Origin of the sequence: uncultured Massilia sp. (assembly GCF_913773735.1) — a bacterium.
Classification (GTDB): Bacteria; Pseudomonadota; Gammaproteobacteria; order Burkholderiales; family Burkholderiaceae_D; genus Telluria.
Window position 1 is genome coordinate 1 of the sequence record NZ_CAJYEB010000022.1, and the last position, 57,671, is coordinate 57,671.

The following is a 57,671-nucleotide window of genomic DNA, read 5'->3' on the forward strand; positions in this document are numbered from 1 at the left end:
TGACTACATCGAGATGTTCTACAATCCGAAGCGGCGCCACAGCTTCAATGAACGGCTGTCGCCAGTCGAGTTTGAAAAGCGACATTTTTTACGGCTGCAGAGTATCTAGGAAAATGGTGGCGATTCAAGGTCGCATATGAAGCAGCGCAATTTCCAGAAGGCAGCGCATAGTGTGGCTTTCCCGCACTTGCGCAGCAATTTCCCAGCAACGTTTAATTGACTATGGTCAAGAGTATCTGATTCCCCATCCGATTCGGGGGATGCAATTGGTGCTTTGCACTTCCAGTCCACTGAAGTGCCTGCCATTGGTGCCGGTCGCTGACATGGCGTGATTCGTCGCAACGTCATGACGATCACGGCAGCAGAGTTTCTCAGCGTTGTCGCTGGCGCTGGGCTTCGTTGCACAAACTGGCGCGCCAGCGGCTTGGGCGCGGCCAGGTAAGCTGACGGTATGACTGCCCCTGCAAAACGGAAGTACCGCACCACGAACTGGAAAGACTACAACGCAGCGCTGAAGGCGCGTGACTCGCTGCTGATCTGGCTGGACAAGGACATGCGTTGGCACGGCAGTGCCAACGGCAAGCGGGGCCGCACTCCGAAGTACAGCGAAGCGGCGATCCAGTTCTGCCTGACCGTTAAGGTCTTGTTCAACCTGCCCTTGCGCCAGGCAATGGGCATGACGCAAAGTTTGCTCGAGTTGGCGAGGCTGAACTGGCGGGTTCCGGACTTCAGCACGGTCAGCCGGCGCCAGAAACATCTTTCGGTGACGATCGGAGCGCATGCGACGACAACGGGATTGCACCTGCTGGTCGACAGCACCGGCATCAAAATGCTGGGCGAAGGCGAGTGGAAGACGAAGAAGCATGGCGCCGATTACCACCGCCAATGGCGCAAGGTCCACCTTGGCATTGACGCGGCCACACTGGAAATCCAGGCCATCGAGGTGACCGACAACGCCACCGGCGATGCGCCGATACTGCCATGCCTGCTCGGCCAGATTTCGACCGAGGAGATGATCGCGAGGGTCAGTGGCGACGGGGCTTACGACACGAAAGGCTGTCACGAAGCGATTGCGCAACGTGGAGCGCAGGCGATCATCCCTGCTCGCAAGAACGCCAAGCCATGGAAGGACCAACGTCCTGGTGCCAAAGCCCGCAATGCCATTCTGGCGGCCACGCGCCGGCTTGGGCGCAAGATTTGGAATGTAATGGACGCCTCCCACCTGTACCTAGGGAACGATGACTGTGAGGAATGGCGCGAGGGATAGCGAAAAAAGTGGTGCAGCGATCACCGGCGTAGCCCTGTCGAGACCAAAATGCGTTGCTTCAAGCTGCTGGGCGAACGCGTCATGGCGCGTGATGTCGACCGCCAGGTCGCCGAGTTGCAAGTCCGTGCCGCCATCCTGAATCGCTTCACGCGCTTGGGTACGCCGACGACTGTGGCGGTGACCATGCCGTAATTCCGTCTAGGGTTTGGGGTACTACGAACTCCGCTGATTTATGCAAAGCCGTACCCAGGGAATGATAGGAAGCCGGGCGGCAAGTGATGTCGCATGCACGGCAATCGACGACAGTGAAGTATATTGCTTTACGGGAATTTATTATAGAATTCGGAACAATTGCGGCGATGCACTCCTGCGACACGATTTGTCTCAGCAGCCTTTAACCTGTCCAGAACGAAGGGGGGGCTCGCCCGCCAAATGAGTATTGATCGAGAGAAAAGATGATGAACTGTGCATGTGCATGCGCCACGGGAGGTGGTTGGATCAATGGACGCACCTTGAAACAGCATCTCGATAACCAGGCTGGCCACCCATTCGGGAAAATCGACCGCAAAGCGTGGATACCGATCTGCCCCTCCTGCCATGCGGGCTGGTTGAAGATCGACGAGCAGCACTCCCTTCCATTCCTCGACGCCAGTGGGCTGATGCGCACGGCCGCCAATGAGGAAGGCGATGCCGGCGTGCTGGACTTCGCCGGATTCCGTTTTACCACCGCCGCGCTGCGCAGTGCGATTGCCCTGCAGGCGCGCGAGTTCGCTACCCGCGAAGTCGAGGAGTACGGCGCCCGATTGCCGAAGACGCTGTTGGCGCAGCAGGCATCGGGGTTCTCGAAGATGGTTTGCTACTGGGGCGGCGGTGGGCGAGTATGGGGCAAGCTGAAGGCCGGCAATGGCGGCGATCCGGGCGCTGTGATCGCCGCCTGGCTCAATGCCGTCGCAGCAGGAAAGCTCGACGATGAAGAAGCGATCGGTCGTGGTTGCGCGATCGCCGGCCTCGGCGTGTCGTTCGCGAGCAAGCACCTGCGCATGCTGCAACCGCATCGGTTTGCAGTGCTGGACGAGGTCTTGTGCGAGGGCTTCGGCTTCGCACTCAATCGGAAGGGTTTTGCGTTCTTCCTGCGCGAACTGCGTTTGCTGCAGGCCTCGTTGCGGGAACGGTCGGGTATCGACATCAACGTGGCCACACTCGAAGCAGGCCTGTTCATGCTCGCGCGTCAGAACGTCCGCGCCCGTACCGAGGCCGCCTGACCACCTTCCATCGGCAGGCCACTGCACGCGCCTGCATAACCTCACACATTCACCATGCTCGACGTCGACCGAACCCGGCCTTTCATCATCCCGGCAGGCATGCTGCCCTATCTGACGGGGCCCGATCCGCTTCTCGCGCGTAGCGGCGGCGGCCGCGATCCGCTCGGACTGCAGCCCGTGTGGAGCGAGTTCGGGCGCCGTCTGGTGCCCTGTATCGCTTCGCCCGTGCAGCAGGTCGACGGCATCAAGGCAGTGACACTGATTCACTGGCTGGCCGACATGCCACCAGTGCGCCGCCTTCTCGGCATTGCGGGCGCAGAACGTGGGTTCTTCCGCCTGATGGAAGGCCTTGTCGAGTACTGGCTGCATGCGCACGGCCGCAGCGTTTGCTTCGGCAGCCAGAGCCTGGTCGGCGAAGGTGAACGCTTCGCTGTCACGACCGGCACGGGCAAGACGGTGGCGAACGGCCTGTACCAGTATTATCGAGGAACCTGTCGGCGCGCCGGTCTGCTGGAGCAAGACTGGCGCGCGTGCGCCGGGCTGCGTGTGCGCTTCGAACAGTGTTTCGATGCCACTGCGCTCGATGCCCTGGCAGCGGCCGTGCGGGGCTGCCTGAATGGCACACCGCTACTGCCCGGGCGCATCCTTGCCAACCGGGCGGTGGACGCGGCACTGGCCGCGGTTTTCGACGACGAAGCGATCAACGACCTGTTGCGCGCCGGGCTGTTCGGTGGCGAAGTGTACCGGGACCTGGCACGCACGTTCTCCGAAGTGCGCTCGCACGGCAATGGCGTGCCGTTCGGTACGCAACTGGCAGGCCTCGAACATGCCCCGCTGGCCGATGAACTCGATCGCATGCGACGCTGCGAGCCCTTCCTGCTCGTGCTGCAGGACGTGTTCGACCTGGCACGCGCGGCGCCCGGCCAGTCCGTGCAAAAACTGGCGTCCGGCCTGACGGAATTCCTCGAGGCGATGCGAGAACGTGCGGCCCGGTTCGTCACGCTCGCCAATGACATGCCGACCGCACGCATGCGGCAGATGCAGAGGCTGGCAACGGCGATGTGCAATGCCGTTGCCGCGGATGGCCTGGCCGATTTCGTGAAGGCCCTGATCGAGCACCACGGAATCTGCATGGCCGAACGCGGCCGTGAGCCTCTCGTGCTGATCGAGGCAGGCGTGATTGTGCTGCCCGTTGCCGGTGAGCGCGCTCCGGACGACGCGCGCGCTCGCCTGGAAACTGGATACCCATGGATGAATGACTATTACCTGAATACGGCGGCCAACCTGTACGGGCAACTGCATGGGGGGAGCGCATGAAGAAGCGGACCAGTCCCACACTGATGCGTGAAACGCTCGAGTCGATCCGCGACCGTTTCGTCGCGGACGAGCAGCGCATGGTGTTGTTCACCACATTCAATTTCGTGCCATCGTTTTTCGAAGCGAACGTGCTCCCCCTGCTGGCGGGCGAGGCAGCAGAAGACCTGAAGAACGCCCCCCAGTTGCGCTACGGACTGAACGAGGAGCTCAAGCGCTTGCGCTGCCTGGTCGTCTGCGACCACTCGACGCAGCCGCCGGCAAAAGGGAATCTGCGCTACGGCCTGATGCCTGTCGGGCTGCCGAACGGGCGTTTCCATCCCAAACTGATGCTGATGGCCGGCACGCTCAAGGAAACGGGGCGGGCAGGGATGTGGCTGGCGGTCGGCAGCGGCAATCTGTCGTTGTCGGGATGGGCCATCAACCGCGAGGTGGTCTGTGCCACGCCGGTCACCCCGCAGCACGCAGACGAACTGCTGCCGCTGCTTCGCTGGCTGACCGCCCAGGCTGACCGACGGCTCGGCGGCCGGGCGGCGGACGAGGAAGGCAGCCCACGCGCCATCCTTGACGAGCTCGTGGCCTGGCTGGACGATCCGCAACGCCTGTGCCCTGCGTGGCCGGGCGCGCCCACTCTGCACGTCGCGCCGCCGGCAGGCGGCGGACAGGGCCTCGCCGCCGCCGTTCGCGGGGCGCGCGAGTGGCAGTGCGCCACCGTCGTCTCGCCGTACTGGGGACAGGTCGACGCCCTGGTGCGCGAGTTGGGGGTGAGCGAGTGCCGCTTCGTTCCTTCGCTTGTTGCTGGACGTTATCGCTTTCCCGTGACAAGCATGGATCCGCAGGCCGAATGGAAGCGCGGCTTCGCCAGTTTCGGCGACGACCGCTACACGCATGCCAAGGTGCTGGTCCTGGAAGATGCCGAGGGCCGCGCAGTGCTGTGCGTCGGTTCAGCCAACTTCACGGGCGCCGCGCTTGGCCTGCCCGGTGGCTACGCCAACGTCGAGGCGGTGCTGCGCTATGAACTCGAGACCGCTCCGGCGCAGTGGGCGTCGCTGCCGTCCGTGGACGAAAGCCAGCTGGCGGACGAAGCCGCTGCCGAGGAGGAGTCGGCGCCGCCCCTGCCGCCATTCGAGGCCACACTCTACTATGACTGGAAGCGCAAGGGCTTCGGCGGCCGCATTGCGCCGGCCCCGGGCACCAGTCTGCCCGAGCTGGTTCTGCATGTCGGCGGACTGGATCGGCCGCTCGGTGACAATACCGGCGAGGCAGAAGAACTGTTCCTGCCCTTCGAATGCAGGCTGCCGGTACGTTCATTCGAGCTGTCCTGGCGCCGCGCCGACGGTAGCCGGGCTCGCTTCCACGGCCTGGTTGCCCAGGTCGGCGCCAACGACGATCAGCTGCAATATCGCCCGCGTCCTCGCCTGGAAGAGGTGCTTGCCTTCCTGCGCGACCTCGACCCCGGCGCGGGCGAGGAAGAGCTGCGTCGGCGTGGTGAGCGCGCGGGAGGTGGCAGTGGCGGCGATGGCGATGAAGAGGAACGCGAGCCGGTCTTCGACTACTTCGGGCTGTTCCAGGGCACCTGGAAGCTGCGTGCGTACTACAGGTCGGCCCGGCGCGCGATGCTGGGCGCAGTTGCCTTCGATCCTTCCTCGCGCTTCAGCGTGACGACTCTGTACCGCGCGATCGCGCTCCAGCGGGCGAACACGCCCGAAGAGCGCATCGCGCACTACGTGTACCTGTCCGAGGTTCGCGCGCTGATCGACTGGCTGCGCGCGCAGGGCGTCGAACCCGACCGGGAGGGCGAGCTTGCCGGGGTCGGCGACGAGATCGCCGGCATGCGCTCGATGCTGGCCGGAATGCTGGCCGATTCCCCTTCGTTTACAAGCATGTTCGGCGCCGATCCGGCGCCGGAAAAGGTCGAGGCGTTCCTCGACTGGTTCCACCAGGAGATCAAGGATGAAGGACAAGCCCGTGGCGGATGACGGTATCGTTCCCGAACGCCTCACGGCGGCCGCCGTGCGTTCATACATCGATTTCGACGGCCAAGCGGCGACCGGCAGCGAACCGAGTCTGCAGGCCCGGATTCAAAGCGAAGGTGTGGCCGGCCTGTGGGGTCTGTTGCAGCAGCAGGGCCATGCCTATCTGGGTGATGAAGTGGGGATGGGCAAGACGCGCCAGGCGATGGGCGTGATCGCGACCCAGTTCCTGCGCAATGCCGGGTCGCGCGTGGTCATCGTGTGTTCGAGCAAGACCGTGCAGTTGCAGTGGCAGAGCGAATGGGCGCAGTTCCTGGGCTCCTGTTATCGCCTGCTCGACGACCGCCTGCTGGCCAGCGCCGACGCGGCCCGCATCGAGGACCTGCACCTGCACGACAACCTGCGCAGTTTCCACGAAGCGCTGCGTACCGGCGAAGGCCGGATCCATCTGCTGCGCTATTCCTCGTTCAGCAGGCCGCTTCCGGTGGATGGCGACTCGCCTGCGCAGATGCTCTCGGCCTATGCCGAGCGTGTCGGGGTGGCCGGCGTGGCCGCGTTGACGGGTTCGGAACGCGCCCTGGTCGAGGCTCACGCCCGCCCCACGGACGACTGGAAGGAGGTACTCGGGCATGATCTCGGGCGTGCCTATTGCCAGCGCATTGCGGCGCTCCTCACCGAGGGCGCGCACCAGGACGAGCCCAGGAGTCCGCTCGATCTGGCCGTGTTCGATGAGGCGCAGTACCTGCGCCACGTCGACAACTATCAGAACGAGCACATCCGGCTGATCTTCGGGCGCAACGTCGAGCAGTGGCTGTTCGTCAGTGCGACGCCGCTGCATGCCAGCGAAGACGACATCCTCAGCCTCGACACTTATCTGTGCCGGCGGCCGGTGGCCGCACACGAGTTGCCGGCCACTCGTGTCGGCGCCTGCGGCTCCTGCGATGCGGTGCAGCGCTGCAGCCGCGCTGCCTGGCATCGGGCACGTGGCCACGACGTCGTACGTCTGCTGTCCGGCATGATGATCCGGCGCACCCGGACCCACGGCGATGCCGCAGGCAAGCGCTACGGCAAGATCGAATATCGCGATTACGAGGAGGTGCGCCACTCGGGCGCCGACGACCCCTTCATGGCGCTGACCATGGCGCTGGTACAGAAGCGCCTGGCCAGCGCACTGGCGGGGCGCAACAACCGTTTCCGGCAGGGCGAGTGCGCATCGTTCGAATCGCTGTCCTCCTCGCTGGGACGAAATGTCAGCGAACCCGAGCCCGAGTTCGAGCCGGGCAAGGACCATCGCCAGCGCAAGGAGGCCGACCCGGCTCCGGACCGCAACGCGATCGACCTGCTCAATGCCAGCTTCGGCAGGGCGATGCAGGTGAGCGGCGCCGGCCTGCCTCACGCAAAGCTGAACAGCGTTGCCGATGCGTTGTTCGCGCGCAGTCTGGCCGATGGCGGTGTCGACAAGACGCTGGTGTTCGTGCGCCGGATCGATACCGTCGAGGAGCTGCGCGATCTGCTGCACCTGAAATTCCAGGCTGACCTGGACGAGCGGATCGAGGCCTGGCGCGAGATGCTGGCTTCCCCCGCGTTTGCCGACCATGCCTCGCCCTGGGGGCGCACTTTCTGGGACCAGCAGGGCGATGACGACGAACCGCCGGCAGAAGCCGTGGAGGGCGATGCACCACCCGATTCGGGAGAAGGGGCGGGCAACACGGGCTATCGTAGCCAGGCTTCCCTGCCGTACTTCGAGGCACTGAAGCAACGCTCGATGGTCAAGGCACAGAATGGGTTGCTGGTTTCGTTCCGCGCCCGCCTGCTGCGCACCGACGACGCTTCGAGCAACCCGCTGCAGGGCTTCCTGGTGAAGCGCGCCTCCGGCACCTCGCCGCAGCGCCAGCACGAGCGCTGGGTACGTCTGCTGTGCGCGCTGTTCGGTAACGAAGAGGTGAGCCGCATGCGGGACGATCCGGCAAAGCGCTGGCTGCTCGCGGACACATCGGGCACGGATGACGACGCCTACAAGCTGGCATCGCTGCAGCGCTGCCTGCTGCAGTCGCTGCGTCAAACCGATATCCTGGTCGACCTGTACATCCTGCACAAGCATGCGGGGCGCACGCCCGACGGGAGCCAGTCGCTCGCCGACAAATTCCTGTGGCTGCTCGAACAGGGCGAGCACGGCATTCCGGGCAAAATCGCTTCATATCTCGCAAACCAGAAGGAGAAGCTGCGACGCTGGATCGACCATTTCGAACTGATCGTCGACAAGTGCTTCCGTGCCGGCGAGGCCGTGGGCTGGTTCGGCGTCCACGAGCGGGTAGCCCGTGTTTTCGATCGTGTCGCGCCGGTGGTGGGACGCTCGGGCCGTCTCAAGAACGAGCATGCGGTCCAGCAGTTCATGTTCCCCACGCATCCCAACATTCTGGTGTGTACCGACGTGCTCAAGGAAGGTGTGGACATGCACCTGTTCTGCGACCGGGTCGTCCACTACGGCGTGGCCTGGACGTCGGGCGACCTGGAGCAGCGCACCGGACGTGTCGACCGCCTCGGCAGCCTGATCGGGCGTCGCATCCGTGCACACAGGGAAACCGACGGGCAGCCCCTGCCCCGTCTGGGCGTGGAGTTCCCCTACCTGGACGGTACGCTGGACAGCTACCAGGTCAGGAACGTCATACGGGAGAAGATCGCCAGCGACCTGCGGCTCGACCTGGGCAAACGCAAGGACGAGATCCGGGAGCTCGACGCCGGCCGGCTGGCCGGCGACCTGTCCACGATCCGCAAGGCGGCGGCGCAAGGCAACCCGAACCGCGCTGTCTTCTTCCCCGACAGCGTCGACTTCGTGCGTCGCGAGGGAGGGGACGATGCGATCCGGCTCGGCCCGGGAATGCGGTACAAGGATACCGGCGACGCAGTCCGGCCGCGCACCGCGATCGACGATCGCTGCGAAGAAACCATTGTGCCGGTACCCGGCTCGGACATGCTGCTGGTGCGGCGCAGCGCCAGCGGCGCACATGCTCTCGTGCGCCGCTCGCTCGATCCGCAGTGCGGGGAAATGCTGCTGACCGAAGATTTCCTGGCGCCGCGCGGCGGCACGCAGGCGCCGCCACGGGTTGGCGAGGTGCTTGCGCTGGACGGCTGGCATGGTGTGCCGGCGCTCGACGTGCCGGCCTTCGCGTTCGACCCGGAGTGCAATACCACTACGATGCGCGTGGCGCGCCCCCTGGCTGCGGCGGGCAGCGAGGATCCGGTGCTGGTCGAGGCGCTCGGCGAGCAGTTCTGGCTGTTGCGCGTGCCGGTCCAGCGCGTGGAGGATTGCGCGGCAGGCAGGGGCGGAGTCGAACAGTGGATGGCAGAGCGCAACAGCGGACGCTTGTTGGGATTCCTGATGGAGGATGCCGGCATCGTCTGGTGTACCGCCCTGGTGCTGCGCTGTGGCGGCGCCGAACTGCAGCTGCTGGAACCGGCAGCGCGACGCCTGGCGCGCATGGCGGCCAACTGGCGTTCCCCGTCTGTCGCGTCGGGAACATTCGGATATCGCGCGTGGACGGCGTTCCCGTGCGTCGACGCAGGCCTGGCCTGGAAGGAAAACATGAAGCAGAACGATGTGATCAATTGTGGCAACGTACTGGCCGGCGTGCAGGCCTGGTTCGGTGAGGCGTTCGCGGCGGTGCTCGATGCACTCCAGCAGGCCGAGGGGGCAGCGCAACCGGATGGCCTCGAGGTGAGCCCGTTGGAGCTGTTGCCGGGAGGCCTGCTGCGCCTGCGTGCACAAGGGCGCGAGCGCTTCAGACTGCAGGCGTTCCTCGATCCGACCGGCGCCCGGGCCGGCAACGGTCAGGCAGGCATGCCCTGTATCTGGTGGGATTATCTCGCCAGTCCACGTTCAGTGGGGCCGAAGCCGGTGCTGCCCTGTCTGGACGTCGACGAATTGCCGCTCTCGCAGCCGGCCGGCTGGGATGGACGTGTAGTCAATGGCGTCGGAGCGTTTACCGGGGTCGACGACAGCAGCTACCGCTACCTGGCCTTCTGTCATGGTCCCGCCGACTGGGACCGCGCGCGGAACGACCTGATCCAGGCGTGGGCCGCAGTCCATGACAAGATGCGCCATGGCGGCAATTTCCAGCGCCAGTGGTGCCGTGACGCGCTGTGTGCCGCCGTCTAGAGCGAAAGGAAGCCCGCAATGAGTCAGACACTTCTGATGGTAAAGCTCGGGGAACTGCGGGGCGAAACGCTCCGTACGCCGAGCGGCCGAAAATCGTTTACCGTTTCGCGTCTTGCGAATGGCCACGTGACCGTCACGACTTCGAACGAGAGCGAAGTCCATGTCTCCTTTACCGGCATTCAGGCGGTCCTTGATTACCTCGCCCGACATGGGCACGGCCCGGAGCGTCCATGCCCAGTCAAGTCGAGCAACAGCAGTGCCGACGCCGGTCCATTGTGCCTGGCGGCGAGGGAAGGGAAAAGCCAGCGGAAGATTACCTACGTTCTTCCCTTGCTCGAGCGGCTCGGCCTGGTCGGCTTCGACCGTTCGGCGCGGGCAACGGCCGTTTTCCTCGTTAACCGGGCATGAATCGCTTCAGTCAGCGGGACTGGCCTGCCCGACCAGCCCGCGCAGCAGCTCGGCGTCGTTCGGACTGAGGCCTTCGCGCCCGGCAGCTTCTTCAATCGCCTGCGTGGCATTGGCCGCGTCCTCCACGGCCGCGGTCAGCGCCGCATGATCCAGGCGCGCGCCATGCCGCAGCAGCAGGGCCAGCATGTCCGCACGCAAGTCGATCAGGTCGGATTCGCACGAGTCGAGCGCGTACGGACGTGAAGTCAGCGCCGCGCGCACGGCAAGCGCGTCGCAAGCGTGCAGGTCGGCGCTGGTAGCAAGCAATGTTTCGATGGTCGTTTCGTCGAGCGAGGCCACGCCTGCGACCAGGGCCGCGCAGTCTCCGCTGTTCACGGGCACGCCATGATCGAGCAGCCAGCCGAGCGCTGCGACGGCCATGTTCGTTGCCGCAGCCTCCAGCGCGCAGGCGCCGTCGGCGCGCAGATCCGCGCCCTCGGCAAGCAGGAAGCCGAGCATGTCCGTGTTGTCGACGCCGGCAGCCTGCGCAAGGGCCACCCTCAGCATCTCGCCGTGTGACAGGCCGCCTTCCACCAGCCGCAGCAGGACGCGCTGGTAGTCAGCATTGCTGCGCTCCGGTGTCAGGTGCCCCGCCTCGCTCAGGAAGCGCAGGTGCACTCCCCGAGCGGGCGTCTATAGTGCAGCATGGCAGTCGGCGCGCGGGTCGGCGCCATTGCCCAACGCCAGCTGCACGCTGTCGCGATCCGCGTGGCGGCACGTCATCTCCAGAAAGAGGCTCCAGAATCTGGCGCGCCAGTGTTCGGTGCGCAGGCCATCGCGGCCGAACGTTTCGCGCAAGCCAGCCAGGCGGCCGGCAACGAAGGCGCCGAGCGGTGTATGGCAGCGCGTCATCCTGATCGATTGGATTTCCTGTAGGCACTATTTTTGGTAACATGAGATTTTGAACTCGACGGCAGCCAGCGGATCTGGCGTCATACAGGCGGACATGCCTCTACAGATCGAACACATCGATGCAATCGCACGCAAGAAGCAGCGTGCCGTGCTTTACCTCGAATTCCACCCCGGGCCAATCAAGGAGTGGCGCAACTACCGCCATGAGGATGACCTGCGGCGCGCTTCCGTACTGGCATGGTTCGACGCCCACGACGTCCCGTGGACCGCATGCGGACCGTTCGCCGACCTGCGCATCATGGCACCATGGCTGGGCCAGGTCTACATCGACGTGCCCTACGACGAGTCGCTGTCCGAGTACCGCGTAGTGCGCGACTATCTCGAGCATCCGGACGGGACGATGCGCCACGAGGGGGTGCGTTTCTACGCCATGCCGCTCGAGCATGCGATGCGCAATGCCGCGCATGACGAACCGGGCTTCTGGGAACGCTGGGCGGAGGAGTTCTGATGGCGACCAACCAGCAATCGCTGCTGCGCCAGTGGCACATGCTGCGCATGGTGCCGCGTGCGCCCGCGCGGATATCGGCAAAGGAGCTGTGCGAGCGTCTGTGCGCCGCCGACTTCCGCGTCACCGAACGCACGGTCCAGCGTGATCTGCGCGAGCTGTCAAGCGTATTTCCGGTCGAGGTCGACGAACGCGAGAAGCCGTTCGGCTGGAGCTGGCTGCGCGATGCGTCCAGTTTCGACCTGCCGGGACTGACCGTGCCGGAAGCCCTCACGCTGACGCTGGTCGAGCAGCACCTGCGGCACCACCTGCCGCCAGTCACGGTCGATGCGCTGCGTCCGCATTTCCGGACCGCTGCGCGCACCCTGTCGACGGTCGAGGACGATTCCCCATCCCGCGCTTGGCTGGACAAGGTTCGCAGCGTGCCGCCGCAGCAGCCGCTGCTGCCGCCCCGGATCGACGAAGAGTGCCAGCGCGTCGTCTACCTGGCCCTGCTGCAGGACCGGCAGCTGAGGCTGTATTACCGGAAGCGCGACGCAGCAGAGCCGACGATCTACGGCTGCGTGCACCCTCTGGCCGTGGTGCAGCGCGGTGGCCTGGTCTACCTGGTCTGCATGTTCTCCGACTATGACGACGTGCGCACCATCGCTCTGCACCGGGTCCAGCGGGCAGAGGCGCTGTACGAGCCCGTGCGCAGGAAAGCAGGCTTCGATATCGACGCCTATATCGCCTCCGGCCAGTTCGGCGTCATCGCAGGCGATCCGGTCAACCTGCGCGCAGTGTTCACGCGCGCGGCAGGTGAGCACCTGTTCGAGACGCCGCTCAGCGCCGACCAGGTGCTCACGAGCGACGCGGATGGGAAGCTGCACCTGGCCGCTACCGTGCCCAACACGCGCGCGCTGGTGTGGTGGCTGCTCGGATTCGGCGATGGCGTGGTAATCGAGGAGCCGGCGAGTCTGCGCGAAGAGCTTGCTGGTACCGCACGGCGGATGGTGGCGGCGTATGCATGACGGCTACTTCGGGCGTTGGTCCACTCCATTAAGGATCTACAACTCCTGAACGATGAGCCATTGTCAAGCCTGCTCTGCCGAATTCGGCGTCAAGTTCGCTGCCTACCGTTTTGAATTCCTCTGTGTACCGCTTCCCGCTCATACATTCTCCTTGTGTCCACCAATATGGCTCAGGCATGTCTACGATAGTCGTGGCGATTCAGTCGTACTTCATGGGAAACGCCGCGGACCGGCTCACCAGTTCGCGCAGCAGCGGCGTCACCGACAGGATGCCGCGCCGGCGCGGCAGCGCGGCGGTCACGGCGTACTCGACATGGACCGTGCCGGTCGTCGCCATCAGGTGCGGCAACCTTCGCGTCCAGCGCTCGCCGCATCAGAAGTGATAGCGCAGCGACGCGCCGCCCTGCGTGCGCGGCACGGTGGATACCAGCAGGCCCGTGGCGGTGCCGTAGGCGATGTCGCTGGCGAACCGATGCGGCTGCAGCGTGAAGAACACGGCGCCCTGCAGGCTGCCGACGTCGTAGGTTGCCTTCACGTCGTAGCGCACGAACGTGGGCATGTCGCGCCGCGCCAGCGGGCTGCCCATGTAGTAGGGGTTGCGCGCCGTGACGTACACGTCGCCGTTGACGGTCAACAGGCCGGGACCGAGGGCGCGGCGGTGCTGCGCGCCGCCTTTCCAGGTATGGGCCGGGACGGACAGCAGGGCGCCGGCGCCGGGCGCCGGATTGTCCAGCCGCGCGCGCAGGATCCGCCCGTAGCTCAGGTAGCCGCTCCAGGCGCGGTTGGCCTGGTAGCGCATGTCGACGTCGACGCCCCTCCGGGTCGTGCGGCCCGAGGCCACGTAGACGTCGGGCGCGGTGTTGACGATCTCGTCGTCGTTCGCGATGGCGTACACGGTGCCGGACAGCGTCAAGCCGTCGCCCAGGCGCGCGTCGAGTCCGGCGTCGTGCGAGCGGACCTTGCTCGGCGCGATGCCCGGATTGGTCCTGCCGCCCGGGGCGCCCAGCGGCCCCAGGCTGCCGCTGGCGCTGATCTGCTCGGCGGCCGGGGAACGGAAGCCCTGCGCGACGTTCGCGAACAGTGCGATGTCCGGCGTGGCGCTCCAGATCGCGCCGTACTTGGGCGTGACGACCCCGGCCCGGTAGCCCGTGCTGGCCGCCGGCAGCTTGAGGTTGGCGATGTCGTAGTCGAAGCGGTCGTAGCGGATCCCGCCGTGCAGCTTCAGGTCCGGCAGCACGCGGTACTGGCCCTGGGCGAACGCGCCGTAGGTGAGCAGGTCGAGGTCCTGGCTGTTGATGTAGCGCGCCGTCGGCTGGTACGACTGGTACTGGCGGCGGTAGGCGATGCCCTGGTCCTTGCGCGCATCGAGGCCGACGGTGAGGATGCCGTCGGCGCCGGGCGTCCACGTGGTGCCCAGCCGCGCGCCGTAGATGTCGCGGTCGTCGTACCCGTAGGTATGCAGCACCGGGCTGGTCTGGATCGCGCGGCTGCGCTGGAAGTCCTCGGCGTAGGCGGTGGCGAACCAGCCCGTTGCGCCGGACGCCGGGCGGCGGTTGAACACGATCGTCCTGCGGTGCGCGTCGCCGAAGCCGGGCAGGCCGTACATGGTGGCATGCGGATCGAGTCCGGCTTGCAGCGCCGGCAGCGACAGGTAGCCGGCACCGGCGAATGCGGACGCGTAATGGCTGGCGCGCAGGCTGTAGACGCCGTCGCCGATCGTGGTGGACAGCTTCCAGAACAGGTTCGCGCGCCGGTTGCTGGCGCCGTGGCGAAAGCCGTCGCTGAGGTAGCGGTCGGCCACCAGCAACGAGCGCACTTTGCCGTGGTCGCCCGACAGCACCAGCGATGCGCGCCGCCCGCCGTAGCTCTCCAGCGTCAGCGCGGCGCTGGACGGCGTTTCCGCGCCGCCTTCGCGGGTCGCGATCGCCACCGCACCGGCGCGGTTCTGGTCGCCGAACAGGGCCGAGACCGGCCCCTTGATGACGTCGACCGTGCCGACCATGTCCGCCGTCATCCACTCGAGGAACGCCGGACCGTGGCCCGCGCCGCCCTGGCTGGACGGGATGTTCTGCGGCACGCCGTCGATGGTGATCGCGGTGTCGGCGCCGTGCGTGCCCTGGGTCGCGAAGCCGCGCATGCGAAAGCCGTTGCCGGTATCGCCCTGGTCGATGTTGTGGGCGACCACGCCGGGCACGCGCCGGAAGATGTTGGAGATGTCGCGTCCGACGTCCAGCGTGGCGATGTCCTGCGCCGTCACGGTGGTGACGCTGCCCGGCAGGGCGCGCGCGCCGGCGCCGGGGACCGTGCGCTCCTCGCTGTCCCTGCTGCCCTTGACTTCGACGACGTGCGGACTGCCGTCCGGCGGGGGATCGTCGTCGGCGTGGACGTGGCCGGCGGTGCAGGCGAGAAGCGCCGCCAGGGAAAGCGCGCGCATGCGCAGCGGCGCGACGGTGAAGCGGGTAGGGAATGGCATCGGTACTCCGGTGGATTGGATGGTTGAACGGTGAAGGGGACGCGCCCTTGGCGGGTGCGCACGCTAGTGCGCGCGCAGCCGGCGCAGGCGCGCGACTCCCGAGGCGAACGCCAGCAGCGCGAGGGCGCACAGCGCGGCGATGGCGCCCCACGGGCAGGCGGCATCGGCGGCCCGGGGCGCGAAGACCGGCCTGCGCGCGTAATCGGCCGCGCGGAACGGGCGCTCGCCGAACAGGTACGGGTAATAGAATTCGCGGATGCGGCGGTGGAAGGCGGCGATGCGGTCCTGGTAGGCCAGCTGCGCCGGCAGGTCGGTGCCGGCCAGGCGATGCAGGATCGCCTGGGCGCCGACGCCGGGGAGCAGCCAGCCGAGGCGCTCGCTCCAGGCCTGGCGCGCGGCGAGTCCCGCACGGTAGGCGCGCACCTGCGCCGCGACGCTCTCGTCGCCGAGCTGGTGGAAGGCGAAATACCATTTCCAGTGGAAACGGGACGGCAGCGGCGCCGTGTCGCGCCATTGCGGATGGCCGGCGAGGAACCTGCGCATCGTCTCCTCGCGCGGGACTTCCCACGCGCCGTGCACGGCCTGGCGCTGCGCCATCATGAGGTCCACGCCCTGGTGGACGGGCACGGCGCGCGTCAGCACCACGTTGGCCAGCGCGGGGAGCACCAGCGTCAGCACGGCCCAGGCGCCCACCAGGGCGCTCGCGTTGGCCACCGAGCGCCAGCCGCGCGTGGCGACGAGCAGCGCGATCCCCGTCCAGAACGCGAGATAGGCGGCCGTGGTGGCCAGCACGACGCCGGCGGCGGCCATGCCGGTCGACGCGGCCAGCATGCCGGCGCCGGCGGGCAGCGCGAGGCAGGCGAACACCAGCGCGCAGCGCAGCAGCACCCGCCGGCGCCACGCGCGCGCACCGTGCGGCAGCGCCAGCAGCATGCGCAGCCGACCGGCCTGCCGTTCGCCGGACAGGACGTCGTGCAGCAGCGCGATGACGAACAGCGGCGCCAGGTAGATCAGGACGAACGCGTAGTCGAACCGTCCCGCCAGCGCGAGCTCGGGATGGAAGGTCTCGCCGTCGTACAGCTGCGCCTGCAGGCCGAGCGCGCGCACGCGCAGTACGTAAGGCGCGACGTCGCGCATCCCGATGGCCAGGAAGGCGGCGTCGGACGGCGGGTCGGCCGTGGTGTAGAACGTGTAGTAGGCGGCCTCGCCGCCGTTGGGGCTGTCGGCATGCGCGCGCGCCACCGCCGCGACGTCCTGCTCGTTCAGGGGGCCGACCCGCGCGATCGTCTGGCGCTGGCGGGCGATCTCGTGCAATCCCGACCAGACGGCCAGCGACGCCAGCAGCGACAGCAGCAGGAGCGCCGCCGCCATGGGGCGCGAGCGCAGCAGCAGGCGCAGTTCGAAGGACAGGGCGCTCATCGCACGGCCCTCCCCAGGCGGGCCGCCAGCCACCAGGCCAGCGCGGCGGCCGCGCCGAGCCAGGCCAGCAGCACCAGGCCCGCCGGCAGCGCGGCGCGCAGCGTCTGCGCCAGCGGCGCCGGGACATGGCGGAATTCCGGGAACGTTTTCCAATGGGTCCGGGACACGCGGTTCTCCTTGTCGGGGTTGGTATCGTCCGCATAGCGCAGCGCCTGCGCCTGGAGACGGTTCAGTCCTTGCACGAGGTCGTAGCGATAGCGCTCGCCCTGTTCGAGGAAGCGGCGGTAGGCCGCGAGGTCGGTGCCCGCTACCGTCATCGACAGGCGGCGCAGGGCCAGCGCGGGACTGATCCAGCCGAAGGCGTCGACCACTGCGCTTTGCCGTTCCTGTCGGTCGAACGCGGCATTCGCGTAGCGGTCGAACAGCGCGCTCGACTGGCGTTCCCCTTCGATCCCGACCAGGCCCTTGTAGTTGACCGGCAGGTCCTCGATGCGCGCCACGCCGTAGCGCCGCAGCAGGGCGGCGCGGAAGGCGGCGAACTTCGGATCGTGCGGATCGTGCGCGTCGCCCAGGGCGCGGTAGTCGCGCTGCACGTTGATGTTGTCCTCGGCGCGGCTCGGCAGCACGACGGCGGCGTTCGCCACATCCGGCGCCCAGCGCGGCACCATGACGACGACGAGCGCCCACGCGGTCAGCAGGGCGAGCAGGGCGTCGCGGCCCCGCCGGCACAGCGTGGACACGGCGACCACCACCAGCGTCCACAACGCCAGCCAGCCGGCGTACGCGGCGCCGAGCAGCAGGACGGGCTGCCACGCCGCCTGGCCGCGCGCGGCCAGCCAGGCCAGGCCGAGCAGCGCCGGCGCCAGCGCGAGGCCCGCGAAGCCGGCCAGGGCGAGCCATTTGCCCAGCACGAGCTCGCGGCTGCGCACGCCCTGCGCGAGCAGCACGCGCAGCGTCCCGGACTCGCGCTCGCGCGCGACCCCGGCGTGGCCGAAGAACACGAGCAGCAGCGGCGTGAGCACCTGCAGCACGAAGGCCGGCGTGAGCTGTCCGAAGCGCAGCAGCAGGGAATGCTGGCGGACGTCGCCGAAGTTCGCGCTGTTCTGGCGGTGCCCTTCGAGGAACATCGTGTTGCCGGTGTAGCCGTCGATGCCGGAATCGAAGGCGGCCAGCGGATTGAGGGGACGGAACAGGAAGTGACCGAAGTGCACCATGCGGTGCGGATGGCGGTCCGGCTGCGCTTCGAACGCGTGGTTCGCCATGGCCTGGTAATGCGCGCGTTCGGCGGCCACGCCGCGCTGGTGCTCGTGGGCGCTCAGCACCGCGAACAGCGTCAGCACGATCAGCAGGAGCAGGCTCGAGACGGCGGCGCGGTCGCGGAACAGGCAGCGCCATTCGTCGCGTGCGATGCGGATGGCGACGTTCATGCGGCTTGCCCTCCGTAGCGGCGGTGCAGGGCGCGCACGTCGAAGCGGTCGGCGCCGGACGCCGCCACCTCCTCGACCAGGCGTCCGGCGTCGAGGAAGCCGATGCGGTCGGCGACGTCGGCGGCGCCCAGCAGGTCGTGCGTGACCATCAGCACGGCCACGCCCTGGCCGCGCAGCACGCCGAGGAGCCGGGTGAATTCCGCGCTCGCCTGCGGATCCAGTCCCGACGTGGGTTCGTCGAGCAGCAGCACGGGGACGCGCCGCGCCAGCGCCAGGCCGATCGCCACCTTCTGGCGCATGCCTTTCGAGAACCCGGCGACGCGGCGGTCGACCGCGTCCGCGGCCAGGCCGGCCGCCGCCAGCGCGGCGTCGATCGGCGCGTGCTGCGGCGCCTGGCCAGCCAGGGCGAGCAGGTAGGCGACGTTCTCGCGCGCCGTCAGGTGGTCGTACAGCGCGACGTTTTCCGGAATGTAGGCAAGCATCCGGCGCGCCTGCTCGGGATGCGCGGCGGGGTCGGCGCCGTGCACCCGGACCTGGCCGGCGGTCGGGGCGACGAAGCCCAGGAACAGGCTCAGCGTCGTGGTCTTGCCGGCGCCGTTCGCGCCCAGCAGCGCGTAGATCTCGCCGGCGCGCACGTGCAGGTCGAGGCCGTGCAGGATCGTCTTGCGGCCGTAGCCGGCGATGACGCCGGTCGCCGCGAGGACGGGGTCGGGCAGGGATGGGGTAGTCAAGGGGTTCTCCATGTCGAGGGTCGGTGGTCGGATGCGGATGGTGCCGTCGATGTCCCGCTGCGCTTCCCGCCGTCGGCCCCGGCGCCGGGACGCGCGACGGCGCCAGCCGTGCGCCGTGCGGCGGCGCGCGGGGCTGGACGAACGGCATGCGCCAGCGGGACGTGCGGCGTTCCCGCGCAGGCGCTCGGCGGCGGTCCGCATCCGCAAAGGAGCGGCACGAACGGGACCGGCGGCCGCCGGCCTGCGCGCGGCGCGCGTACGGGGATGCTGCCGGCGTCAGTGCCGGCGCACCGCGTGGAGGCGGGTCAGGAAAGCGGGGAGAGGGCGGCTGGCGGTCCCTGGCCGGGTGGCATCAGGTAGCCGGGCGCGACGACGAGGATGGGCGCTGGCGCACGCGCCAGCAGGTAGACGACCGCGAGAAAGACGACGAGCAGCAGGGGCGGCGTGGCGGGAACGTCCCCCAGCGCCGGCGCCGCGGCATGGCACGCCGCGCAGTGGTGCCGGACCTTGCCGTCCTCGTGACGGTGCGCCGCCGCCGCCAGGACCTGGAAGGTGAACAGGGCGATGCAGACCAGGACCGCGAGACGGGTCAGCCGCGACAGGGCGCGTGCAGGCGTGGCGGCTTGTTCGATGGCGAGATGCATGGCCTGGATCAGGAAACGATGAATGCGTGCACGACGGATGAAACGACTCCGGCCTGGACGACGGCCGCATCCGACGGCAGTGCGTGGCCGTCGGATCGCCCTAGATAATGCAAGGCATTTGCAATAATAGCGCATGTTCGGCGTGCTTCGCAATACACGGGCGCCGCCGATGCATGCCGTCCCGGCGCTGGCGGCGGCCGTGCCGCCAGCGAGGCGATTTCAACCAGCCGGGTCCCGGCCCCGCCGCTCGCCAGGCTTCAAGCCCGCCACGATGCGCGCCGCGTCCTTCGCGGGCGGCAACCCGAAGGCGCGCGCATATTCGCGGCTGAACTGGGTGGGACTTTCGTAGCCGACGTCATGCGCCGCCCTGGTGACGCTGTGGCCCGTCGCGATCAGGCGGGTCCGGGCCTGCAGCAGGCGGATCTGCTTCTGGTACTGCAGCGGACTGAGCGCGGTCACGGCCTTGAAGCGGCGATGGAACGCCGACACGCTCATCGCCGCCTCTGCGGCCAGTTCTTCCATGCGCAGCGGGCGCGCATAGTCGCGCCGGATGCGCTGGATGACCCGGTTGATCCGCGCCAGGCCGGTATCCGGCATGGCGATGTCGTGCAGCATCCAGCCCATCGGCCCCTGCAGGACCCGGTAGAGGATTTCGCGCTCGTAGGCCGGCGCGAGCGCGGGAATATCGGCCGGGCGCGTCATCAGGCGCAGCATGCGGACCCAGGCGTCCAGCAGCTCCGCGGTCACGGCGGCGACCGAGAACCCGGTCTCCCGGCGCTGCGCGGCGGCGGCATCGGGCAGGTCCGCGAACAGGCCGCCGATCACGGCCGGGGCGAGCGTGAGACTCACCGCCAGGTAGGGCGCGCCGCAGGCGCTGCCGCGCACGACGCCGGCCGCCGGCAGGTCGACGGACATGACGAAATAGGTGGCGGGATCGTAGTGCAGCGTCTGGCCGCCGACCGTCATCGACTTGCTGCCCTGCAGGATCAGGTTGACCATGGGTTCGTAGACGGCCGCCAGTTCATGTTCCGGCACCGCCCCCTGGACCATCGCGACGCGCGGGATGCCGGTTTCGGTGCGGCGGTTGTGCGCGTGGGCGGCCAGCCTGCGCAGTTCGTTCAAGGGGTCTTCCATGGCGTCATTGAACGTCGAAACCGCTCCCGCCGCAAGCACAAAGCAGGATTGGGCAGGATCGAGGGAGGATCAGGCGGGTCGGGGCAGTGCGCCAGACGTATCGTGTGGTCACTGAACGTCAATGGAGGCACACATGGGTATCATCGTCATCACCGGCGGCAGCCGCGGCATCGGCGCCAGCACGGCGCTCGCATCCGCGCGGCGCGGTCTGGGCATCATCCTCACCTACCACCGCGACGCGGATGCCGCGCAGGACGTGGTCCGGCGCATCGGCGACGCGGGCGGCAAGGCGGTGGCCCTCCAGCTGGACGTCGCCGACACCGGCGCCTTCGCCGCGTTCCGCGCGGCGGTGGAACGGGCGCTGCGCGCCACGTGGGGCGAGCGCCGGCTGGCCGGCCTGGTCAACAACGCCGGCTACGGCCTGTACAACCCGATCGAGACCGTCACCGAAGCCCAGTTCGACGGCCTGATGAACGTGCACCTGAAGGGCCCGTTCTTCCTGACCCAGGCGCTGTTGCCGCTGCTGGGCGAGGGGGCCGCCATCGTCAACCTGACCAGTGCGACCACGCGCGTGGCGACGCCGGGCGTGGCGCCCTACGCCACCTTCAAGGGCGGCCTGGAGGTGCTCACGCGCTACATGGCCAAGGAGTTCGGCGCACGCGGCATCCGCGTCAACTCGGTATCGCCGGGGCCCATCCGCACCGGACTGGGGGGCGGACTGAACGCCGAGTTCGAGGCGCTGCTGGCGTCGCAGACCGCGCTCGGGCGGGTCGGCGAACCGGACGAGGTGGCGCGCGTGATCGCCGCGCTGCTGACGGACGACGGCCGCTGGATCAACGGGCAGGACATCGAAGTCGCCGGCGGCTACGTCATCTGAGGAGGCATGCATGCTCGATCACATCTTCCTCACCGTCGGCGATACCGATCGCGCGATCGCCTTCTACGAACGCGTGCTTCCCATCCTGGGGATGACGAGCCGCCTGGACTATGACGGCAAGGCCGGCCCGGCCGGCCATCCCGACCTGAAGGGATTCGGCGGGCGCGGGCGCATGGACTTCTGGCTGCGACAGGGCGCTGCCGCGCCGGGCGCGGTGCACGTGGGTTTCGCCGCCACGTCCGCAGCGATGGTCGACGCGGCGTTCGCCGCGGCCGTGGCGGCCGGCGCGAGCGCGATCCATGCGCCGGGCCCGCAGCGTCACTACGATCCCCGCTACTACGCCGCACAGGTCAGGGACCCGGACGGTTACAGCCTCGAGTTCGTCTACAAGCGCTGGCAGCATGGGGCGTGACGCGATGGCTCATCGGAACGGGCGGCTGCGTAGCGTCGAACGCCTTCGACGTCGACGCCGCGCCGGTGCGGTCCGCGCCGACGCGGTGATCGACGGCCCGTCCAGCGGGCATCGCTTCGCCGGCCATGCGGGCGTCCGGCGCCATGTCGCGGGGTATGGCGTTGCCTCCGCTGGACTTCGGCGTCGCTGTCGACAAGCTGTTGTTCGGGTCCCGTTCCTTCCCGAGGCGTCGATGCGGATGAGGCATCACGGCAGCGTCTTCGCACTGCGCGATCCGTCCGGCCTGGCGGCCGAGCCGGTGTCGAGGCTGGTGCTGCCCGGTGCCGCGTGGCGTTCCAGGCATGCGAACACCAGCATGCCCGCCAGCATGGCGCCGCTGAAGATCCAGGCCTGCGGGCCCCCGGTGGCCAGCGAGGCCAGTGCCGGGCCGGGACAGAAGCCGGCGAGGCCCCAGCCCGCGCCGAATGCCAGCCCACCCAGCACCAGGCGGCGATCGATCGCCGTCGCGGTGGGCGTGCGCATGGGGTCGCCCAGCAGCGCGCGTTCGCGCCTGCCGCCCAGGCCGAAGCCGACCAGCCCGACCATGACGGCGCCGCCCATGACGAAGGCGAGCGAAGGATCCCAGTTGCCGGCCAGGTCGAGAAAGCCCTGGACCTTGGCCGGATCGGTCATTCCCGACAGGATCAGGCCGATCCCGAAGACCAGGCCGGCGAGCGCTGCACTGACGTTCTTCATGGTGCGTTTCCTCCTCAAGCGAGCGCGTGGCGCAGCACGAACACCGTCACGAAGCCGGCGAGCATGAACGACACCGTCGCCACCAGCGAGCGTGGCGAGCGGCGCGCCAGGCCGCACACGCCGTGGCCACTGGTGCAGCCGGACCCGTAGCGGGTACCGATGCCGACCAGCAGCCCGGCCGCCACCAGCATGCCGGTGCCGGCGTCGATCCGTGCCGGGGGCAGGGGCGCGAACAGGCCGTAGGCCAGCGGCGCCGCGACGAGTCCGGCCAGGAACGCCAGGCGCCAGCCGATGTCGCCGCGGACCGGGCGCAACAGGCCGCCGAGGATGCCGCTGATGCCGGCGATCCGCCCGTTCAACAGGAACAGGCCCGACGCGGCCAGGCCGATCAGCAGGCCGCCGCCCAGCGCCGTCCACGGCGTGAAGTGAATGGTGTCGATGTTCATCGTCGGCGACCTCAAGGCTTGTGGCAGAACTGTTGGTAAAGGACGTCCAGCACCGCCCGGGCTTCCTTGCTGGCCAGGCGGTAGTAGATCTGCTTGCCCTCGCGGCGCGTCTCGACCAGCTGTTCCTCGCGCAGCACGCCCAGTTGCTGGGACAGCGTGGGCTGCTGGATACCGAGCACGGATTCCAGTTCGCCGACGCGGAATTCTCCCTGCGTCAATTGGCACAGCAGCAGCAGGCGGTCGGGGTTACCGAGCGCTTTCAGCAGGGCGCAGGCACGGCTGGCCGCTGCCCGCATGTCCGGTAGTGCGAAGGTTTCCTGGTCCTGCGTCATCGCGCGCGCTCCATACGGTAGATCATGAATATATATTATATTATTTAACGATATATATTTCAATAGATTGATCGTGCCGCACGGTCGCTGGCGTGGTCGACGCGGCGCCAGCAATGCGCCCGTGGCGCCGCCTCCGCGCCGTTTCCGATCTGGTGCGCGGACAAGCACACCGTCGCTGGCGCCCGTATCGTGCCGTTCGCTCCCGCCATCCGCCATGTCGTCGCAATGCCGGCACGCCGCCGCCGCGCCGCGCTATCGTTCCGGTTCCACGACTACCGGAGAATTCGCAATGTCCACACCACGACGCCTGGCCGCCGCTTGTCTTGTCCCGCTGGCCGCCATCGGCTGCGCGTTGCAACCCGCGGCGCGCGGCGACGGCGATCCCGCCACGCGGATCGCCGGCGGCCTGCGCCAGCGGATCGCGATCGAGGGCGAGCCCGTGCCCACCTTCGACATCCAGGACCGCCTGCGCCGCTACCATGTCGCTAGCGTCAGCATCGCGGTGATCCGGCGCGGGAAGATCGACTGGGCCGGCGTCCATGCTGTGCCGGCGGCCGGGCCGGTCGACACCGGCACGCTGTACCAGGCCGCCTCGATCAGCAAGGGCCTGACCGGCGTGCTGGCGCAGCGGCTGGCGCGCGCCGGCACGCTGCAGCTCGACACACCCGTGGACGCCTGCCTCGCGCCGTGGCGCCTGCCGGCGGGGCGGCAGGACGCCGCACATCCGGTCACGCTGCGCCGGCTGCTCGACCATACGGCCGGCGTGACCGTGTCCGGCTTTCCCGGCTACCCCGCGGCCGGGCCGGTCGCCAGCGTGACGCAGATCCTCGACGGCGCGCCGCCGTCGCTGACGCCGGCGGTGGAGGTCCGCACGGTGCCGGGCAGCGCCTACGCCTATTCCGGCGGCGGCTACACCGTCGCGCAGGTCGCACTGGAGCACTGCGCGCATGCACCGTTCGCCCGGCTGATGCAGGACGAGGTGCTGCAGCCGCTGGGCATGCGCCGCAGCACCTTCGCCCAGCCGCTGCCGGCCGGCGAGGGCAATCGCGCGCGCGGCCACTATGCGGACGGCAGCGAGGTCGAAGGCGGTGCCCGCATCTATCCCGAACTGGCGGCGGCGGGCCTGTGGACGACGGCAAGCGACCTGGCGCGCTTCGCCATCGGCATCCGCCAGGCGTGGCAGGGGGCGAGCGACTTCCTGACCCGGGACGAGGCGAGCCAGTTCCTGCGGCCCGGCCTGGACAACTACGCCCAGGGCGTGTTCGTGGTGGGAGAAGGCGAGCACAAGCGCTTCATGCATTCCGGCGGCAACGCCGGCTTCAAGAGTACCTACGCGATGTACCTGCAGGAAGGCGATGGCGTGGTCGTGCTGACCGATGGCGACAACGGATCGTACCTGGGCGGCGAGATCGTCAAGGCGGTGGCGGCCGCCTACGGCTGGCCGGACTTCAAGCCGCGCGGCGTGCGGCGCGGGGTGCTGGACGCGACGGTGGCCGCGCGCTACGCGGGCGCCTGGCGGCTGGACCGGTTCGAGGGACGCTTCGCCAACCGCTACGAACTGCGCGCCGAGGGCGACGGCTGGGTGCTGGTCATGCCCGACATCGGACCGACGCGGCTGGTGCCGACCGGAAGCCGCACGCTGGTGGCGCCGGAAACGGGGGAGGAAGTGGAGCTGGCGACGCGGGACGGGCAGGACGTGGTCCTGATCGGCGCAAGGACGGCGCACCGCATCGCGGCGGCGCATTGAGCGCTTCATGCGATCGGCGGGTGCGGGTCGTCCCCGGCCGGCGTGGCGCAGGACCCTGACGAGGCATTACGTGCCATCTGGCGGCCTGCCGCGGGCAGTCGCTTCCCTCGCGCACGGATCCGCGCACGACGCCAGCGGCGCGCGTGCCGGAGCGGATTTCGCCGCGCCGCCGTTCGATCACCTCGCAGGCCGCGACCCCGGCCGGCCGCGCGTGCAAGCTCTGGCGGCGCAGGCGGTGGACGTGGATGTTCAGGTGGGCGACGTCCAGGCCCGGCATCGCCGCCAGTGCGCCGCTGCCGATCCAGCCCTGGCTGCCCGCGTCGAGGCCGCGGCGCGCGTCGTCCATGCGCAGGCGCCAGCGTCGGCAGGCAGTCATGGCGCCCGGGGCCCTCGTCCAGAATTGCCACGTAGATATTTTTGTGGCACTGTCTGGGACTGCGCGCGCGCCATGCGGCGTTTGCGCGGTTCCAGGACATCGAAATAACGGAGAACATCCATGCAGGGAAAACACCTGTTGTGCAGCCTCGCGGGCGCCACGCTCGCCGTCGGCATGACGTCCACCTCGATCGCGGCGGCGCCGGTAGCCCCTGCGCATGCGGCGCCGTCGGCCGCGGTGGCGAGCGTCTACAACCAGCCGCCGAAGGAAATCCTCGACGTGATGCGCGCGCCGGCCCCGCCGTCGCCGTCGCTCAGCCCGACCCGCGACCGGCTGATGCTGGTGACGATGGACGACTATCCGTCGATCGCCAAGGTGGCCGCGCCCTTCCTGCGCCTGGCCGGCGTGCGCATCGAGCCGGGCAACCACGCCCAGCACGATACCCCGGGAGGCTACGGCATCCCGCCGTGCGTCAGCGCGATCGACCTGGTGCAGGTCGCCGACGGCAGGCAGACCGCCGTCAAGCTGCCGGCCGGCGCCTGCCCGCGCCGTCCGGTCTGGAGCGCCGACGGCCAGCGCTTCGTGTTCGAGAACATCGCCACCGACGCGGTCGAGCTGTGGGTGGGCGACGCCAGGACCGGCGCCGTGCGCCGCCTGCCGGGCGTGCGCCTGAACCAGATGTTCGGCGACCAGGTGCAGTGGATGCCCGACCAGAAGACGCTGCTGGTCAAGCTGGTGCCCGCGCAGAAGGCGCCGCCGGTGGCGCCGCCGGGTTCCGACGGCCCCGGCATCCAGGAATCGCTGGGCGCGAAAGGACAGAGCAGCACCTACGAGAACCGCGACACGCTGCGCAACCGCCACGACGAAGCCCTGTTCGACTACTACGGCACCGCGCAGCTGGCGCTGGTCGACGCCGCCAGCGGCAGGATCACCCCGGTCGGCAAGCCGGGCATGTACGAAGAGATCGACGTCGCGCCGGATGGCCGCCACGCGGTGGTGACGGAGATCCGCCCGCCGTATTCCTATGTCACCACCTTCGACCGCTTCCCGAAGCAGGTCGACCTGTGGGACCTGAAGCAGGCCGCGCGCAAGGGGGCCGAGAAGGGCGCCAACAAGGGCGCCAACAAGGGCGCCAATCCGGTGGTGCGCACGATCGCCGCGCTGCCGCTGGCCGACCGCGTGCCGAACCGCGGCGTGCCCGTCGGTCCGCGCAACTTCACCTGGCGCCCGACCGAGCCCGCCACGCTGGTCTGGGCCGAGGCGCTGGACGGCGGCGACCCGAACGCCAAGGCGCCCGAGCGCGACAAGCTGATGATGCTGAAGGCGCCGTTCGATGCCGCGCCGGTGGAAATCGTGCGCACCGAGCAGCGTTACGCGGGCCTGGCCTGGAGCGACAGGGCGGACGTGGCCCTGCTGACCGACTACGACGTCAACCGCAAGTGGCGCCGCACCTGGCAACTGAACGTCGACGACGCGGCGCGGTCGCGCCGGCTGGTCTGGGACATGTCCACCGACGAGCAGTACGCCAACCCGGGTACGCCGGTGCGGCGCCAGCTGGCCAACGGCTTCCACGCGATCCGCGTCGACGGCGACAGCATCTGGCTGGCCGGCGCCGGTTCCTCGCCCGACGGCGACCGTCCCTTCCTCGACAAGTTCGACCTGGCATCGCAGCAGCCGCAGCGCCTGTTCCGCAGCAGCAAGACCTCGTACGAGCAATTCCTCGGCTTCGCCGGCAACGACACCGGCCGCCTGCTGACCTGGTACCAGTCGGCCACGGAGACGCCGAACGCCTTCGTGCGCACGCTGGGCGCGCCGGCCGCTGCCGCGCCGGGCGAGGCGACGGTCGCCTCGTCGGGCGTGGCGCTGACGCACCTGGTCGATCCGGTCCCGCAGGTGCGCGAGATCAAGAAGCGCCTGGTGAAGTACAAGCGCGCCGACGGCGTCGACCTGTCGTTCACGCTGTACACGCCGCCGGGCTACAAGGAGGGCACGCGCCTGCCGACGATCCTGAACGCCTATCCGCTCGACTACGCGGACGCGTCCAAGGCCGGCCAGACCACCGGTTCGCAGGCCACCTTCACGCGCCTGCGCCAGTACCGCCTGCTGCTGCTGTCGGGCTACGCCATCATCGACAGCGCCGCCTTCCCGATCGTGGGCGACCCGCGCAAGGCCTACGACACCTACACCGAGCAGCTGGTGGCCAATGCCAGGGCGGCCGTCGACGAGGCGGTGCGCCTGGGCGTGACCGACCCGGACCGCGTCGGCGTGACCGGCCACAGCCATGGCGCGCTGATGACGGCCAACCTGCTGGCCCACTCCGACCTGTTCCGCGCCGGCGCGGCCACCAGCGGTTCGTACAACAAGTCGCTGACGCCCTTCGGCTTCCAGAACGAGCGCCGCTCGGTGTGGGAAGCGCCGGACGTCTACACCAAGGCGTCCACGTTCTTCTACGCCGACAAGCTCAAGACGCCGCTGCTGATCGTGCACGGCGCCGACGACGCCAATCCGGGCACGACGCCGCTGCAGTCGACCAAGCTGTACGAGGCGATCCGCGGCAACGGCGGCGTCACGCGCCTGGTGATGCTGCCGCACGAGCCGCACTGGTACGCGGCGCGCGAGTCGAACGAGCAGCTGGTGTACGAGATGCTGCGCTGGTTCGACAAGTACGTGAAGAACGCGCCGGCGGGCACGCCGACGGCGAGCCGCTAGGACGCCCAGGGTCTTGCGCTCCAGAAAAAGCTCGCTCCGGCGAGCTTTTTTTGTGGGTACGCTTGCACCGCGCCATGCGTTTCATCCTCCTTGCATGATCCAGGCCAGGGGGCCGGCGCCGCGCCGGCGGATCATGGACACGGGCGCCGCCCGCGGGAACGCTGTCGCTCGTCCCGCAACCCTTCGCATGGAGCAGAACATGAAACAGCGCAACGACGCCGTCGCGACGGCAAGACGTTTCCTGTGCCAGTGGCCGCGCATCCTGGCGGGCGGCCTGGCGCTCGCCGCGGTGGCGGCGGCGGCGCAGTCCGACATCGCAGCCGCCACCGCCGGCGCGGCCGCGGCGGACGCCGGCCGGCCCGCCGCGGCCGCCCTGTACCGCGTGACCAGCCTCGGGCCGGGCGACATCGGGGTCGCCCTGAACGCCAAGGGCCAGGTCGCCTTCACGCACGCGGACCCGTTTGCCGGCGAGCCGACGCGCGCCTGGTTCTACGACGGCGCGCGCAAGCACGAGATCGGCACGCTGGGCGGCACCTTCGTCCGGACCCGCGGCCTGAACGACGCCGGCGAGGTGACGGGCGTCGGCGACACGCCGGCCGGCATCATCCGTTCCTTCGTCTGGAGCCGCCGGCACGGTACGGTGGACGTGGGCACGCTGCCCGGCATGCTCACGTCCTGGGAACCCGTCATCAACAACCGGGGCGTGGTCGCCGGGTACGCCGACGGCGGCACGCGTCCGCCCTGGGCACGCGCGTTCCGCTGGAGCGTGGCCGGCGGCATCGAGGACCTGGGCGTGCTGCTCGACGGCGACCCCGCCAGCTCCTACGCCACGGCGATCAACGATGCCGGCCTCATCGCCGGGACCGCCTGGGCGGGCGGCAGCGACTACCATGCCTTCGCCTGGACCCGCGCCGGCGGAATGGTCGACATCGACACGCTGGGCAACCACCACTCGACCCCGGTCGCGGTGGGCGCCGGCGGCGAGGTGGCCGGCAACCTGACCAATCCCCCCGATAACTACGGCAGCGTGTTCTGGTGGACGCGCCAGGGCGGCATGCGCGACCTCGGCGCCGCCGGCGGGCAGGGCACGAATATCTTCGGCATGAGCCGGGGCGGGCGGATCGCCGGCGTCATCATCTATCCCGACTTCAGCAACCACGCGATGACGTGGACGCGCGCGGGCGGCATGCGCGACCTCGGCACGCTGGGGGGCCATTCCTCGGCGGCCCAGGCCGCCAACGACCGGGGCCAGGTCGTCGGCGTCGCCCTGACGGCGGACGACCGCGCCCATGCGTTCGTCTGGAGCGAGAAGGACGGCATGGTCGACCTGAACACGCGCCTGGCGCGGGCGCCGGCCGGGCTGGAATTGATCACCGCCGTCGCGATCGCCGACAACGGCACGATCGTCGCGTCCTCGAACGCGGGATTGCTCGTGCTGACGCCGTTCACCGCGGGCCCGTGCGGCCACGTGGCCGGGCCGATCGCCGCCGCCGACATGGTCGCGCAGGGGGCGCCGCTGGACGCGTCGCTCGGGTTCGTCACCGACGATGCCGCGGCGCGCTACACTGTCGCCTGGTCCTGGGGCGACGGCACCGCCGAGCGCGTGCGCGGCGTGGGCACCCACGACGGCAGGGGCGGCGCGAGCGCGCGCCACGCCTATGCGGCGCCCGGCATCTACACGATCACGGCGGACGTGCGCGACCAGGCCGGCAACGGCGCCACGGTCGCGCGCAGGGTCGTGGTGCACGCGCCCGCGCCCGGCGCGGCGGCGGGCACGGGGACGGTGATGGTGCCGGCGACGCGGGGCCTGGGCGCGCCGCGGCCGGGCGGCGCGGCGCGGTTCCACTTCGTGACGCCGCCGCCGCAGCAGGCCAGGTCGGCGGGCGCCCGCGGGCGCTTCCTGTTCGACCTGCCGGGATTCGTGTTTGCCAGCGACGACGTCCGGGTGGCGGCGCAGGGGACGGGCGTCCAGTTGGCCGGTACCGGCAAACTCAACGGCGCAAGCGGCTACCGATTTACGGCTACGGCTACGGCGACGGCGGTGGCGGCGACGGCGGCGGCCACGGACCGCGGCGGCCGCGACGGCGCCGCGCGCTTCGGCATCAGGATCTGGCACACCGATCCGCTCACGGGCGCGGACGTCGTCGACCACGACAGCCTGGCCGGCGCCGGCGCGGCCGGACGCGCGCTGTCGGCCGGCCGGATCGTGCTGCAGTGACGGCGGCGCGGCCCGCTCCCGCGCTGCGCCTGTCGCATGACGGTCACAAACCTGTAATTTCCCGCGTCGTTTTGTAATGTTTTGCAAGGCGACGACGGGGCCGACCCGCCCGACTACCGGGGTACGGGCGGCCCATTGTAAAGAAATGTAAGCGCCGCCGGCCCGATCGGTAAGGCAAATCGAATGAAATCATCGACTTAGCGCATTGGCGCCCCATGCTGGCCGTACGTTCTCCCCGCTGCTAGGATGAAACATCGATAACTCAGGGGACATCCATGCAATGCATCGACCGCCAGCCGCCAGCGCCGTCTCCGGCGACGCCCGCCACGTCCACGGGGAGGCCGGCATGGCGGTGAGCATGGACAAGGCGCCGGGCCGCGCCGCCGACTCGCCCCGCGCCGTGATGGTGGGCATGGCCTTCGTCGCGCTGCTGTTCTTCATCCTCGGCTTCGTCACGTGGCTGAACGGCTCGCTGGTGCCGTTCCTGAAGATCGTCTGCGGCCTGAACAATTTCCAGGCCCTGTGGGTCACGTTCGCCTTCTACATCGCCTATACCGTGATGGCGCTGCCCTCCGCCGCCGTGCTGCGCCGCACCGGCTACAAGAAGGGCATGACGCTGGGCCTGGCCGTCATGGGTGCCGGCGCGCTGCTGTTCATCCCGGCCGCGCACACCACGCACTACGAACTGTTCCTGCTGGCCCTGTTCACGCTGGCCAGCGGCATGACCCTGATGCAGACGGCCATCAACCCTTACATCGTTTGCCTCGGGGCGCGCGACAGCGCCGCCATGCGCATCAGCATCATGGGGCTGTTCAACAAGGGCGCCGGCGTCGTCGTGCCGCTGGTGTTTTCCTCGCTGATGCTGGCCGATATCGACCGCTTCTCGCACACCGCCCTGGCGACGCTCGACCCGGCCGCGCGCGAGGGGATGCGCGCGCTGCTGGCGCAGCGCCTGGTGTTTCCGTATGCCTGCATGGCGATCGCGCTGTTCGCGATCATGGCGTTCATCCACGTCTCCAGCCTGCCCGACATCCCGCCCGAGGCCGATGCCGAGGGCGCGCGGGACGGCGGGCGCGGCGGCGTGCTGGGGTACCCGCAACTGGTGCTGGGCGCGCTGGCGCTGTTCGCCTACGTCGGCGTCGAGGTGATCGCCGGCGACACCATCGGCCTGTACGGCCACGAGCTCGACGTCGCCAACTTCGGCGTGCTGACCTCGTACACGATGGTCTGCATGGTGATCGGCTACCTGGTCGGCGTGGTGGCGATCCCGCGCTGGCTGTCGCAGCAGGGCGCGCTGGTGCTGTCCGCGCTGGCCGGGCTGGTGCTCACCGTCGGCGTGGCCACCGGCTCGATGCAGTCGAGCGGCATCGCCCGGGTGCTGCTCGGCTGGAGCGGCGTGCCGCTGGTGCCGGATACCGTGATGTGCCTGGCGCTGCTCGGCCTGGCCAATGCGATGGTGTGGCCGGCGATCTGGCCGCTGGCCCTGGAGGGGCTGGGACGCCATACCGCGAGCGGCGCCGCCATCCTGATCATGGCGATTTCCGGCGGCGCGATCCTGCCGCTGCTGTATGGCCGCCTGGCCGACGTGTCCGGCGCGCGCGGCGCCTACTGGCTGCTGCTGCCCTGTTATGCGCTGATCCTCTGGTACGCCGCGAGCGGCCACAGGAGACGCCGCTGGCGCCGCCCGGCACCCGGCGGCTGACGCGCGCCGCCACCCGCTTTCCACCCGCTTTCCACAATTTTCCCAGCAGGACTTGTCCACGGCGGCGCCGTGCGGCCCACCATTTTCAAAAAAACAGGAGCATTCGCATGTCCGTACCCAGCACCAGGAAAACCCTCATCAGCATGGCGGTCGCCGGCGCCTGCAGTTGCGCCGCCTGGCCGGCCCTGGCCCAGCAGGACGGCGCCGTCCCCGCCGCCGCGCCCGTCGCGCAGGCCGACCAGAACGCCATCCCCGAAGTGGTCGTCACCGCCACCCGCCACTCGACCTCGCTGCTCAAGACGCCGGTGGCGATGACCGCCGTCACCCAGGACGAACTGACGCGCAAGGGCATCACCGACATCCGCGGCCTGAGCGGGGAGGTGCCCAACCTGCAGCTGGGCAGCGCCACCGACGGCAGCTCGGGCGTGAAGATCTCGATGCGCGGGGTGAGCAGCAACGACTTCACCGAGATCGGCAACCCGGCCGTCAGCCTGCACGTGGACGGCATCTATACGCCGCGGCCCCAGTCGGCGCTGTCGCTGCTGTTCGACCTGGAACAGGTCGAGGTGCTGCGCGGCCCGCAGGGCACGCTGTTCGGCCGCAACGCCACCGGCGGCAGCATCAACATCATCCCGGCCAAGCCGGAATTCGGCTCGACCTACGGCCATGGCACCGTCACGCTCGGCAACGACGACCTGCGCCAGGTGACGGCCGCGCAGAACATCCCGGTCAGCGACAACTTCGCGATGCGCGCCACGATGATGGTGATCAAGCGCGACAGCTGGCTGAACCAGCAGCAGGATTTCTATGCCGCGAATTTCCCGCAGTTCGGCATCGTGCCGGCGCGCGACGCGTCCGGCAACGTCATCCCGGACGTCAACCAGCGCCACAACCGCAAGGTCGGCGCCGACGAGGCCTACGGCAACAAGGACGAGTGGGCGGCGCGCCTGCAGGGCCGCTGGCGCGTGACCGACGCCCTGCAATGGCTGGGCACCTACGAGCGCTACACCAACAAGGGCGCCGGCGACATCGCCCTCAAGGATTGCAGGATGGCCGCCGGCACGGCGTACGCCTGCCCGGGCAGCCAGTGGGACGTGAAGATCAACGTGCCTGGCGAACTCGACTGGAGCATCGACACCTGGCGCAGCCGCCTGACCTGGTCGCCGTCGGCCAGCACGACGGTCGAGTGGAACGCCTCGTACGCGGTACAGAAGCGGCGCCAGATCCGCGACGGCGACGCCGGCTACCAGCCGCTGGCCAGCGACATCGACATCTACGGCGGCATCCTGAACGACACGGCCACCTTCACCAATTCGTCCAAGTTCAAGACCACCGTCAACGAACTGCAGTTGCGCGGCGAACACGGCAGCCTGCGCTACGTGACCGGCCTGTTCTGGATGCACGAGAAGAACGCCATCGAATTCGGCGAGGACGACATCTCGTCGATGGTGCAGGTGCCGGGCCAGCCCTACTACTACCTGTACAGCCAGACCGACCGCCAGTCCGATTCCAGGGCGGCGTTCGGCCAGGTCGACTGGGCCTTCGCGCCGAAGTGGAACCTGACGGTGGGCGGGCGCATGACGCGCGACGTGCGCGAGGACAGGGACGGCAAGTTCTACGATTCGGGCACCGTCGGCGATCCGTACTCCTACTTCAACGGCCAGTACACGCCGGTGCCGGGGCGCTACTTCAACAGCGCCGACCTGAAGCCGGGCATGGGCGCCTACTACGGTGTCAAGGGCCTGAACCCGGCCATCGTCCCGGACGTCAGCAACAACCGCGACGCCTGGAACAAGTTCACCTGGCGCCTGGGCGTGAGCTACCAGCCCACCGCCACCGACTTCCTGTATTCCTCGCTGGCCACCGGCTACAAGGCCGGCGGCTTCAGCGACAAGCAGAACATCTGCGCGCGCGGCCTGAACGGCAACTGCGCCGACATGACGCCGGGCCCGCACTACACCTTCCTGCCGTGGAAGCCGGAAACGCTGACCAACTTCGAGATCGGCTACAAGGGCCGCATGCTGGACAACCGCCTGGCCGTGTCGGCCACCGCGTTCTACAGCCGCTACAAGGACATGCAGATGACCGGCGCGGTCCAGATGGGCAAGATCATCCCGGCGATTCCCTGCACGGCCGCCAACCCTGCCTGCGACGCGGCCGTCCTGTACGGCACCACCAATGCCGCGCGCGCGACGATCTCGGGCCTGGAACTGGAAGGCAAGTACCGGCCGTGGACGGGCGCCCAGCTGAACTTCGCCTATTCGCACCTGCGCGCCAAGGTGACGTCGTATCCGGACTACGTGCAGACCTGGCGCGACGTGCCCTGCGCGCCGTTCCGCGAGACCTATGGCGTGCCGGCCTGCGTGCGCTATACCGGGCCCAATCCGAACCTGGTCGGCAAGTTCCCCTACGACGTGGTCGGCAACGACCTGCCGAACGCGCCGCACAACACGCTGCGCCTGGAGGCGTCGCAGGACGTGATGCTGCCGAACGACTACATGCTCACGCCGCGCCTGTCCGCGCGCTGGCAGGACAAGATGTACTTCAGCATCCAGAACCTGGACAACCCGCACATCGGCAATATGCAGAAGGCCTATGCGACCTACGACGCCTCGGTGCGCCTGACGGCGCCCAGCGGCAAGTGGCATGCGGAGCTGTACGTCAACAACCTGAGCGACGTCTTCGCCAAGAACAATGCGCGCATCGTCGACCCGGGCTACGTGATCGGCCAGTACAACGACCCGCGCATGTTCGGCGTGCGCGTCGGCGCCGACTGGTAAGGCAAGCCACGGCATGATGCGGTACCCGGCCGCCGCCGGCGGCCGGCAAGCGGTTCTCGACGAGGAGGCGACGATGCGTGAGGTGAACGGGAAGGTGCGTGGATGGAAGGTGGAGGCGCTGGGCGCGGGACTGGCGCTGCTGGCCGGATGTGGCGACAACGGGCCAGGCGCCGCGGCGCCGCGGGCGAACCTGCTGGCCGCATCGGTGGCTGTGCAGGCGTCGCCCTGGCCGGTCTGGTCCGGCCTGGACTTCCCGTACGACGAGCCGCCGCTGGCGGCGGCGCCGGCGGTGACGTTCGGCGTGTCGCAACTGACGCAGGCGGCGGCGCAGACCACGTGGCGCGGGGCGCACACGCTGGCGCCCGGCAGCGTGCAGGACTACCGGATCGGCGTGTTCCTGCACGGCGACGTGTTCTACTGGCAGGCCGACGCCACGGCCACGATCGCCGCCAACGGCACCTTCACCGTCACGATCCCGCGCACGGTGGGCAATGCCGACCGCGCGGTGCTGATCCTGTATCCGGACGGCGCCAGTCCGCTGTCCGCGTCCAACTGCAACGCGGCGGCGGGCACGTGCAGCGGTCGCGTCACCAGCGCGACCAAGCTGTCGCTGCCGCTCGACCCGGCCACCTTGAGCGCCTACACGGCTTCCTACTTCCCCGCGGCCACCACTTCCGCCAACCCGCAGATCGCCGGCCTGCAGGCGCTGATGAACACCGACACCATCGACGGTGGCCCCTACGGCGCCGGGAAGCTGGTGCGCAGCTTCCGCGACATGGATTCGGCCTTCCTGTACGACCAGGCGCTGGCCGTGATCGCCTTCAGCCTGGCCGGCGACCAGGCCCATGCCGACCTGGTGCTCAACGCCATGGCCAGGCTGCAGGGGCCGTCCGGCGCCTGGGTGTTCGCCTACCTGACCGACGGCAGCGACGCCAATCCGGGCGTCGACATGCGCATCGCCGGCGCCAATGCCTGGCTGGGCATCGCGCTGAACACCTACCAGAAGGCGTTCGACAGCACCAGATACCTGGCCATGTCGAAGAAGCTGCACGACTACCTGCTGGGCGAGCTGGTGGGCATCACCGTCAACAACGCGGCGCGGCGCAGCCTGCGCTTCGCGCCCACCAACTACGTGGCGGGGCGCGCGGGCATCCATGCGCTGGAACACCAGCTCGACGCCTACGCCAGCATGCACCAGTACCACGCGCTGAACGGCGGCAGCCAGTACCTGGCGGCGGCCAACGACCTGCGCGCCATGGCGGAGAGCCTGTGGAACGGCAGCCGCTTCCTCGGCGGCTACGACGCCAACACGAATACCCTGAACACCAGCGAACGCTATCTCGACAATTATTCGTGGTCGGTGCTGGCGCTGGGGAACACGGGCAGCAGCGGCCAGAACTTCGCCGCCGCGCTGCCGGCCATGTGCGACTATGTCACGGCGACCGGCAGGCTGGATTACCCGTCGCGCAAGGTCACCGGCATCGTCGGCTTCTACGACGCGATCTACGACGGCGCGCCGTCGTCCGCGCCGTTCGTGTGGAGCGAGGGCAGCCTGGGTGCGATCATGGCCATGCGCCAGGGTGCGCCGGGCATGACCTGCGCCGGCAACACGGCCGACGACATGCTCGAATCGCTGAACTACATGGCCGGCAAGCTGCACGCCATGCCCTATGCGACGCGCAACGGCAACGCGGACTTCACCAGCTCGGGCAGCGTCGCCGGCACGGCCTGGCAGTACTTCGCCCTCCAGCGCAAGAACCCGTATGCGCATTTCTGAGGCCGCGCCGATGCTAAGATCGGGCCATCGCCATGATTGAAGGGAGCGCGCGGATGGGGCTGCGCCGGCTGTCGGGATACGTCTTGCACATCGCGTCGGCGCTGGCGCTGGTTCTGATTCTGGCGCTGGTGCAGGCGCCGGCGCCGGCGCGCGCCGGCACCCTCGTCATCGAGAGCTGGCGCGTGGACGACAAGGCGCTGTGGGAGCGGGTCCTGATTCCGGCGTTCCGGCGCACGCACCCGGACATCGAGGTGACCTTCGCGCCCACCGCGCCGACCGACTACGACGCCAGCCTGGCCGCGCGCCTGGCGGCCGGTGGCGGCGGCGACCTGGTGGCGTGCCGGCCCTTCGACGTCTCGCTGTCGCTGTACCGCAAGGGCTACCTCGAAAAGCTCGACGGCACGCCCGGCATGCAGAACTTCGCGCCGGGCGCGATGGTGGCCTGGCAGACCGACGACGGCAAGGACACCTTCTGCATGCCGGTCGCCTCGGTGATCCACGGCTTCTTGTACAACAAGGCGATCTTCCGCCGGCTCGACCTGCAACCGCCGCGCACGGTCGACGATTTCTTCGCCGTGCTGGAACTGTTGAAGAAGGCCGGCGTGACGCCGCTGGCGCTGGGCACGGCGGAGCGCTGGGAAGCCAGCCAGATCGTCTACACGAACATCGGCCCGAACTTCTGGCGCGGCGAGGAGGGACGGCATGCGCTGATCGCCGGGCGCATGAAGCTGACCGACGCGCCCTTCGTCGAGGCGCTGCGCTTCGAGGCGCGCCTGGGCGGCTACCTGGGCAAGGACGCCGCCACCCGGACCTACCGCGACAGCCAGGCGCTGTTCGCCGCCGGCCGGGCGGCCATCTATCCGACCGGGTCGTGGGACATCGCGCGCTTCGGGCAGGGCGGCCAGGCCCCCGGCCTGGAACTGGGCGCGTTCGCGCCGCCGGTGCGCAGGAACGGCGACGCCTGCTTCATCTCGGACCACATGGACCTGGGCATCGGCATCAACCGGCGCGCGAAGAACAAGGAAGACGCCTGGCGCTTCCTGGCCTGGGTCGGCTCGCAGGAATTCGCCGACCTTTATACCAACCGCCTGACCGGCTTCTTCACGCTGTCGAACCACCTGATCGCCGTGCGCGACCCGCTGGCCAAGCAGATGGCCGGCTGGCGCAACGACTGCGCGTCGACGATCCGCTTCAACGCCCAGGTGCTCAACCGCGGCCAGCCGAGCATGGAGAGCGAACTGTGGGACGTGAACGCGCAGGTAGTGAACGGCAGCCTGGCGCCGGAGCAGGCGGCCGCGCGGCTGCAGGCCGGCTTCGCCAGGTGGTACAAGCCGCAGCAACGATGATGTTTTCCTTGGAGAGAGACTTGGGTAATCCGAAACGATACGGTGGCGTCGCGCTCGCGGCGCTCCTGGCGCTGGCGCCGCTGGCGCAGGCGGGAATGCAGGACACGACGCCGGCAGGCCATGCGGCGCCCGGCGCCGCCACACACTACGCCGACGGCGCCAGGCTGCGCATGCGCTGGGAATTGCAGCGCAACCTGTTCGGCCCGCAGGCGCCGGGCGGGCGCTCGCAGGCGCACCTGGTGCTGACCAACGGCGATACCCGTCCGCTGCCGGCATCGGGCTGGTCGCTGTACTTCAATTGCATGGATGGCGTCGAGACGGGCGCACTGGCCAGCGGCCTGGTCATCGAGCAGGTCGCCGGCGGCCTGTTCCGCCTGCGGCCCGGCCCGGACTTCCGCGGCCTGGCGCCCGGCGCCACCCTCGACATCGTCTACTACCACCCGAACCTGGTGATCAAGCTGGGCAAGGCGCCGCTCGGCCCCTACCTGGTCTACGATGCGGCGCCCGGCGTGGGCACGGCCATCGGCGACTACCGGCTGCTGCCCATCACGCGGCCGGAACAGATGGACAAGGGCGACAGCGGCGAGAAGCCGGTGGTGACGCCGCAGGAGACCTATCGCAGCAATACCGGCACCGCCGTGCTGGCGGCGGCCGACGTGCCGCCGGTGCTGCCCACTCCGCTGCAGTGGCGACGCGGCGCCGGCACGCTGGCGCTGGCGGCGCGGCCCACGGTGTCCGCTCCTGCCGCGCTGGCGAACGAGGCGGCGCTGGCGCGCGCGCTGCTGGCGGCGAACCTGCCGGCCGCGCCGGCCACGGGCGGCCCGGCGCTGCGCCTGGCCGTGGGCAAGGTGGCCGGCCAGTCCTCGCCCGAAGCCTATTCGCTGTCGATCCGCGCCGAGGCGAACGCCGAAGCGGGCATCGACATCGTCGGCAACAGCGCGGCCGGCGTGGCCTACGGCCTGCAGACGCTGCGCGACCTGCTGCCGCTGCCGGGGGAGGGCGGTCCGGCGCCGGCGCTGGCGGAAATCGAGATCGTCGACGCCCCGCGCTTCGGCTACCGCGGCTTCCAGCTGGACGTCTCGCGCAATTTCCACACCAAGGAAACCGTGTTCAAGTGGCTCGACCTGATGGCGCGCTACAAGCTGAACCGCTTCCACTTCCACCTGACCGAGGACGAGGGCTGGCGCCTGGAAATCGCCGGCCTGCCGGAACTCACCAGCATCGGCGCGGTGCGCGGGCACAGCGACCGCCCCGGCGTGCGCCTGCAGCCGGCCTACGGTTCCGGCCCCGACCCGAAGGACCCGCACGGCAGCGGCTACTACAGCCGCGCCGACTACATCGAGATCCTGCGCTATGCGCACGCGCGCCACATCGAGGTGATTCCCGAACTCGAGATGCCGGGCCACGCGCGCGCCGCCGTGCAGGCGATGGAGGCGCGCTACCACCGCCTGAAGGCCGCCGGCGCCAGGGATGCCGGCAAGTACCTGCTGAACGACTTCGACGACCGCTCCGTGTACAAGTCGCCACAGCTGTACAACGACCACGTGATGAACCCGGGCCTGGATTCGACCTTCGCCTTTATCGACCACGTGGTCGCGCAGGTCGTCGCGCTGCACCGCGAGGCCGGCGTGCCGCTGCACACCATCCACATGGGCGGCGACGAACTGCCGACCGGCGCCTGGGAGCGCTCGCCCGCCGCGCAGGCGCGCATGGCGCGCGACAAGCTGGAGAGCACGGCCGACCTGTGGGATGATTTCTACGACCGCGTCGACGGCATCCTGCGCAAGCACGGCCTGTACACCTCGGGCTGGGAAGACATCGCGGTGCGCAAGACCACGCTGCACGGCCGTCCCAAGCAGATCCCCAACCCGCGCTTCGCGCAGCGCGGCTTCCATGCCTGGATCTGGAACAACACGGCGGGCGCCGAGGACTTCGCCTACCGCCTGGCCAATGCCGGCTACGACATCGTGCTGGCGCCCGTCACCAAGATGTACCTGGACATGGCCGCCAATCCGAATCCCGACGAGCCGGGCGTCAACTGGGGCGCCTACATCGAGCTGGCGGACGTCTACGACTTCATCCCGTTCGACTACCTGAAGAACGCCGACGCGGCCACGCGCAGCGGCAAGGACGGCCTGACCGACTACGGCAAGCGCCGCGTGCGCGGCCTGGAGGCGACGCTGTTCACCGAGACCGTGCGCGATCCGGCCCTGATCGACTACATGGTCATGCCGCGGCTGCTGGCGGTGGCGGAGCGCGCCTGGGCGCCGGATCCGGCCTGGGCCACCGAGGCCGATTCCGCCAGGGCGCGGGCACTGCACGACGCCGCCTGGTCGGGCTTCGCCAACGCGCTGGGCCGACGCGTGCTGCCGCGCCTGGACCTGGACGGCAGCCGGGTCGCCTACCGCATCGCCCCGCCGGGCCTGGTGGTCGACGGCGAGCGGGTGCTGGCCAACCATGCGCTGCCCGGCATGCGGCTGCGCTACACCAGCGACGGCACGCTGCCCACGGCCGCCAGCAAGCCGGTCGACGGGCCGATCCTCGAGCGCGGCACGATCCAGGTGGCGGCGTTCGACCGCAACGGCCGGCGCGGCCACGTGGCGCGCATCGAGCGGCCGTGAACGGGGATGGCCGGCGGCGTTCGCGCCACCCGCGATGGGTACGGGCGTCTTCGCTATAATCGGCATTTTCTGCGGGATACCGAGTGATCGCATCGATGGGAACACGTGCCTGGCTGTGCCTCGGCGGCTTGCGCCGCCGGCGGCGCCCGCGTGCCCCGTCCCGGGAGGGCCTCGCAACGGGGGCAGGGCAAGACGCGGCGCCGCAGCGCGGCCGTGTGCCTGCTGCAACGGCCTCCTGGCGCCGCGCCTGCCTGCTCGGCCTGTTGGCGGCGTGGGCCGGCAACGGCGCCGCGCTGGCGGGGGTGCAGATCGCGGCCAGCCAGGCGCTCTCCGTCAACCCTGCCAACTCCGCGAACGCCGCCAACGCCGCCAACGCCGCCAACGCCGCCAACGCCGCCGGCCCCGGCGCCCCGGCCGGCCTGCAGGTGCTGCACTGGTGGACGTCGAACAGCGAGCGCAAGGCGGCCGACCTGCTGGCCGCGCGCCTGGCCGAGGAGCGCATCGCCTGGCAGGACGCCGCGATTCCCGGCGGCGCCGGCATCGGCGCCGGCAAGGTCCTGAAGGGCAGGGTGCTGGCCGGCGACGCGCCCGAGGTCACGCAGATGATCGGCGCGTCGATCGCCGAATGGGCCGACATGGGCCTGCTGCTGGAACTCGACAACGTGGCGGCGGCGGGCAACTGGAACCGCTTCCTGTTCCCGACGATCCAGGACCTGGTCACGCACCGCCGGCACGTGATGGCCGTCCCGCTCGGCATCCACCGGGTCAACACGCTGTACTACGACCGCGCGCTGTTCGCGCGCCTCAAGCTGGCGCCGCCACGCACCTGGGCCGACTTCGAGGCGGTGGCGCTGCGCCTGCGCGCGGCCGGCGTGGAGCCGCTGGCGCAGAGCAGCGAAGCCTGGCAGGTCGCGGCGCTGTTCGAGAACCTGGTGCTGGCCGAGGGCGGGCCGGGCTTCTACCGCGAGCTGTTCGTGCGGCGCAGCCCGGCGGCGGCCGCCGACCGGCGCACGGCCGACGCGCTCGCGCGCCTGCGCACCGTCAAGGGCTGGATCGCCGGCCAGCTCGACGAGCGGCCGTGGCCCGCCGTCGTCGGCCAGTTCGCGCGGCGCCAGGCCGGCATGCTGATCATGGGCGACTGGGCCAAGGCCGAACTGGCCGAGTACGCGCTGCTGCCGGAGCGCGACTACGGCTGCGGCGCCGCGCCGGGCACCGGCCGCTGGCACCTGTACAGCGTGGACACGCTGGCCATGTTCGCCGGCGACTACCACGCGATGCCGGCCCAGGAACGGATGGCGCGCCTGCTCGTCACGCCGGCGCTGCAGGCCGACTTCAATGCCCTCAAGGGCGCCGTGCCGGTGCGCCGCGACGCCGATCCGGCGCGCATGGACGCCTGCGCGCGCGCCTCCTGGACCACCTTCGCCGGCGGCGCCGCCGTGCAGGCCCCCAGCATGGTGCACCGCATGGCCACCGACGAGGCCAGCCGCGACGCCGTGATCGCCGAGGTGCACCGCTTCTTCCTCGACGACCGGGTGCCGGTGGCCGCGGCCCAGCGGCGCCTGGGCGCATTATTCCGGTTGTTCAATCTCGCAAGTCAAGGAGCGCCAGGTGCGCAAGATACTGATCGTAGACGATGACAAGAAGACCCGCCTGCTGCTCAAGACCTACCTCGAAAAGAACCAGTACGAGGTGATCCTGTCGCACGACGGCGAAAGCTTCCTGGCCGAGCTGCATGCGCGCGCCGACCAGCTGTCGCTGGTGATCCTGGACGTGATGCTGCCCGACACCGACGGCTTCGCGCTGTGCAAGCAGGTGCGGCGCCGTTCCAACGTGCCGATCATCATGCTGACGGCCAGTTCGGACGAGACCGACCGCGTGGTCGGCCTGGAACTGGGCGCGGACGACTACATCGCCAAGCCCTACAGCCCGCGCGAGCTGCTGGCCCGGATCAAGGCGATCCTGCGCCGCACCGCGGCCGAGGCGCCGGCCGCGCGCTACTACCGCTTCGTCGGCTTCACGCTCGACACCATGGAGCGCAAGGTGGTCGACGCCGCCGGCAACCAGGTGCCGTTGACCGGGCTCGATTTCCAGCTGCTCAAGTACTTCATCGAGCATCCCGGCGTGGTGCTCGACCGCGGCCTGCTGTGCGAGGAGACGCGCGGGCGCGATGCCGGCCCGCTCGACCGTTCGCTGGACGTGCAGATCAGCCGCCTGCGCCTGCGCCTGAACGACGACGGCAAGCAGCCGGCCCTGATCAAGACCGTGCGTGGGGCGGGCTATGTGTTCTCGGCCGACGTCAGCGTGTCCGGTGCCTAGCCGCCTGGCGGGCCGGCTGCCGCGCTGGCTGCGGGCGCTGTGGCCGGCGTCGCTGCTCGGCAGGCTGACGCTGGTGATGGTGGCCGGCGTACTGGTCACGCAACTGGCGGCCAGCGCCATCTGGACCAGCCAGGTGCGCGCCAAGGCCGAGGTGGAGGCGCAGTCCGCGGCGCGCTACACGGCGCACAGCGCGGCCGGCGCGATCCGGTTCTTCCGCAGCCTGCCGCCGGCCTACCGCACCCTGATCATCCAGCAACTGCGCGAGATGGGGGGCACGCGCTTCTTCGTCAACCTTAACCACGCCTGGGTGCCGGTGGAGGAGATCGGCGCCAACCCGCTGGCGCGCAGCGTGCTGGCCACCGTGGGCGCCACGCTCAAGGCCGACCTGCCGAATTCGCCGGGCTTCCGGCTGGCGTTCGCCTGGCCCGAGCGCCTGGCGGTGGCCGAGCACGACGTGCGCCTGGAGGACCTGCCCAACGCCTGGGTGCAGCACGTGCTGCTGCTGCAGCCGGATCCGGCCCCGGTGCTGGTGATCCAGACCGAGATCGAGCCGGGCAACTGGCTGTACATGGCGGCGCTGATGCCGAATCCCTACTTCCTGAGCAATAACGATCCGTTTTCCTGGGACCGCCTGATGCCGCAGGTGCTGTCGCTGGCCGTGGTGCTGCTACTGTGCCTGCTGGTGGTGCGGTCGATCACGCGTCCGCTGGCGGCGCTGTCGGACGCCGCCAGCGCCTTCGGCCAGGGCCTCGACCACATCGAGGAGGGCGCGCGCCCGCTGCCGGAAACGGGCAGCCGCGAATTCATCAACACGGCGCGCGCCTTCAGCGCCATGCGCGAGCGCATCCAGCGCTACATCGAGGACCGCGAGCGCCTGTTCGTGTCGATCTCGCACGACCTGCGCACGCCGATCACGCGCCTCAAGCTGCGCTCCGAGCTGCTGGACGACGAAGCGCTGCGCAACGAGTTCGAGGAAGACCTGGACGAGCTGGACATGATGGTCAAGGGCGCCCTGCAGTGCGTGAAGGACAGCGACATCCACGAGAATCCCGCCGAGATCAAGCTCGACGCGCTGCTCGGGCGCATGGTGCGCAGCGCGCAACTGGCCGGCCACGCCGTCGCCTACCGGCCGGCCGGGATCACGGTGCGCGGCAAGCCGCTGGCCCTCAAGCGCGCGCTGGGCAACCTGCTGGACAATGCGCTGCATTACGGCGCGCGCGCCGAGATCAGCGTGACGGCCGAGCCGGACGCCGTGCTGGTATGCGTGCGCGACCACGGTCCCGGCGTGCCGGACGAGGCGCTGGCCAGCCTGTTCGATCCCTACGTGCGCCTGGCGCACGGGCGCGAACGGAACGACGGCGGCATGGGGCTGGGACTGGGCATCGCGCGCGGCGTGGTCGAGGCGCACGGCGGCAATCTGGCGCTGTCCAACCATCCGGAAGGCGGCCTGGTGGCGCTGGTGCGCCTGCCGGCCTGAGACAGCGCTATCATGGACGCCAGGCATGGCGGGGAGAGCGGCATGGACGGCGACGACGAGCGGTACCCGGGACCCTTGCGGGCATGCATCCGCGACGTCGGCGCCGCGCTGGCGCACTGCGCCGGATCGGAACCCGCGCTGCTCGCCGCGGTGGGCGACGCCATGCGCCGCCTGATCGCGCGCGACGACTGGCTGCCGGCCGCCTGCGCGCAGCCGCATCCGCAGTATTACCGGCAATACCTGCTGCACCTGGATCCGGCGCGCCGCTTCAGCGTCGTGAGTTTCGTCTGGGGGCCGGGCCAGGCCACGCCGGTGCACGACCACCTGGTGTGGGGCGTGATCGGCGTGCTGCGCGGGGCCGAGACGGTCGAGGACTTCGCGCTCGACGCCAGCGGACGCGCCGTGCCGGCCGGCGCGCCCGTGACGCTGGGCGTGGGCGACGTGGCCTGCGTCTCGCCGGCGCTCGGCGACGTGCACCGGGTGCGCAACGCTTTCGACGACCGGGTCTCGGTCAGCATCCACGTCTATGGCGGCGATATCGGCACCATCCGGCGCGCCGTCTACGACACCGGCGCGCCGGGGCGCAAGCCGTTCGTGTCCGGCTACGCCAACGCATCGGCGGCGCAGGCGCAGGCATCGACGGCGGCGCCGGGGCCGCGCGCGGACGACTGAAGGCGGCGGCCGTCAGGCCGGCAGCGCCGCCCCGAAGTCGACCAGGCCGGAACGCGCCGCCAGGTGCATCAGCTTGAAGTCGTTGTCGGCGTTGAGCTTCTGGCGGATCGAGGTCAGGTAGTTCAGCACCGTCTTCGGACTCAGGTGCATCACGGTGGCGATGTCCTGCACCGACTCGCCATGCACCAGCAGGCGCAGCAGTTCGAATTCGCGCGGCTTCAGGTCGTGCAGGGCTTCGTCGCCTTCGTCCGGCACGGCATCCTGCATGTCGCGCGACAGCACGCGGCGGCCGCGCATCACGTCGCGGATGCCTTCGATGACTTCCTCGGGTTCGCTGCGCTTGGTGAGGTAGCCGTGCGCGCCGGCCTTGAGCGCCTGGACCAGGTGGCCGGCGCCGTCGTGCATCGACAGCACCAGCACGCGCAGCGGCGGCAGCCGCGCCATCATGCCGGCGATGGCTTCCAGGCCGCTGCTGCCCTTCAGGCTCAGGTCGACGACGGCGACGTCGGGCCGCACGCGCTGGACCAGCGCGTTCGCCTCCTGCACCGTGGCGGCCTCGCCGACGACCTCGAAATCCGGCTCGGCGGACAGCAGGCGGCGGTAGCCGCTGCGCACGATGGCGTGGTCGTCGACCAGGAGGATGCGGATCATGACAGGGCTCCTGCGGTGGTGGCGCAGGGGTGCGCCGTGGCGGCGGGCAACGGGAACAGCGCGCGCAGGCACAGGCCCCCGGAGGGCGGCGCCAGCACCTGCAGTGCGCCGCCGGCCATGGCGACGCGCTCCTGCATGCCGAGCATGCCGCCATGCCAGCGCGGACCGTGCGGCAGGCCGCACCCGTCGTCGGCCACTTCCAGCGCGAGGTGGGCCGGACCCAGCGTCATGCGGATCGTGCAGTGGCGCGCGCCGCTGTGGCGCACGACATTGGTGACGGCTTCCTGCACCATCCGGTAGATCGCCAGCGCCAGCGCGTCGCCGGTATCGGGCAGTTGCGGCGGCAGGTCGAGCGCGAACGCGATCTCGGTGTGGCGGCCGTGCCAGCCCTGCACCAGCTCGCGCAGCGTCTGCGCCAGGCCGCTCGCGTGCAGGCCGTGCGGGCGCAGCGTCTCGAGCATGGCGCGCAGCTGCGCGCCGCAGGTGCGCAGGTCGCGCCGCAGGTCGCCGGCGCATTCGGCCACCGCGGCGGGCGGCAGGTGGGCGGCATTGCGTGCCAGGTGGGTGGCGGTGACGCTCAGCGCGGTCAGCGTCTGCCCCATCTCGTCGTGCAGCTCGCGCGCCAGCATGCGCCGCTCGTCCTCCTGCACGGCGATCAGCTGGCGCTCCAGGGCGCGCTGCGCTTCCCGCGCCGCGGCCAGCGCGCCGGCCAGGTGCGCGATGGCGCGCGCCACCCGGCCGAACTCGCGCAGCGCGAACGCCGGCAGGGCCGGGTCGGGTTCACCGCGCGCCAGGCGCTGCAGGCTGGCCTCGAGCTCGCGCACCGGCGCCAGCGCCCGGTCCGCGCACCACCAGGCGGCCAGCAGCGTTGCGCAGGAAAAGAACAGCAGGGTGCTCCAGATTTGCACAGTGTCCGCCAGGCGCTCGCCGATTTCGGAGCGCGGGTTCGGCGCGATGTACAGCACCTGGCCGCCGATGCGGATCTCCTGCTCGGCGCGCACGGGCGGCGCCAGGCCCAGCCAGGCCGGCAGCGGCGGCGGGGCGGGCACGAGGGGTGGCTGGCCGGCGGTACGGATGCTCAGGTGGCGCAGCCGGGCCGCCGCCAGGCGTTGCTCCAGCGTGGGCCCGCCCGCGGCGGGCGCGCCCGCCGCCAGCAGGACGTTGACCAGCCGCGCCGACGCCGCCACCTCGGCGTCGATGTCGCTGCGCAGCGACAGCAGCTGGATGACCGCCGTCATGGCGAGCAGGCCCGCCAGCAGCAGGCCGAGGGTGGCGATCAGGCGGCGGCGCAGGTCCATGGGTCTCCTCGTGGTCCGGTGTTTCCCTCCATGTTTGCAACTTCCATGCCAGTGCCGGCCGGCGCGCCCGCCGCGCACGTCGGGAAATTTTCCCTAGCGGCGCGGGCGGCCTCCTTGGAATAATCGTCCCGCCAGGGCAGTGCACCCGGTACCGACAAGACCATGGAGGAGACACCCATATGCGTCATCGCAAGAACATGGCCGGCAGCGGCGCGCGCCGGCGCCTCGTCCCGGGCGCGCTCGCCGCGGCCGTCGCGGCCGGCTGGCCGTTCGCACCCGCCTGGGCGCTGGAGGACGGCGCCGCAGCCCCGGTGGCCGCGGCACCCGCGGCGCCGGTCGCGCACACCGTGGAAATCGTCGGCATCACGCCGCTGCAGGGCCTGGGCGTGGCGCGCGACCGCATCCCGGCCAACGTCCAGTCGCTGGACGGCGCCGCGGCGACGGGGCCGGACAGCGCCAACCTGCCGGACGCCCTGAACCGCCGCCTGGGCGGCGTGTTCGTCAACGACATCCAGGGCAACCTGTTCCAGCCGGACGTCAACTACCGCGGCTTCACCGCGTCGCCCCTGCTGGGCACGCCGCAGGGCCTGTCCGTCTACCTGGACGGCGTGCGCCTGAACCAGCCGCTGGGCGACGTCGTCAGCTGGGACCTGATCCCGCGCGCGGCCATCGCCTCGGTCGACCTGATGCCCGGCTCGAACCCGGTGTTCGGCCTGAACACGCTGGGCGGCGCGCTCTCGATCCGCACCCGGGACGGCCTGCGCGATCCCGGCACGTCGGTGCAGGTGCTGGCCGGCCGCTACGACCGCCAGGAACTGGGTTTCGAGCACGGCGGCCACGACGCCCGCGGCTGGCACTGGTACGTGGCCGGCAACGGCTTTCGCGAGGATGGCTGGCGCGCCGCCTCGCCGACCCGGCTCGGCCAGCTGTTCGGCAAGCTCGGCTGGAAGGATGCGCGCACCGAGATCGCGCTGAGCGCCGCCGTCGCCTCGACCGATCTGACCGGCAACGGCATGCAGGAAGGACGCCTGCTGGCGCGCGACCGCGCCAGCGTCTACACGACGCCGGACCAGACCCGGAACCACGCGGTGCTGTTCAACCTGGCCGGCAGCCACCGGATCGGCGCCGACCTGCAACTGTCCGGCAATGCCTGGTTCCGGCGCATCCGCACCGCCACGCTGAACGGCGACATGAACGACGATGCCTTCGACCAGTCGGTCTACCAGCCGGGCGCGGCGGAACGGGCGGCGCTGGCGGCGGCCGGCTATACCGGCTTTCCGGCCAGCGGCGCGACGGCGGCCAACACGCCGTTCCCGTACTGGCGCTGCATCGCCAACGTGCTGCTCGACGACGAGCCGGCCGAGAAGTGCAATGGCATGCTCAACCGGACCAGCAGCCGCCAGCGCAACGCCGGCGCGAGCGGGCAGGCGACGCTGGCGGGCGCCGTCGGCGGCCGGCCCAACCAGTTGACGATCGGGGCCGGCTACGACGCCAGCCGGATCGACTTCGGCCAGTCGGCCCAGTTCGGCTACCTGAATCCGGACCGCAGCATCACCCCGGTCGACTTCTTCGCCGACGGCAGCGAGATCGACGACGACGGCACGCCCGTGGATGCGCGCGTCGACCTGTCCGGCCGCACCCGCACCGCCAGCGTGTTCCTGACCGACACGCTGAGCGTGAGCGACGGCCTGCACCTGACGCTGTCCGGCCGCTACAACCGCACCACCGTGCGCAACCGCGACCGCATCACCCCGGGCGGCGGCCCCGGCTCGCTCGACGGCGACCACCGCTTCAGCCGCTTCAACCCCGCCGTGGGCGCCACCTGGGACCTGGCGCCGGGCCTGAACCTGTACGCCGGCTACAACCAGGGCAGCCGCACGCCGACGGCGATCGAACTGGGCTGCGCCGACCCGGACAACCCGTGCAAGCTGCCGAACGCGATGGCGGGCGACCCGCCGCTGCGCCAGGTCGTCACCCGGACCTGGGAAGCGGGGCTGCGCGGCACGCTGGCGGGCCGGGTGCGCTGGAACGCCGGCGTGTTCCGCGCCGAGAACGTCGACGACATCCTGTTCGTGGCCGACAACGCGGCCGGCTTCGGCTACTTCCGCAACGTCGGCCGCACCCGCCGCCAGGGCCTGGAGCTGGGCGTGGACGGGCGCGCCGGCGCCGTCGCCTGGTCGGCCAGCTACACCTGGCTGGACGCCACCTTCCGCAGCGCCGAGGTGCTCAACGGCGCCGCCAACAGCAGCGCCGACGAGGACGGCAACATCGCGGTGCGCGCCGGCGACCGCATGCCGCTGGTGCCGCGCCAGGTGTTCAAGGCGCGCGCCGACTGGCGGCTCGCGCCGGCGTGGTCGGTGCAAGCGGGCATGCAGGCCGTGGCGGGGGCGACGGCGCGCGGCAACGAGAACGGACTGCACCGCCCCGACGGCACGTATTTCGTGGGCAGCGGCCGTTCCGCCGGCTATGCCGTGTTCGACATGGGCACGACCTGGGAAGCGACGCCGCGCCTGCGCGTCTTCGCCCAGGTCGACAACCTGTTCGACCGCCGCTACGCCACCGCCGCCCAGCTGAACGCCACCGGCCTGACGGCCGAGGGCCATTTCATCGCGCGGCCGTTCGCGGCGGCCGGCGACAATGCGAGCGTGGTCAATGCGACGTTTTATGCGCCGGGCGCCCCGCGCACGTTCTGGGTCGGCGCGCGCTACGCGTTCGATTAAGGCGCGGCCTCGCGCTCCGGCGCCGCGGCGCCGCGGTCCGCGGCGGCGGCGCGCTCGGGGAAGTGCAGCGTGAACGTGCTGCCCTTGCCCGGCGCGCTGGCGACCTCGGCGCGGCCGCCGTGCAGTTCGACGATCGAACGCACGACCGCCAGGCCCAGGCCGGTGCTGTCGGTGCTGCTGCGCGCCGGGTCGACGCGGTAGAAACGGTCGAACAGGAAGGGCAGGTGCTGCGCGGCGATGCCGGCGCCATCGTCGGCGACCGCAACGACCACGTGGCCGTCGCGGCGCTCGGCGAGCAGGCGCACGGTGCCGCCGCGCGGCGTGTAGCGCAGCGCGTTGGACAGCAGGTTCGACAGGGCGCGCCGTACCAGCAGCGGATCGGCCACCAGGTCGACGTCGCCGTGCGCCACCAGGGTCACGCCCTGTTCCTCGGCCGCGATGTCGTAGAACTCCAGCAGCTTGCGGAACTCCGCGCCGAGCGCCATGCGCTCCGTGCGCAGGTGCTGCTCGGCGTTGTCGGCGCGCGCCAGGAACAGCATGCTGGCGACCATGCGCGACAGGCGTCCGCCTTCCTCGACGACGACTTCGAGCGTCGCCTGGTACTCGGCCGGCGTGCGGGCGCGGGCCAGCGTCACGCTGGCCGCCGCCACCAGGTTGTTCACGGGGGAGCGGAATTCGTGGGCGATGTCCGACGAGAAGCGGGTCAGCTGGTCGAAGGACTGCTCGAGGCGGGCCAGCATGTCGTCGAAACTGCCGGCCAGCGCGCGCAGCTCGGCCGGCCAGTCGTCGCGGGCGATGCGCGCATGGAGTTTTTCCGCATTGATGCGGCCGATTTCCAGCGACATCGCGCGCACCGGCGCCAGGCCGCGGCGCGCCAGCAGCCAGGCCAGGGCGGCGGCGGCCACGATCGCGCTGGCGATCACGGCCGCCAGCTTGTGGCGGTAGGCGGTCAGCAGCCGGTCGTTGGCGCCGACGTCGAGCACCCCGCGCAGCACCGCGCCGCGCTCGCCCAGCGCGGGGCCGTTCACTTCGAGCGCTTCCGGGCCGCGGGTATCGACCGGCAGGTCGTGGACCAGGAAGGCATGGTCGTCGTCGGCCGCATCGATGCGCACGAACGTGCCCGGCCGGACCGGCGCCGCCAGCGCCGGCGCGAACGCGGCCAGGTTCGGCGACGAGGCCCGCACGGCGCGCGCGGGCGTGAGCAGCTGCCAGGCGAACGCCTGGTGCGCATCCTGGTATTCGCGCCACTCGTACTGCCACTGGCTCGGCGCGATGCGGCGCCCGACCAGGTATTCCAGCGTGTCGCGCTGGATCTGCAGGTTTTCCCGCAGCTCCGCCTCTTCCTTGGCGCGCAGCTGGCGCACCAGTTCCGAATACATCATCGCCGAGACGCCGAGCACGATCACGGTGATCGCCACGCCGACGAACACGCTCATGCGCAGCGTCAGCGACCAGGCGCCGCGCGCGTCAGTCGCGGACTTCGAGGACATAGCCGACGCCGCGCACGGTATGCAGCAGCTTGCGTGGATACGGATCGTCCAGCTTGGTGCGCAGGCGCCGCACCGCCACTTCGACCACATTGGTCTCGGAATCGAAATGCATGTCCCACACCTGTTCCGCGATCACCGTGCGCGACTGCACCTCGCCGGCGCGGCGCAACAGCAGCAGGAGCAGGGCGAATTCCTTCGGCGTCAGGTCGAGGCGCTCGCCGCCGCGGCTGGCCCGGTGCTTGAGCACGTCCACGGTCAGGTCGGCCATCTGGTAGACCATCTGTTCGACCGCGCCCGCGGCGCGGTCGTTGCGGCGCAGGATGACGCGGATGCGGGCCAGCAGCTCGCTGAAGGCGAAGGGCTTGACCAGGTAGTCCTCGGCGCCCAGGTCGAGGCCGCGCACGCGGTCGTCGATGGCGTCGCGCGCGGTCAGGAACAGCACCGGCACCTGGCGCCGGGCACGCCGGGCCGTCTCGAGGATGGTCCAGCCGTCCAGGCCGGGCAGCATCACGTCGAGGATGGCGAGATCGTAGTCGCCGGTCAGCAGCAGGTGCAGGCCGTCCGGGCCGTTGACGGCCACGTCGACCACCATCCCTTCTTCCTTCAGCCCCTGCGACAGGTAGGCTGCCGCGGTGGCCTGGTCTTCGACGAGGAGGAGTCTTGTCATGGGTTCTGGACTGCAGCGGCAGCGACGGTTGTTGGCGAATCCGCCATTGTGCCGCATTCCGCATGACGGGAGGCGGGCGCCAGCATTACATTTCCGTAAGCTTGGCGCCGCCGCGCCCCAAAAAAGGCGCTGTTCGCGTTAATTGCGTTTCCTGTCGAGCCGCTTGCCGAACTGGACCGCTGCCCGCAGCAGCAGCGCCGGCGTCGTCAACCGTTTGTCGTCCAGTATCCGCTGCCAGCCCGAGTAGTCGATCAGGTAGCGGCTGGCCACGCCGCGAAAGCGCAGTAGCCAGGTCTTGAAGCGGCTGTGCCAGCCGTTCACGTTCTGCAGGTGGATCGCGCCGCGTGTTTGGATGCCCGCCCGCAGGTTGACCGCTTCATGGGTGATGCCCGCCCTGGCGGCAAAGGTCTTGTAGGCTTGCGCCGCATCGCTGACCAGCAGGACGTCGGGCGCCAGCACGGGCCGCAGGCAGCGCTCCAGCTGCGCCGCCGTCACCGGCCCGCGCCCGGTATGGAAATCGAGCGTTTGTCCGCTGCGATCGCGCGCCACCAGCAGGCATGCATGGTCGCGGTTGATGCCGCGGCGCCTGGCGAACCCGCCGCGCTTGCGCGCCGGACGGTCCAGCGTGCGTGATCCCTTCTGCGATTCGAGCAGGTAAGTCTCGTCCGCCTCGACGATGGCCGACAGCGTCGGCGCGCGTTCGTGCATGGCGCCCGGAATGAAGCGGTGACGCCAGCGAAAACTAGTGGTGCGGTGCACGCCCGTCACTGCTGCGGCGTCGCGCACGGTACGCGATTTCAGCACGCACTGCAGGTACGCCAGCCATTTCTCCTTGAGGCGCAGGCGCGCCAGCGGTGTGCCACTCAAGGCGTTGTAGCTGCGCCCGCAGCGGCAGCAACGATAACGCTGCAAGCCGCTGGCGCTACCGCAGCGGTGGATGCGCGTGGCGTGGCAACGGGGACAGGGTGGTCGGCCGGCGGCCTGTTCGATGAGGGCGATGCATTCGCCGGGATCCGCGATGGAGGCGATCCAGCTGCGCAGGCGTGCAAGATCCCGCGTGCACAGCGGTAACGCCTTGATTGCGGCAAGCACGTCGTCGAACGCCAGAGCTGGCATCGCTGTCTCCCCATGAGTTACCTCGACAATGGGTGAGACTGCCAGCGCAGCGGATGGTTCGCACAACTAACGCGAACAGCGCCAAAAAAAACCGCGCCAGCGGCGCGGTTCGTCCCGTGCAGGATTTCAGCGGTGCCCGCGCCAGCGCGGACCGCCGCCGTAGTGGCCACCGTAGTGGCCGCCGCGATGGCCGTGGCCCCAGTTGCTCCAGCTGAAACCCAGGCCGATCGAGATCGGCGGATACCACGGGTCCACGTAGACGGGCGCCGGCGCATACACGGGCGGCGCCACGTAGACCGGCTGGGTGGCATAGGCGACCGGCGCCGGGCTGTAGCCGACCACGGGCGACGAGGTCACGACGCCGCCATTGGCGGACGACGCGCCGGTGCCCACCGGCACCGGGGTGACGGACACGACCTGCCAGCCGTCGGCATCCGGCGCCTGGGCGTAGGCGCGGCTGCCGTAGTTGGCGGGGCCGGGATAGGTGGTGGCGCAGCCGCCCAGGGCGGCAAGTGAAACGATGATGGCAAGCTTTTTCATGGCGGTTCTCCTCACCTGCTTACTATACGGATTTTGCGCTTGCGTGCGCGGCCAATTACAGGCTGTTACACCTGCGGGCACAACGGAAACGTCGCTGCCGTGCCCGCCGCCGGCGGATGTGGGAATTGGCGCATTTTACGGCAGGGCCGGGCTGCTATCGTGGCGGTCCCGTCATCGACCGTCCGCTACCCATGCCGCTGCGATTTTCCTCCCTGGCGCGCCTGGCCGCCCTCGCGCTGTCGCTCCCGCTCGCCGTCGCCAACGCCAGCGCCGCGGCGGACGCCGCCCCGTTCCGCTTCGAGTCCGTGCGTTCGATTGACGCGATGCAGGACCTGGTGCGTGCGACCTTTCCGCAGGGCGCGCCGCGCGCCGGACTGCGCCGGGCCTTCGTCGAGGAGGGCGGCGCCAGCCTGCGCGAACACCCGTCCCGTGCCGGGACCGAGAAATACCTGTACGACATCAACCTGTGCCGCGTCTATGTGTGGCGCTGGAATGTCTCGGCCGACTACGACGCCGACGGCAGGCTGGTGCAGGCCTGGGTCAACGGCGAGCCGGTGCATGCGGCCGGCCCGCAAAGGACGGACCCGGCCGCGCTGCCGCATGGGCCGCGCGCCGCCGTCCTGCGCGTGGTGCGTCCGCGCCCGGAGGCGAGCCTGGGCGAGAAGGAACTGGTCTACCTGGCCTTCGATCTCGACGGCAATCCGGCCACCACCGCCGACCGCATCGCGACCGGCGGCGGCCCCTCGCAGCCGAACCCGGCGAACATGGGCCGGATGCACGTCTACGCCAACGTCGACCCTTGGCGCTCGATCTTCGATGCCGATGCGGCCGACCGCATCGTCGAGTACGCCGGCATGTGTCCGCCGGCGCGCCAGGAGCGTTAGCGGCAGCGTCATCGCGCGCGCGCCCGGCGCCACCACCGATCGTGGTGACGCCGGGCAGCCCTTGCCCGCTCAGCCGAAGATGCCCAGCGGCACCGCCTGCGCCATCGCCGCATAGCCGGCGTCGCTCGGGTGCAGGTGGTCGCCGCTGTCGTAGGCCGGCAGCAGGCGCGCCGGCCGGGACGGGTCGCGCAGCGCCCGTTCGACGTCGACGACGGCATCCCAGGCGCCCGCGTTGCGGATCCACGCATTGACGTGCTGGCGCACCGATTCGCGCGCCGCCGTGTAGTAGACGTGGCCTTCGAACGGCGGCAGCGTGGCGCCGATGGCGTCCACCCCACGCGCGCGGGCGCGGGCGATCAGCTGCAGGTAGCCGCCCGTGATGTCTTCCGGCGGGATCGGGTCCGACGACGGGCTGTAGCAGATGTCGTTGATGCCGATGAGGACCACCAGCCAGCGCACGCCGGCCGTGGCCAGCACGTCGCGGTCGAAGCGTTCCAGCCCGTCGTGTCCTGCCAGCCAGGCGTTGGCATAGTCGTTCAGCAACGAGTTGCCGCTGATGCCGCGGTTGACGACGCCGGGTATCGCGCTGCCCGGCAGCGATTCGGCCAGCAGGCGCCGCGCCAGCCAGTCCGGCCAGCGCCGGTTGGCATTGCCCGTGCTGCGCGCGCCGTCCGTCAGCGAATCACCGAACGCGACGATGGTGCCCCCGGCGCCGGCCACGTCGACCTCGCCCAGGAAGGGCCAGGACGCGATGCTGCGCGCGACCGGCAGGGCGGGCGTGGTCACGTGGTTGCCCGTGCTCGAGACATAGCCGGTCTGCAGCGCGAGGTCATGGGTGGTCGTGGCCGCCACGGTGCCGGGCAGGTACAGGCTGATGGCGAGGTCGGCCTGGGCGGGGAAGGCCAGGTCGACCGGGTCGGACACGGCCGGGCTGCCGGCGGGGATGGCGACGCCCGCGCGGCCGTTGAACGTCAGCGCGCGCGCACTGCCTGCGACGAGGTTGGCGCCGCTGGCGCGCACGCCGATGCCGGCCGCGCCGATGCGCAGCGGCGCGCTGCCCATCTCGTTGCTCAGGCGCACGCGGACGCGGCTGCCGCCGATGCTGGCGCGCACGACCAGGCGCAGGGTCTGGTCGGCGAAGCCGAGGGTGCTGGCGCTGGGCGGCGGGCCGGCCGGCGCCGTGCCCCAGGTGGCGCACCAGGCTTCGCGCGTGGCGGCGGCGGCGCCACGGAACGGCGGACAGAGCACGGCGGCGCCGAGCGCGCCGGCCAGCGCGGCGCCCTGGCGCAGGAAGGTGCGGCGCCGGGGCCGCTCCCTGTCGCGTACCACGTCGCGCACCGTATCGTGCACCACATCGCGCACCACATGGTTACCGCCCGCCTGCCCCGTTGCCATGGCTGCCTCCCGTGCGTGGATGGCCGGCGGACGATCCGCCATGCCTGTCCGCTCACTCTATTCGGGTAAAGGGAAGGGGGTGTTTCATGCACGCCGCAAGACGATTGATCGAGGTCTAACGCGCGCGTGATTCCAGCCAGGAAAGTCGCACGCGCCGGATGGCGCACCGCTCAGCCGAGGATGGCCAGCAACCCGTCCAGCCCGCTGAAGTTCAGCGCCACGCTCGCCTGGGCGCGCACGACGGGCTTGGCGCGGAACGCCACCGACAGGCCGGACACGCCCATCATGTTCAGGTCGTTGGCGCCGTCGCCCATCACGATTGCACGGCGCGTCGGGATGCCCAGTTCGGCGCAGGTGCGCTGCACGGTGCGCATCTTTTCCCCGGCGTCGACGATGCCGCCGGCCACGCGGCCGGTCAGCACGCCGCCCTCGGCCTCGAGCACGTTCGCATGCGTGTAGTCGAGCGCCAGGCGCGTGCGCAGGCGCTCGGTGAAGAAGGTGAAGCCGCCCGACACCAGCAGCGTCTTCAGGCCGGCCGCGCGCACCGCGTCCAGCATCGCCTCGCCGCCCGGCGAGATGCGCAGGCGCTCGTCGTAGACGCGGCCCAGCGCCTCGACCGGCAAGCCTTCCAGCAGCGCCACGCGGCGCTGCAGGCTTTCCGCGAAATCGAGCTCGCCGCGCATCGCGGCCTCGGTGATCGCGGAAACCTGGGGCTTCAGGCCCTGCATGTCGGCGATCTCGTCGATGCACTCGATGGTGATCAGCGTCGAATCCATGTCCATCGCCACCAGGCCGAAGTCGGCCAGGGTCAGGTGCGCGTCGACGAAGGCGGCGTCGACGCCGGCGGCGAAGGCGGCAGCGTCGACGGCGGCCTTCAGTTCGGGGGTGAAGTCGACGCCGTCGCAGCGCAGCGCGTGCGCATGCAGTTCGGTGGTGCGGGCGGGCGCCGCCAGCGCGGCGATGCGCGCCAGCGCGGCCTGGTCGACGCCGGGTCCTTGCAGGACGAGTTTCTTGGACATGGTGGTGAGCGCGTGGTGGGTGGGCGGATTAGGCCAGGAGTTGTTTGATGGTGTGCTTGACCTGGTTCACGCGCGCGGCCAGGTCCGGCATGGCGGCGGTGATGCGCAGCTTGTCCTGGCCGGCCAGCTTGACGTGGCGGTTCTTCTGGATCAGCGTAATGATCCGGATCGGGTCGATCGGCGGCTTTTCCATGAACTGCATGCTGGCCGCCTCGGCGTGGGCGTCGATCTTGACGATGCCGACGTGTCTGGCCAGCACGCGCAGGCGGTGCGTCTCGATCAGGGCCTTGACGGCGTCCGGCAGCTTGCCGAAGCGGTCGATCAGTTCTTCCTGCATGGCGTCGATGTCGGCCTGCGCCTCGCAGTTGGCGAGGCGCTTGTAGATCGACAGGCGCTCGTGCACGTCGCCGCAGAAGTCGGCCGGCAGCAGCGCCGGCACGTGCAGGTTGATCTCGGTGGTCGAGGACAGCGGCGCGCTCATGTCCGGCTCGCGCCCGGCCTTGAGCGCCTTGACCGCTTCGTTCAGCATGTCGGAGTACAGCTGGAAGCCGACCTCCAGCATCTCCCCCGACTGGCTCTCGCCCAGCACCTCGCCGGCGCCGCGGATCTCCAGGTCGTGCATGGCCAGGTAGAAGCCGCTGCCCAGTTCTTCCATCGCCTGGATCGCGTCGAGGCGGCGCTGCGCCTGCTTGGACAGGCCCATCGCGTCGTTCACCAGCAGGTAGGCATAGGCC

The 57,671-nt window shown here is 69.9% G+C and carries 45 protein-coding genes and 1 pseudogene (1 of these 46 running past the window's edge); 25 read left to right on the forward strand and 21 right to left on the reverse strand.

From position 1 onward, the window contains the following. From QZ749_RS08825 to QZ749_RS08855, 7 genes and pseudogenes are all read left to right on the forward strand, one after another. Nucleotides 1-109: IS3 family transposase (locus QZ749_RS08825; protein ID WP_296945912.1), on the forward strand; the 109-nt coding region annotated here is incomplete at its 5' end. 342 nt (nt 110-451) lie between these two features. Next, a pseudogene (locus tag QZ749_RS08830) lies at nt 452-1,459 on the forward strand (IS5 family transposase). A 320-nt stretch (nt 1,460-1,779) separates the two neighbouring features. Then, nucleotides 1,780-2,529: a hypothetical protein gene (locus QZ749_RS08835; protein ID WP_296945599.1), complete on the forward strand. Its 750-nt coding sequence runs from the start codon at nt 1,780-1,782 to the stop codon at nt 2,527-2,529. A gap of 54 nt (nt 2,530-2,583) precedes the next feature. Next, complete coding sequence (locus tag QZ749_RS08840; protein ID WP_296945601.1) at nt 2,584-3,846, forward strand: hypothetical protein; 1,263 nt, start codon at nt 2,584-2,586, stop codon at nt 3,844-3,846. Then, nucleotides 3,843-5,822, forward strand: coding sequence for a hypothetical protein (locus QZ749_RS08845; RefSeq protein WP_296945603.1), 1,980 nt, complete (start codon nt 3,843-3,845; stop codon nt 5,820-5,822). Before QZ749_RS08840 ends, QZ749_RS08845 begins: the two co-directional genes overlap by 4 nt. Next, nucleotides 5,797-9,972: a DEAD/DEAH box helicase family protein gene (locus QZ749_RS08850; protein ID WP_296945604.1), complete on the forward strand. Its 4,176-nt coding sequence runs from the start codon at nt 5,797-5,799 to the stop codon at nt 9,970-9,972. The genes QZ749_RS08845 and QZ749_RS08850 overlap by 26 nt, the downstream gene beginning before the upstream one ends. A gap of 18 nt (nt 9,973-9,990) precedes the next feature. Then, on the forward strand, nt 9,991-10,380 hold the full coding sequence (locus tag QZ749_RS08855) for a hypothetical protein (RefSeq protein WP_296945605.1): 390 nt from the start codon (nt 9,991-9,993) through the stop codon (nt 10,378-10,380). Between the two features lie 6 nt (nt 10,381-10,386). On the opposite strand, the gene QZ749_RS08860 is transcribed toward QZ749_RS08855, so the two are convergent. Beyond that, the gene (locus QZ749_RS08860; protein WP_296945606.1) at nt 10,387-11,037 is read right to left on the reverse strand and encodes a hypothetical protein; all 651 of its coding nucleotides are present in this window, start codon (nt 11,035-11,037) and stop codon (nt 10,387-10,389) included. Nucleotides 11,038-11,052: 15 nt separating this feature from the next. Then, complete coding sequence (locus QZ749_RS08865; protein ID WP_296945608.1) at nt 11,053-11,271, reverse strand: hypothetical protein; 219 nt, start codon at nt 11,269-11,271, stop codon at nt 11,053-11,055. 148 nt (nt 11,272-11,419) lie between these two features. Here QZ749_RS08865 and QZ749_RS08870 point away from each other — a divergent pair, with 148 nt between their 5' ends. Beyond that, nucleotides 11,420-11,779, forward strand: a complete 360-nt coding sequence (locus tag QZ749_RS08870; RefSeq protein WP_296945610.1) for a hypothetical protein — start codon at nt 11,420-11,422, stop codon at nt 11,777-11,779. Next, complete coding sequence (locus QZ749_RS08875) at nt 11,779-12,786, forward strand: YafY family protein (RefSeq protein WP_296945612.1); 1,008 nt, start codon at nt 11,779-11,781, stop codon at nt 12,784-12,786. The genes QZ749_RS08870 and QZ749_RS08875 overlap by 1 nt, the downstream gene beginning before the upstream one ends. 199 nt (nt 12,787-12,985) lie before the next feature. Here the strand turns inward: QZ749_RS08875 and QZ749_RS08880 are convergent, their stop codons facing one another. The 7 genes from QZ749_RS08880 to QZ749_RS08910 form a co-directional block, all read right to left on the reverse strand. Further along, entirely contained in the window at nt 12,986-13,135 is a 150-nt protein-coding gene (locus tag QZ749_RS08880; RefSeq protein WP_296945613.1) for a hypothetical protein, read from the reverse strand. A 24-nt stretch (nt 13,136-13,159) separates the two neighbouring features. Next, nucleotides 13,160-15,259 (reverse strand): TonB-dependent receptor, encoded by a 2,100-nt coding sequence (locus QZ749_RS08885; protein WP_296945615.1) that lies wholly within the window; start codon nt 15,257-15,259, stop codon nt 13,160-13,162. A gap of 63 nt (nt 15,260-15,322) precedes the next feature. Further along, complete coding sequence (locus QZ749_RS08890) at nt 15,323-16,678, reverse strand: DUF3526 domain-containing protein (RefSeq protein WP_296945617.1); 1,356 nt, start codon at nt 16,676-16,678, stop codon at nt 15,323-15,325. Further along, the gene (locus tag QZ749_RS08895; protein WP_296945619.1) at nt 16,675-18,105 is read right to left on the reverse strand and encodes a DUF3526 domain-containing protein; all 1,431 of its coding nucleotides are present in this window, start codon (nt 18,103-18,105) and stop codon (nt 16,675-16,677) included. The genes QZ749_RS08890 and QZ749_RS08895 overlap by 4 nt, the downstream gene beginning before the upstream one ends. Continuing rightward, a complete protein-coding gene (locus QZ749_RS08900; protein WP_373896806.1) occupies nt 18,102-18,836 on the reverse strand; it encodes an ABC transporter ATP-binding protein in 735 nt (244 codons plus the stop codon). The genes QZ749_RS08895 and QZ749_RS08900 overlap by 4 nt, the downstream gene beginning before the upstream one ends. A gap of 305 nt (nt 18,837-19,141) precedes the next feature. Next, nucleotides 19,142-19,480 (reverse strand): hypothetical protein, encoded by a 339-nt coding sequence (locus QZ749_RS08905; protein WP_296945622.1) that lies wholly within the window; start codon nt 19,478-19,480, stop codon nt 19,142-19,144. 219 nt (nt 19,481-19,699) lie between these two features. Then, nucleotides 19,700-20,602: an AraC family transcriptional regulator gene (locus tag QZ749_RS08910; protein WP_296945624.1), complete on the reverse strand. Its 903-nt coding sequence runs from the start codon at nt 20,600-20,602 to the stop codon at nt 19,700-19,702. Between the two features lie 145 nt (nt 20,603-20,747). Between QZ749_RS08910 and QZ749_RS08915 the strand changes: the two genes are divergently transcribed. Together QZ749_RS08915 and QZ749_RS08920 are read left to right on the forward strand one after the other, a co-directional pair. Beyond that, on the forward strand, nt 20,748-21,491 hold the full coding sequence (locus tag QZ749_RS08915) for an SDR family NAD(P)-dependent oxidoreductase (RefSeq protein ID WP_296945626.1): 744 nt from the start codon (nt 20,748-20,750) through the stop codon (nt 21,489-21,491). A gap of 10 nt (nt 21,492-21,501) precedes the next feature. Continuing rightward, nucleotides 21,502-21,903 carry a VOC family protein gene (locus QZ749_RS08920; RefSeq protein WP_296945627.1) on the forward strand — a complete coding sequence of 134 codons (402 nt, stop codon included), beginning with the start codon at nt 21,502-21,504 and terminating at the stop codon, nt 21,901-21,903. A 246-nt stretch (nt 21,904-22,149) separates the two neighbouring features. Here QZ749_RS08920 and QZ749_RS08925 read toward each other — a convergent pair whose 3' ends face one another. From QZ749_RS08925 to QZ749_RS08935, 3 genes are read right to left on the reverse strand one after another with little or no spacing between them, the layout of a single operon-like run. Then, nucleotides 22,150-22,638: a YeeE/YedE family protein gene (locus QZ749_RS08925; protein ID WP_296945628.1), complete on the reverse strand. Its 489-nt coding sequence runs from the start codon at nt 22,636-22,638 to the stop codon at nt 22,150-22,152. 14 nt (nt 22,639-22,652) lie between these two features. Then, nucleotides 22,653-23,084, reverse strand: coding sequence for a YeeE/YedE family protein (locus QZ749_RS08930; protein WP_296945629.1), 432 nt, complete (start codon nt 23,082-23,084; stop codon nt 22,653-22,655). A gap of 11 nt (nt 23,085-23,095) precedes the next feature. Beyond that, entirely contained in the window at nt 23,096-23,416 is a 321-nt protein-coding gene (locus QZ749_RS08935; RefSeq protein WP_296945630.1) for a metalloregulator ArsR/SmtB family transcription factor, read from the reverse strand. Nucleotides 23,417-23,705: 289 nt separating this feature from the next. Here QZ749_RS08935 and QZ749_RS08940 point away from each other — a divergent pair, with 289 nt between their 5' ends. The 12 genes from QZ749_RS08940 to QZ749_RS08995 all read left to right on the forward strand — a co-directional run bounded on the left by QZ749_RS08940 (nt 23,706) and on the right by QZ749_RS08995 (nt 45,157). Beyond that, complete coding sequence (locus tag QZ749_RS08940; RefSeq protein WP_296945632.1) at nt 23,706-25,163, forward strand: serine hydrolase; 1,458 nt, start codon at nt 23,706-23,708, stop codon at nt 25,161-25,163. Nucleotides 25,164-25,659: 496 nt separating this feature from the next. Continuing rightward, nucleotides 25,660-28,248, forward strand: a complete 2,589-nt coding sequence (locus QZ749_RS08945; protein WP_296945634.1) for a prolyl oligopeptidase family serine peptidase — start codon at nt 25,660-25,662, stop codon at nt 28,246-28,248. A gap of 199 nt (nt 28,249-28,447) precedes the next feature. Further along, nucleotides 28,448-30,466, forward strand: coding sequence for a PKD domain-containing protein (locus tag QZ749_RS08950; RefSeq protein WP_296945635.1), 2,019 nt, complete (start codon nt 28,448-28,450; stop codon nt 30,464-30,466). Nucleotides 30,467-30,746: 280 nt separating this feature from the next. Continuing rightward, complete coding sequence (locus QZ749_RS08955) at nt 30,747-32,168, forward strand: sugar MFS transporter (protein WP_296945637.1); 1,422 nt, start codon at nt 30,747-30,749, stop codon at nt 32,166-32,168. A gap of 107 nt (nt 32,169-32,275) precedes the next feature. Then, nucleotides 32,276-34,948 carry a TonB-dependent receptor gene (locus QZ749_RS08960; protein ID WP_296945638.1) on the forward strand — a complete coding sequence of 891 codons (2,673 nt, stop codon included), beginning with the start codon at nt 32,276-32,278 and terminating at the stop codon, nt 34,946-34,948. Nucleotides 34,949-35,021: 73 nt separating this feature from the next. Continuing rightward, complete coding sequence (locus QZ749_RS08965) at nt 35,022-36,725, forward strand: hypothetical protein (protein WP_296945639.1); 1,704 nt, start codon at nt 35,022-35,024, stop codon at nt 36,723-36,725. Between the two features lie 53 nt (nt 36,726-36,778). Then, nucleotides 36,779-38,071: an ABC transporter substrate-binding protein gene (locus tag QZ749_RS08970; RefSeq protein WP_373896808.1), complete on the forward strand. Its 1,293-nt coding sequence runs from the start codon at nt 36,779-36,781 to the stop codon at nt 38,069-38,071. A 20-nt stretch (nt 38,072-38,091) separates the two neighbouring features. Beyond that, on the forward strand, nt 38,092-40,692 hold the full coding sequence (locus QZ749_RS08975) for a family 20 glycosylhydrolase (protein ID WP_296945641.1): 2,601 nt from the start codon (nt 38,092-38,094) through the stop codon (nt 40,690-40,692). Between the two features lie 215 nt (nt 40,693-40,907). After that, the gene (locus tag QZ749_RS08980) at nt 40,908-42,329 is read left to right on the forward strand and encodes an ABC transporter substrate-binding protein (protein ID WP_296945642.1); all 1,422 of its coding nucleotides are present in this window, start codon (nt 40,908-40,910) and stop codon (nt 42,327-42,329) included. Further along, nucleotides 42,301-43,008, forward strand: a complete 708-nt coding sequence (locus QZ749_RS08985) for a response regulator (protein WP_296945644.1) — start codon at nt 42,301-42,303, stop codon at nt 43,006-43,008. The genes QZ749_RS08980 and QZ749_RS08985 overlap by 29 nt, the downstream gene beginning before the upstream one ends. Further along, nucleotides 42,971-44,485 carry a sensor histidine kinase gene (locus QZ749_RS08990; protein WP_373896807.1) on the forward strand — a complete coding sequence of 505 codons (1,515 nt, stop codon included), beginning with the start codon at nt 42,971-42,973 and terminating at the stop codon, nt 44,483-44,485. Before QZ749_RS08985 ends, QZ749_RS08990 begins: the two co-directional genes overlap by 38 nt. A 12-nt stretch (nt 44,486-44,497) precedes the next feature. Then, nucleotides 44,498-45,157 carry a cysteine dioxygenase gene (locus tag QZ749_RS08995; RefSeq protein WP_296945645.1) on the forward strand — a complete coding sequence of 220 codons (660 nt, stop codon included), beginning with the start codon at nt 44,498-44,500 and terminating at the stop codon, nt 45,155-45,157. 12 nt (nt 45,158-45,169) lie between these two features. Here the strand turns inward: QZ749_RS08995 and QZ749_RS09000 are convergent, their stop codons facing one another. Both QZ749_RS09000 and QZ749_RS09005 read right to left on the reverse strand, forming a co-directional pair. Continuing rightward, entirely contained in the window at nt 45,170-45,808 is a 639-nt protein-coding gene (locus tag QZ749_RS09000) for a response regulator transcription factor (RefSeq protein WP_296945646.1), read from the reverse strand. Further along, nucleotides 45,805-47,106 (reverse strand): sensor histidine kinase, encoded by a 1,302-nt coding sequence (locus tag QZ749_RS09005; protein ID WP_296945647.1) that lies wholly within the window; start codon nt 47,104-47,106, stop codon nt 45,805-45,807. The genes QZ749_RS09000 and QZ749_RS09005 overlap by 4 nt, the downstream gene beginning before the upstream one ends. A gap of 179 nt (nt 47,107-47,285) precedes the next feature. Here QZ749_RS09005 and QZ749_RS09010 point away from each other — a divergent pair, with 179 nt between their 5' ends. Then, a complete protein-coding gene (locus tag QZ749_RS09010) occupies nt 47,286-49,826 on the forward strand; it encodes a TonB-dependent receptor (RefSeq protein ID WP_296945648.1) in 2,541 nt (846 codons plus the stop codon). Here QZ749_RS09010 and QZ749_RS09015 read toward each other — a convergent pair. The 4 genes from QZ749_RS09015 to QZ749_RS09030 all read right to left on the reverse strand — a co-directional run bounded on the left by QZ749_RS09015 (nt 49,823) and on the right by QZ749_RS09030 (nt 53,639). Continuing rightward, nucleotides 49,823-51,316, reverse strand: a complete 1,494-nt coding sequence (locus tag QZ749_RS09015; protein WP_296945650.1) for a heavy metal sensor histidine kinase — start codon at nt 51,314-51,316, stop codon at nt 49,823-49,825. The genes QZ749_RS09010 and QZ749_RS09015 overlap by 4 nt on opposite strands. Beyond that, nucleotides 51,294-51,983, reverse strand: coding sequence for a heavy metal response regulator transcription factor (locus QZ749_RS09020; RefSeq protein ID WP_296945652.1), 690 nt, complete (start codon nt 51,981-51,983; stop codon nt 51,294-51,296). The genes QZ749_RS09015 and QZ749_RS09020 overlap by 23 nt, the downstream gene beginning before the upstream one ends. A 138-nt stretch (nt 51,984-52,121) precedes the next feature. Continuing rightward, on the reverse strand, nt 52,122-53,099 hold the full coding sequence (locus QZ749_RS09025) for an IS1595 family transposase (protein ID WP_296945653.1): 978 nt from the start codon (nt 53,097-53,099) through the stop codon (nt 52,122-52,124). A 126-nt stretch (nt 53,100-53,225) separates the two neighbouring features. Then, on the reverse strand, nt 53,226-53,639 hold the full coding sequence (locus QZ749_RS09030; protein ID WP_296945654.1) for a hypothetical protein: 414 nt from the start codon (nt 53,637-53,639) through the stop codon (nt 53,226-53,228). Nucleotides 53,640-53,830: 191 nt separating this feature from the next. Between QZ749_RS09030 and QZ749_RS09035 the strand changes: the two genes are divergently transcribed. Further along, a complete protein-coding gene (locus tag QZ749_RS09035) occupies nt 53,831-54,523 on the forward strand; it encodes a hypothetical protein (RefSeq protein WP_296945656.1) in 693 nt (230 codons plus the stop codon). Between the two features lie 69 nt (nt 54,524-54,592). Here the strand turns inward: QZ749_RS09035 and QZ749_RS09040 are convergent, their stop codons facing one another. The 3 genes from QZ749_RS09040 to mfd form a co-directional block, all read right to left on the reverse strand. Further along, the gene (locus QZ749_RS09040; protein WP_296945658.1) at nt 54,593-55,918 is read right to left on the reverse strand and encodes an SGNH/GDSL hydrolase family protein; all 1,326 of its coding nucleotides are present in this window, start codon (nt 55,916-55,918) and stop codon (nt 54,593-54,595) included. A gap of 170 nt (nt 55,919-56,088) precedes the next feature. Further along, nucleotides 56,089-56,937: a phosphoserine phosphatase SerB gene (gene serB, locus QZ749_RS09045; protein WP_296945660.1), complete on the reverse strand. Its 849-nt coding sequence runs from the start codon at nt 56,935-56,937 to the stop codon at nt 56,089-56,091. 28 nt (nt 56,938-56,965) lie between these two features. Further along, nucleotides 56,966-57,671: the final stretch of a transcription-repair coupling factor gene (gene mfd, locus QZ749_RS09050; protein ID WP_296945662.1), read on the reverse strand. Its footprint extends 2,753 nt past the window's final position; only the last 706 of its 3,459 coding nucleotides appear in the window; its start codon lies off the right edge, out of view; the stop codon is at nt 56,966-56,968.

What these genes read in the sequence shown, in the direction of transcription:
- QZ749_RS08840 (WP_296945601.1), top strand. Translation starts at nt 2,584, where the DNA reads ATGCTCGACGTCGACCGAACCCGGCCTTTCATCATCCCGGCAGGCATG.
- QZ749_RS08845 (WP_296945603.1), top strand. Translation starts at nt 3,843, where the DNA reads ATGAAGAAGCGGACCAGTCCCACACTGATGCGTGAAACGCTCGAGTCG.
- QZ749_RS08850 (WP_296945604.1), top strand. Translation starts at nt 5,797, where the DNA reads ATGAAGGACAAGCCCGTGGCGGATGACGGTATCGTTCCCGAACGCCTC.
- QZ749_RS08855 (WP_296945605.1), top strand. Translation starts at nt 9,991, where the DNA reads ATGAGTCAGACACTTCTGATGGTAAAGCTCGGGGAACTGCGGGGCGAA.
- QZ749_RS08865 (WP_296945608.1), bottom strand. Translation starts at nt 11,271, where the DNA reads ATGACGCGCTGCCATACACCGCTCGGCGCCTTCGTTGCCGGCCGCCTG.
- QZ749_RS08875 (WP_296945612.1), top strand. Translation starts at nt 11,779, where the DNA reads ATGGCGACCAACCAGCAATCGCTGCTGCGCCAGTGGCACATGCTGCGC.
- QZ749_RS08885 (WP_296945615.1), bottom strand. Translation starts at nt 15,259, where the DNA reads ATGCCATTCCCTACCCGCTTCACCGTCGCGCCGCTGCGCATGCGCGCG.
- QZ749_RS08890 (WP_296945617.1), bottom strand. Translation starts at nt 16,678, where the DNA reads ATGAGCGCCCTGTCCTTCGAACTGCGCCTGCTGCTGCGCTCGCGCCCC.
- QZ749_RS08895 (WP_296945619.1), bottom strand. Translation starts at nt 18,105, where the DNA reads ATGAACGTCGCCATCCGCATCGCACGCGACGAATGGCGCTGCCTGTTC.
- QZ749_RS08905 (WP_296945622.1), bottom strand. Translation starts at nt 19,480, where the DNA reads ATGCATCTCGCCATCGAACAAGCCGCCACGCCTGCACGCGCCCTGTCG.
- QZ749_RS08915 (WP_296945626.1), top strand. Translation starts at nt 20,748, where the DNA reads ATGGGTATCATCGTCATCACCGGCGGCAGCCGCGGCATCGGCGCCAGC.
- QZ749_RS08920 (WP_296945627.1), top strand. Translation starts at nt 21,502, where the DNA reads ATGCTCGATCACATCTTCCTCACCGTCGGCGATACCGATCGCGCGATC.
- QZ749_RS08925 (WP_296945628.1), bottom strand. Translation starts at nt 22,638, where the DNA reads ATGAAGAACGTCAGTGCAGCGCTCGCCGGCCTGGTCTTCGGGATCGGC.
- QZ749_RS08930 (WP_296945629.1), bottom strand. Translation starts at nt 23,084, where the DNA reads ATGAACATCGACACCATTCACTTCACGCCGTGGACGGCGCTGGGCGGC.
- QZ749_RS08935 (WP_296945630.1), bottom strand. Translation starts at nt 23,416, where the DNA reads ATGACGCAGGACCAGGAAACCTTCGCACTACCGGACATGCGGGCAGCG.
- QZ749_RS08940 (WP_296945632.1), top strand. Translation starts at nt 23,706, where the DNA reads ATGTCCACACCACGACGCCTGGCCGCCGCTTGTCTTGTCCCGCTGGCC.
- QZ749_RS08945 (WP_296945634.1), top strand. Translation starts at nt 25,660, where the DNA reads ATGCAGGGAAAACACCTGTTGTGCAGCCTCGCGGGCGCCACGCTCGCC.
- QZ749_RS08950 (WP_296945635.1), top strand. Translation starts at nt 28,448, where the DNA reads ATGAAACAGCGCAACGACGCCGTCGCGACGGCAAGACGTTTCCTGTGC.
- QZ749_RS08955 (WP_296945637.1), top strand. Translation starts at nt 30,747, where the DNA reads ATGCATCGACCGCCAGCCGCCAGCGCCGTCTCCGGCGACGCCCGCCAC.
- QZ749_RS08960 (WP_296945638.1), top strand. Translation starts at nt 32,276, where the DNA reads ATGTCCGTACCCAGCACCAGGAAAACCCTCATCAGCATGGCGGTCGCC.
- QZ749_RS08965 (WP_296945639.1), top strand. Translation starts at nt 35,022, where the DNA reads ATGCGTGAGGTGAACGGGAAGGTGCGTGGATGGAAGGTGGAGGCGCTG.
- QZ749_RS08970 (WP_373896808.1), top strand. Translation starts at nt 36,779, where the DNA reads ATGGGGCTGCGCCGGCTGTCGGGATACGTCTTGCACATCGCGTCGGCG.
- QZ749_RS08990 (WP_373896807.1), top strand. Translation starts at nt 42,971, where the DNA reads ATGTGTTCTCGGCCGACGTCAGCGTGTCCGGTGCCTAGCCGCCTGGCG.
- QZ749_RS08995 (WP_296945645.1), top strand. Translation starts at nt 44,498, where the DNA reads ATGGACGCCAGGCATGGCGGGGAGAGCGGCATGGACGGCGACGACGAG.
- QZ749_RS09000 (WP_296945646.1), bottom strand. Translation starts at nt 45,808, where the DNA reads ATGATCCGCATCCTCCTGGTCGACGACCACGCCATCGTGCGCAGCGGC.
- QZ749_RS09005 (WP_296945647.1), bottom strand. Translation starts at nt 47,106, where the DNA reads ATGGACCTGCGCCGCCGCCTGATCGCCACCCTCGGCCTGCTGCTGGCG.
- QZ749_RS09010 (WP_296945648.1), top strand. Translation starts at nt 47,286, where the DNA reads ATGCGTCATCGCAAGAACATGGCCGGCAGCGGCGCGCGCCGGCGCCTC.
- QZ749_RS09015 (WP_296945650.1), bottom strand. Translation starts at nt 51,316, where the DNA reads ATGTCCTCGAAGTCCGCGACTGACGCGCGCGGCGCCTGGTCGCTGACG.
- QZ749_RS09020 (WP_296945652.1), bottom strand. Translation starts at nt 51,983, where the DNA reads ATGACAAGACTCCTCCTCGTCGAAGACCAGGCCACCGCGGCAGCCTAC.
- QZ749_RS09025 (WP_296945653.1), bottom strand. Translation starts at nt 53,099, where the DNA reads ATGCCAGCTCTGGCGTTCGACGACGTGCTTGCCGCAATCAAGGCGTTA.
- QZ749_RS09030 (WP_296945654.1), bottom strand. Translation starts at nt 53,639, where the DNA reads ATGAAAAAGCTTGCCATCATCGTTTCACTTGCCGCCCTGGGCGGCTGC.
- QZ749_RS09035 (WP_296945656.1), top strand. Translation starts at nt 53,831, where the DNA reads ATGCCGCTGCGATTTTCCTCCCTGGCGCGCCTGGCCGCCCTCGCGCTG.
- QZ749_RS09040 (WP_296945658.1), bottom strand. Translation starts at nt 55,918, where the DNA reads ATGGCAACGGGGCAGGCGGGCGGTAACCATGTGGTGCGCGATGTGGTG.
- serB (WP_296945660.1), bottom strand. Translation starts at nt 56,937, where the DNA reads ATGTCCAAGAAACTCGTCCTGCAAGGACCCGGCGTCGACCAGGCCGCG.